53 protein-coding genes and 2 pseudogenes (1 of these 55 cut by a window edge) are annotated in these 55,762 nt (G+C 71.5%); 33 read left to right on the top strand and 22 right to left on the bottom strand.

Annotated elements, in window-relative coordinates; translation table 11 throughout:
* Window positions 1-824, bottom strand: the beginning of a protein-coding gene (locus tag IF17_RS0126985) for a (Fe-S)-binding protein (RefSeq protein ID WP_030571027.1). The gene continues 1,444 nt to the left of window position 1, outside the view; only the first 824 of its 2,268 coding nucleotides appear in the window; the start codon lies at window positions 822-824; the stop codon falls past the left edge of the window.
* A 95-nt stretch (window positions 825-919) separates the two neighbouring features.
* Window positions 920-1,663 carry a sugar transferase gene (locus tag IF17_RS0126980; RefSeq protein WP_078616051.1) on the bottom strand — a complete coding sequence of 248 codons (744 nt, stop codon included), beginning with the start codon at window positions 1,661-1,663 and terminating at the stop codon, window positions 920-922.
* 400 nt (window positions 1,664-2,063) lie between these two features.
* Between IF17_RS0126980 and dnaK the strand changes: the two genes are divergently transcribed.
* The 4 genes from dnaK (at window position 2,064) to IF17_RS0126960 (ending at window position 6,311) form a co-directional block, all read left to right on the top strand.
* Entirely contained in the window at window positions 2,064-3,917 is a 1,854-nt protein-coding gene (dnaK, locus tag IF17_RS0126975) for a molecular chaperone DnaK (RefSeq protein WP_030571022.1), read from the top strand.
* Complete coding sequence (gene grpE / locus IF17_RS0126970; protein ID WP_030571019.1) at window positions 3,914-4,564, top strand: nucleotide exchange factor GrpE; 651 nt, start codon at window positions 3,914-3,916, stop codon at window positions 4,562-4,564. Before dnaK ends, grpE begins: the two co-directional genes overlap by 4 nt.
* A 96-nt stretch (window positions 4,565-4,660) precedes the next feature.
* Window positions 4,661-5,854 (top strand): molecular chaperone DnaJ, encoded by a 1,194-nt coding sequence (gene dnaJ, locus IF17_RS0126965; RefSeq protein WP_030571017.1) that lies wholly within the window; start codon window positions 4,661-4,663, stop codon window positions 5,852-5,854.
* 1 nt (window position 5,855) lies between these two features.
* Window positions 5,856-6,311, top strand: a complete 456-nt coding sequence (locus tag IF17_RS0126960) for a heat shock protein transcriptional repressor HspR (protein WP_030571015.1) — start codon at window positions 5,856-5,858, stop codon at window positions 6,309-6,311.
* Window positions 6,312-6,434: 123 nt separating this feature from the next.
* Here the strand turns inward: IF17_RS0126960 and IF17_RS0126955 are convergent, their stop codons facing one another.
* The 3 genes from IF17_RS0126955 to IF17_RS0126945 all read right to left on the bottom strand — a co-directional run bounded on the left by IF17_RS0126955 (window position 6,435) and on the right by IF17_RS0126945 (window position 9,527).
* Entirely contained in the window at window positions 6,435-7,424 is a 990-nt protein-coding gene (locus IF17_RS0126955; RefSeq protein WP_051884130.1) for a helix-turn-helix transcriptional regulator, read from the bottom strand.
* A gap of 49 nt (window positions 7,425-7,473) precedes the next feature.
* On the bottom strand, window positions 7,474-8,502 hold the full coding sequence (locus tag IF17_RS0126950; protein ID WP_051884129.1) for a helix-turn-helix transcriptional regulator: 1,029 nt from the start codon (window positions 8,500-8,502) through the stop codon (window positions 7,474-7,476).
* A 179-nt stretch (window positions 8,503-8,681) separates the two neighbouring features.
* On the bottom strand, window positions 8,682-9,527 hold the full coding sequence (locus IF17_RS0126945; RefSeq protein WP_030571006.1) for a hypothetical protein: 846 nt from the start codon (window positions 9,525-9,527) through the stop codon (window positions 8,682-8,684).
* 148 nt (window positions 9,528-9,675) lie between these two features.
* Between IF17_RS0126945 and IF17_RS1000000139940 the strand changes: the two genes are divergently transcribed.
* Together IF17_RS1000000139940 and IF17_RS0126935 are read left to right on the top strand one after the other, a co-directional pair.
* Complete coding sequence (locus IF17_RS1000000139940; protein WP_237667110.1) at window positions 9,676-9,981, top strand: hypothetical protein; 306 nt, start codon at window positions 9,676-9,678, stop codon at window positions 9,979-9,981.
* On the top strand, window positions 9,978-10,298 hold the full coding sequence (locus IF17_RS0126935) for a Rieske (2Fe-2S) protein (RefSeq protein WP_015609572.1): 321 nt from the start codon (window positions 9,978-9,980) through the stop codon (window positions 10,296-10,298). The genes IF17_RS1000000139940 and IF17_RS0126935 overlap by 4 nt, the downstream gene beginning before the upstream one ends.
* A gap of 106 nt (window positions 10,299-10,404) precedes the next feature.
* Here the strand turns inward: IF17_RS0126935 and IF17_RS0126930 are convergent, their stop codons facing one another.
* Window positions 10,405-10,806: a pyridoxamine 5'-phosphate oxidase family protein gene (locus IF17_RS0126930; protein WP_030571000.1), complete on the bottom strand. Its 402-nt coding sequence runs from the start codon at window positions 10,804-10,806 to the stop codon at window positions 10,405-10,407.
* 176 nt (window positions 10,807-10,982) lie between these two features.
* Between IF17_RS0126930 and clpB the strand changes: the two genes are divergently transcribed.
* Both clpB and IF17_RS0126920 read left to right on the top strand, forming a co-directional pair.
* On the top strand, window positions 10,983-13,568 hold the full coding sequence (gene clpB, locus IF17_RS0126925; protein WP_030570996.1) for an ATP-dependent chaperone ClpB: 2,586 nt from the start codon (window positions 10,983-10,985) through the stop codon (window positions 13,566-13,568).
* Between the two features lie 159 nt (window positions 13,569-13,727).
* On the top strand, window positions 13,728-14,264 hold the full coding sequence (locus IF17_RS0126920; RefSeq protein WP_030570993.1) for a type III secretion system chaperone family protein: 537 nt from the start codon (window positions 13,728-13,730) through the stop codon (window positions 14,262-14,264).
* Between the two features lie 81 nt (window positions 14,265-14,345).
* Here IF17_RS0126920 and IF17_RS0126915 read toward each other — a convergent pair whose 3' ends face one another.
* On the bottom strand, window positions 14,346-15,512 hold the full coding sequence (locus IF17_RS0126915; RefSeq protein ID WP_032772659.1) for a pyridoxal phosphate-dependent aminotransferase: 1,167 nt from the start codon (window positions 15,510-15,512) through the stop codon (window positions 14,346-14,348).
* A 176-nt stretch (window positions 15,513-15,688) separates the two neighbouring features.
* Between IF17_RS0126915 and IF17_RS1000000138090 the strand changes: the two genes are divergently transcribed.
* The 17 genes from IF17_RS1000000138090 (at window position 15,689) to IF17_RS0126835 (ending at window position 33,374) form a co-directional block, all read left to right on the top strand.
* Entirely contained in the window at window positions 15,689-15,961 is a 273-nt protein-coding gene (locus IF17_RS1000000138090) for a hypothetical protein (RefSeq protein ID WP_078616050.1), read from the top strand.
* Window positions 15,962-16,285: 324 nt separating this feature from the next.
* Window positions 16,286-16,807, top strand: coding sequence for a DUF2617 family protein (locus IF17_RS0126910; protein ID WP_030570987.1), 522 nt, complete (start codon window positions 16,286-16,288; stop codon window positions 16,805-16,807).
* Between the two features lie 114 nt (window positions 16,808-16,921).
* Window positions 16,922-18,532, top strand: coding sequence for a polyamine aminopropyltransferase (locus IF17_RS0126905; RefSeq protein ID WP_030570984.1), 1,611 nt, complete (start codon window positions 16,922-16,924; stop codon window positions 18,530-18,532).
* A gap of 108 nt (window positions 18,533-18,640) precedes the next feature.
* Entirely contained in the window at window positions 18,641-19,585 is a 945-nt protein-coding gene (locus IF17_RS0126900) for an SRPBCC domain-containing protein (protein ID WP_030570982.1), read from the top strand.
* 58 nt (window positions 19,586-19,643) lie between these two features.
* A complete protein-coding gene (locus IF17_RS0126895; RefSeq protein WP_030570979.1) occupies window positions 19,644-20,456 on the top strand; it encodes an aldose epimerase family protein in 813 nt (270 codons plus the stop codon).
* 47 nt (window positions 20,457-20,503) lie between these two features.
* Window positions 20,504-21,043 (top strand): orotate phosphoribosyltransferase, encoded by a 540-nt coding sequence (gene pyrE, locus IF17_RS0126890; RefSeq protein ID WP_018514123.1) that lies wholly within the window; start codon window positions 20,504-20,506, stop codon window positions 21,041-21,043.
* Between the two features lie 173 nt (window positions 21,044-21,216).
* Entirely contained in the window at window positions 21,217-22,248 is a 1,032-nt protein-coding gene (gene fbaA / locus IF17_RS0126885; protein WP_018514124.1) for a class II fructose-bisphosphate aldolase, read from the top strand.
* A 113-nt stretch (window positions 22,249-22,361) separates the two neighbouring features.
* Window positions 22,362-23,534 carry an aminotransferase class I/II-fold pyridoxal phosphate-dependent enzyme gene (locus tag IF17_RS0126880; RefSeq protein WP_030570974.1) on the top strand — a complete coding sequence of 391 codons (1,173 nt, stop codon included), beginning with the start codon at window positions 22,362-22,364 and terminating at the stop codon, window positions 23,532-23,534.
* A 79-nt stretch (window positions 23,535-23,613) separates the two neighbouring features.
* Window positions 23,614-25,137, top strand: a complete 1,524-nt coding sequence (locus IF17_RS0126875) for an MFS transporter (RefSeq protein ID WP_030570971.1) — start codon at window positions 23,614-23,616, stop codon at window positions 25,135-25,137.
* 144 nt (window positions 25,138-25,281) lie between these two features.
* Window positions 25,282-25,695, top strand: a complete 414-nt coding sequence (locus IF17_RS0126870) for a DUF3151 domain-containing protein (RefSeq protein ID WP_018514127.1) — start codon at window positions 25,282-25,284, stop codon at window positions 25,693-25,695.
* A 129-nt stretch (window positions 25,696-25,824) separates the two neighbouring features.
* Window positions 25,825-26,673, top strand: a complete 849-nt coding sequence (locus tag IF17_RS0126865; protein WP_030570964.1) for a tryptophan 2,3-dioxygenase family protein — start codon at window positions 25,825-25,827, stop codon at window positions 26,671-26,673.
* Window positions 26,666-27,925 (top strand): kynureninase, encoded by a 1,260-nt coding sequence (kynU, locus tag IF17_RS0126860; RefSeq protein WP_030570961.1) that lies wholly within the window; start codon window positions 26,666-26,668, stop codon window positions 27,923-27,925. The genes IF17_RS0126865 and kynU overlap by 8 nt, the downstream gene beginning before the upstream one ends.
* Before the next feature lie 149 nt (window positions 27,926-28,074).
* A complete protein-coding gene (locus IF17_RS0126855) occupies window positions 28,075-28,959 on the top strand; it encodes an alpha/beta hydrolase family protein (RefSeq protein WP_030570958.1) in 885 nt (294 codons plus the stop codon).
* A gap of 143 nt (window positions 28,960-29,102) precedes the next feature.
* A complete protein-coding gene (locus IF17_RS0126850) occupies window positions 29,103-29,924 on the top strand; it encodes an NAD(P)H-binding protein (protein WP_030570955.1) in 822 nt (273 codons plus the stop codon).
* A 150-nt stretch (window positions 29,925-30,074) separates the two neighbouring features.
* Entirely contained in the window at window positions 30,075-31,439 is a 1,365-nt protein-coding gene (locus IF17_RS0126845; RefSeq protein ID WP_030570952.1) for a sensor histidine kinase, read from the top strand.
* Window positions 31,436-32,104 carry a response regulator gene (locus IF17_RS0126840; protein WP_030570949.1) on the top strand — a complete coding sequence of 223 codons (669 nt, stop codon included), beginning with the start codon at window positions 31,436-31,438 and terminating at the stop codon, window positions 32,102-32,104. Before IF17_RS0126845 ends, IF17_RS0126840 begins: the two co-directional genes overlap by 4 nt.
* Window positions 32,105-32,168: 64 nt before the next feature.
* Window positions 32,169-33,374, top strand: a complete 1,206-nt coding sequence (locus tag IF17_RS0126835; protein ID WP_030570946.1) for a cytochrome P450 — start codon at window positions 32,169-32,171, stop codon at window positions 33,372-33,374.
* Between the two features lie 15 nt (window positions 33,375-33,389).
* Here IF17_RS0126835 and IF17_RS0126830 read toward each other — a convergent pair whose 3' ends face one another.
* From IF17_RS0126830 to IF17_RS0126820, 3 genes are all read right to left on the bottom strand, one after another.
* Window positions 33,390-33,725 carry a hypothetical protein gene (locus tag IF17_RS0126830; protein WP_030570943.1) on the bottom strand — a complete coding sequence of 112 codons (336 nt, stop codon included), beginning with the start codon at window positions 33,723-33,725 and terminating at the stop codon, window positions 33,390-33,392.
* A 168-nt stretch (window positions 33,726-33,893) separates the two neighbouring features.
* The gene (locus IF17_RS0126825; RefSeq protein WP_030570940.1) at window positions 33,894-34,166 is read right to left on the bottom strand and encodes a DUF1876 domain-containing protein; all 273 of its coding nucleotides are present in this window, start codon (window positions 34,164-34,166) and stop codon (window positions 33,894-33,896) included.
* Between the two features lie 76 nt (window positions 34,167-34,242).
* Window positions 34,243-35,124, bottom strand: a complete 882-nt coding sequence (locus IF17_RS0126820) for a diacylglycerol kinase family protein (RefSeq protein ID WP_030570937.1) — start codon at window positions 35,122-35,124, stop codon at window positions 34,243-34,245.
* A gap of 186 nt (window positions 35,125-35,310) precedes the next feature.
* On the opposite strand from IF17_RS0126820, the gene IF17_RS0126815 reads away from it, so the two are divergent.
* Window positions 35,311-36,594 carry an adenylosuccinate synthase gene (locus IF17_RS0126815; RefSeq protein ID WP_026241849.1) on the top strand — a complete coding sequence of 428 codons (1,284 nt, stop codon included), beginning with the start codon at window positions 35,311-35,313 and terminating at the stop codon, window positions 36,592-36,594.
* A gap of 111 nt (window positions 36,595-36,705) precedes the next feature.
* On the opposite strand, the gene IF17_RS0126810 is transcribed toward IF17_RS0126815, so the two are convergent.
* From IF17_RS0126810 to IF17_RS0126795, 4 genes are all read right to left on the bottom strand, one after another.
* Window positions 36,706-38,235: a substrate-binding domain-containing protein gene (locus tag IF17_RS0126810; RefSeq protein WP_030570934.1), complete on the bottom strand. Its 1,530-nt coding sequence runs from the start codon at window positions 38,233-38,235 to the stop codon at window positions 36,706-36,708.
* 188 nt (window positions 38,236-38,423) lie between these two features.
* Window positions 38,424-39,593, bottom strand: coding sequence for an oxygenase MpaB family protein (locus IF17_RS0126805; protein WP_030570930.1), 1,170 nt, complete (start codon window positions 39,591-39,593; stop codon window positions 38,424-38,426).
* Window positions 39,594-39,642: 49 nt separating this feature from the next.
* Window positions 39,643-40,782, bottom strand: coding sequence for a polyprenyl synthetase family protein (locus IF17_RS0126800; protein WP_244890551.1), 1,140 nt, complete (start codon window positions 40,780-40,782; stop codon window positions 39,643-39,645).
* Window positions 40,751-41,086, bottom strand: a complete 336-nt coding sequence (locus IF17_RS0126795; protein WP_030570924.1) for a hypothetical protein — start codon at window positions 41,084-41,086, stop codon at window positions 40,751-40,753. Before IF17_RS0126795 ends, IF17_RS0126800 begins: the two co-directional genes overlap by 32 nt.
* Window positions 41,087-41,523: 437 nt before the next feature.
* Here IF17_RS0126795 and IF17_RS0126790 point away from each other — a divergent pair, with 437 nt between their 5' ends.
* On the top strand, window positions 41,524-42,408 hold the full coding sequence (locus tag IF17_RS0126790; RefSeq protein ID WP_030570921.1) for a glycoside hydrolase family 19 protein: 885 nt from the start codon (window positions 41,524-41,526) through the stop codon (window positions 42,406-42,408).
* Window positions 42,409-42,684: 276 nt separating this feature from the next.
* Here IF17_RS0126790 and dnaN read toward each other — a convergent pair whose 3' ends face one another.
* Window positions 42,685-43,806: a DNA polymerase III subunit beta gene (dnaN, locus tag IF17_RS0126785; RefSeq protein ID WP_030570918.1), complete on the bottom strand. Its 1,122-nt coding sequence runs from the start codon at window positions 43,804-43,806 to the stop codon at window positions 42,685-42,687.
* A gap of 368 nt (window positions 43,807-44,174) precedes the next feature.
* Here dnaN and IF17_RS0126780 point away from each other — a divergent pair, with 368 nt between their 5' ends.
* Complete coding sequence (locus IF17_RS0126780) at window positions 44,175-45,701, top strand: helix-turn-helix domain-containing protein (protein WP_030570915.1); 1,527 nt, start codon at window positions 44,175-44,177, stop codon at window positions 45,699-45,701.
* On the opposite strand, the gene IF17_RS0126775 is transcribed toward IF17_RS0126780, so the two are convergent.
* Window positions 45,691-47,685 (bottom strand): hypothetical protein, encoded by a 1,995-nt coding sequence (locus IF17_RS0126775; protein ID WP_030570912.1) that lies wholly within the window; start codon window positions 47,683-47,685, stop codon window positions 45,691-45,693. The genes IF17_RS0126780 and IF17_RS0126775 overlap by 11 nt on opposite strands.
* Before the next feature lie 238 nt (window positions 47,686-47,923).
* Between IF17_RS0126775 and IF17_RS0126770 the strand changes: the two genes are divergently transcribed.
* Window positions 47,924-48,466: a GNAT family N-acetyltransferase gene (locus IF17_RS0126770; protein WP_030570909.1), complete on the top strand. Its 543-nt coding sequence runs from the start codon at window positions 47,924-47,926 to the stop codon at window positions 48,464-48,466.
* A 237-nt stretch (window positions 48,467-48,703) separates the two neighbouring features.
* Window positions 48,704-49,378, top strand: a complete 675-nt coding sequence (locus tag IF17_RS0126765) for a hypothetical protein (protein WP_030570905.1) — start codon at window positions 48,704-48,706, stop codon at window positions 49,376-49,378.
* On the opposite strand, the gene IF17_RS0126760 is transcribed toward IF17_RS0126765, so the two are convergent.
* From IF17_RS0126760 to IF17_RS0126745, 4 genes are all read right to left on the bottom strand, one after another.
* Window positions 49,375-49,800 carry a thiol-disulfide oxidoreductase DCC family protein gene (locus tag IF17_RS0126760; RefSeq protein ID WP_030570902.1) on the bottom strand — a complete coding sequence of 142 codons (426 nt, stop codon included), beginning with the start codon at window positions 49,798-49,800 and terminating at the stop codon, window positions 49,375-49,377. The two genes, IF17_RS0126765 and IF17_RS0126760, sit on opposite strands and share 4 nt — an antisense overlap.
* 47 nt (window positions 49,801-49,847) lie before the next feature.
* Window positions 49,848-51,275, bottom strand: coding sequence for an FG-GAP-like repeat-containing protein (locus IF17_RS0126755; RefSeq protein ID WP_030570900.1), 1,428 nt, complete (start codon window positions 51,273-51,275; stop codon window positions 49,848-49,850).
* A gap of 78 nt (window positions 51,276-51,353) precedes the next feature.
* Window positions 51,354-51,590: a DUF397 domain-containing protein gene (locus IF17_RS0126750; RefSeq protein WP_030570896.1), complete on the bottom strand. Its 237-nt coding sequence runs from the start codon at window positions 51,588-51,590 to the stop codon at window positions 51,354-51,356.
* Entirely contained in the window at window positions 51,587-52,423 is an 837-nt protein-coding gene (locus IF17_RS0126745; protein WP_030570893.1) for a DUF5753 domain-containing protein, read from the bottom strand. Before IF17_RS0126745 ends, IF17_RS0126750 begins: the two co-directional genes overlap by 4 nt.
* A 157-nt stretch (window positions 52,424-52,580) precedes the next feature.
* Between IF17_RS0126745 and IF17_RS1000000139935 the strand changes: the two are divergent.
* Window positions 52,581-53,002 (top strand): annotated as a pseudogene (locus IF17_RS1000000139935) (hypothetical protein).
* On the opposite strand, the gene IF17_RS0126740 reads toward IF17_RS1000000139935, so the two are convergent.
* On the bottom strand, window positions 52,959-53,591 hold the full coding sequence (locus IF17_RS0126740; RefSeq protein WP_030570888.1) for a GNAT family N-acetyltransferase: 633 nt from the start codon (window positions 53,589-53,591) through the stop codon (window positions 52,959-52,961). The pseudogene IF17_RS1000000139935 and the gene IF17_RS0126740 overlap by 44 nt on opposite strands.
* Before the next feature lie 71 nt (window positions 53,592-53,662).
* Here IF17_RS0126740 and IF17_RS1000000139055 point away from each other — a divergent pair, with 71 nt between their 5' ends.
* Window positions 53,663-53,800, top strand: a complete 138-nt coding sequence (locus IF17_RS1000000139055; protein WP_157851175.1) for a hypothetical protein — start codon at window positions 53,663-53,665, stop codon at window positions 53,798-53,800.
* A 124-nt stretch (window positions 53,801-53,924) separates the two neighbouring features.
* Window positions 53,925-55,193, top strand: a complete 1,269-nt coding sequence (locus tag IF17_RS0126730; RefSeq protein WP_030570885.1) for an MFS transporter — start codon at window positions 53,925-53,927, stop codon at window positions 55,191-55,193.
* Here IF17_RS0126730 and IF17_RS0126725 read toward each other — a convergent pair.
* Window positions 55,175-55,762, bottom strand: a pseudogene (locus IF17_RS0126725) (serine/threonine protein kinase); the annotation flags it as partial. The gene IF17_RS0126730 and the pseudogene IF17_RS0126725 sit on opposite strands and share 19 nt — an antisense overlap.

Raw genomic sequence — 55,762 nt, 5'->3', positions numbered from 1 at the left:
TCCCAGTCGATCTCCTTGCCACCCGTCGTCATCGGCTGGAGCGCGCCGAGCGCGACATCGCCGTCGGCGTTCCGCTTGAACCAGATGTTCGGGAAGCCGAGGAAGCGGTGCCAGGCGACACCCATGTTGGTGTTGAGCGAGACCGTGATCATCCAGATCAGCGAGGTGCCGATCTTGATCATCGCGGTGAAGTAGATGAGCGTCTGGAGCGTGCTGATGCTCAGCCCCTTGAAGGCGAGCACCAGCGGGTACGACACGAAGTACGCGGCGCCGTAGCTGTCGACGTGGTGGATCGCGCCCTCAAGGCCGCGCAGCGTGAGGATCGCGAGGCCGATGATCAGGATGATGTACTCGACGAAGTACGCCTGCCAGGCCTTCGAGCCGGTGAAGCGCGACTTGCGGCCGGCCCGGGACGGCAGGTTCAGCAGCCGGATCACCATCAGCGCGACGATGCCGACGACCGTCATCAGGCCGATGAACTCGATGTACATCTCGAACGGCAGGAACGTGCCGATGACCGGCAGCACCCAGTCCGCCTGGAAGAGCTGCCCGTACGCCTGGAGCAGCGTCGGCGGCAGCGTCAAGAAGCCGATCGCGACGAACCAGTGCGCGAAGCCGACGATGCCCCACCGGTTCATCCGGGTGTGGCCGAGGAACTCCTTGACCAGCGTGATCGTGCGGGCCTTGGGGTCGTCGGTGCGGCTGCCTGCGGGTACCGGCTGTCCGAGACGGACGAAGCGGTAGATCTGCGCGACGGCTCGGGTGATGAGCGCAACGCCGACGACCGTCAGCACCAGCGACACGATGATCGCGGCGAGTTGCATTTCGGGGCTCCTCGGGCCTGCGAGAGCGGGATCCAGTTACGACTGCCCACTACTACTAAGCAGTAACTTAATTAGTCTGTGCTGACACTATCCACTTAGTCCACCCGGCTGTAGCCGGGCGGGCGGTGATCTGTGTCGCTCAGGTGTGCCTTGGTTGACCGTGCCTTTCCGAGCGCCGTCCGCAGGGGGGTGCGTACGGCTTCCGCCAGGATCGCCAGGTCGAGCACCACTCCATGGTGCTCTGCGTAGTGCTGGTCCAGCAGGGCGGGGTCGTCCCACGGCATGCCGGAGCGGGCGCGCACCTGGGCCAACCCGGTCAGCCCCGGCCGCAGCTCCTGCCGCCACTGCCGGGCCCCGGGCCACGCCGCGCGCGGGTCGCCCGGTGTCAGCGGGGTCGGTCCTACGAGGGAGAGCTCGCCCCGGACGACCTGGGGGAGCCGGGAGAGCAGGTCGAGCCGGAGCCGGCGGGTGCGCAGGGAGCGCAGCGTGAAGACCCGGCCGCCCAGGCCCGTACGGGGGCTGCGCTCCCATACGTTGCCGGGGCCCCGCCGGAGCGCGAGGGCCAGGGCCCCGAGGGTGATGGCCGGGGCGGCCGCGATCAGGAGGGCGGTGCCGAGGGTCAGGTCCAGCGCCCGTTCGGCCGAGGCGCGGGGGGCGAGGCGGGCCGCGAGGTGGCCGGCCCGGTCGGTGAGGCCGGCGAGGTGTGCGGCGGGGCGGGAGGGGAAGTTGCCCCGGGCGGTGCCGGTGGGGTGCGAGTGCTTCCGGGGGGCGGTGGGCTCGGTGACGTACGGGGGTGGGGGAGGGGGCGTGGATGGCGAGGGCGTCCGGGGTTCGGCCACGGCTTCGGGCCGGGGCTGCTGCCGTGCGTGCCGCCTTCGCTGTTCCTGCTGCCCCTGCTGCCCCTGCTGCCCCTGCTGCCTCTGCCGTTGCTTCTTCCTCTGGTTCTTCTGCCGCACGCGCCGCTGTCTCGCGTTCCGCATCGCGCCCGCCCGGGGTTCGGAGTCCGATGGAGTGCCTGGTGGTGTGCCTGTACCAGCCGATCGATGACGGTTGCGACCGTCTCGCGGCATTTTGTGACAGAACGATCCCACGGTGGGATGGTGGGTCGGGGCAACGGCGCGATGGTGACGTGTATCGGCACCTAAGTTGAGTCAGGTCGACTCAGGTCTGTTGACTCCAGGGTCGGTGTCGTGCATCCTTGAGTCAGATCCACTCAAGTAGTCAGTTGGAGGAATTGAAATGGCACGTGCGGTCGGCATCGACCTGGGCACGACTAACTCCGTCGTCAGCGTTCTCGAAGGCGGCGAGCCCACCGTCATCACCAACGCCGAAGGCGCCAGGACAACGCCGTCCGTCGTCGCCTTCGCCAAGAACGGCGAGGTGCTGGTCGGCGAGGTGGCCAAGCGTCAGGCGGTCACCAACGTCGACAGGACCATTCGCTCCGTCAAGCGCCACATGGGCACTGACTGGAAGATCGAGATCGACGGCAAGGGCTTCAACCCGCAGCAGATGAGCGCCTTCATCCTGCAGAAGCTGAAGCGCGACGCCGAGTCCTACCTGGGCGAGAAGGTGGCCGACGCGGTCATCACCGTCCCGGCGTACTTCAACGACTCCGAGCGTCAGGCGACCAAGGAGGCCGGTGAGATCGCGGGCCTCAACGTCCTGCGCATCGTCAACGAGCCGACCGCCGCCGCCCTGGCGTACGGCCTGGACAAGGACGACCAGACGATCCTCGTCTTCGACCTCGGTGGCGGCACCTTCGACGTGTCGCTCCTGGAGATCGGTGACGGCGTCGTCGAGGTGAAGGCCACCAACGGTGACAACCACCTCGGTGGTGACGACTGGGACCAGCGCGTCGTCGACTACCTGGTGAAGCAGTTCGCCAACGGGCACGGCGTGGACCTGTCCAAGGACAAGATGGCTCTCCAGCGTCTCCGCGAGGCCGCGGAGAAGGCGAAGATCGAGCTCTCGTCCTCGACCGAGACCACGATCAACCTGCCCTACATCACGGCGTCCGCCGAGGGCCCGCTGCACCTGGACGAGAAGCTCACGCGCTCGCAGTTCCAGCAGCTCACCTCGGACCTCCTGGACCGCTGCAAGACCCCGTTCCACAACGTCATCAAGGACGCGGGCATCCAGCTCTCCGAGATCGACCACGTCGTTCTCGTCGGTGGCTCCACCCGTATGCCGGCCGTCGCCGAGCTCGTCAAGGAGCTGACCGGTGGCCAGGACGCCAACAAGGGTGTGAACCCGGACGAGGTCGTCGCCATCGGCGCCTCGCTCCAGGCCGGTGTCCTCAAGGGCGAGGTCAAGGACGTCCTGCTCCTCGACGTCACCCCCCTGTCCCTCGGTATCGAGACCAAGGGAGGGATCATGACCAAGCTCATCGAGCGCAACACCACGATCCCGACCAAGCGTTCCGAGATCTTCACGACGGCCGAGGACAACCAGCCGTCCGTGCAGATCCAGGTCTACCAGGGCGAGCGCGAGATCGCGGCGTACAACAAGAAGCTCGGGATGTTCGAGCTGACCGGTCTGCCGCCGGCCCCGCGCGGTGTGCCGCAGATCGAGGTCGCCTTCGACATCGACGCCAACGGCATCATGCACGTCGCCGCCAAGGACCTCGGCACCGGCAAGGAGCAGAAGATGACCGTCACCGGCGGCTCCTCGCTGCCGAAGGACGAGGTCAACCGGATGCGCGAAGAGGCCGAGAAGTACGCGGAGGAGGACCACGCCCGCCGCGAGGCCGCCGAGTCGCGCAACCAGGGCGAGCAGCTCGTCTACCAGACGGAGAAGTTCCTCAAGGACAACGAGGACAAGGTCCCCGCGGACGTCAAGACGGAGGTGGAGACCGCTGTCGGCGAGCTGAAGGAGAAGCTCAAGGGCGAGGACACCGCCGAGATCCGTACGGCCACCGAGAAGGTCGCCGCCGTCTCCCAGAAGCTGGGCCAGGCGATGTACGCCAACGCCCAGGCCGAGGGTGCGACGCCGGGCGCCGAGGCTCCGGGCGACGCCCAGGGCAAGGCCGATGACGATGTCGTCGACGCCGAGATCGTGGACGACGAGAAGGACACCAAGGGCGGTGCGGCGTGACCGAGGAGACTCCGGGCTTCGACGAGAAGCCCGACGTCCCCTCCGGCGCCACCCCTGATGACGCCGAGCCGAAGGCTGCCGCACCCTCCGAGGAGGAGGCGGCGGCCCCGGCCGGGGACACCGACCCGACCGTCGGCCTGACCGCTCAGCTGGACCAGGTCCGTACGGCGCTCGCCGAGCGCACCGCGGACCTCCAGCGGCTCCAGGCCGAGTACCAGAACTACCGCCGCCGCGTGGAGCGGGACCGGGTCACGGTCAAGGAGATCGCCGTCGCGAACCTCCTGTCCGAGATCCTGCCCGTGCTCGACGACGTCGGCCGCGCCAGGGAGCACGGCGAGCTGGTGGGCGGCTTCAAGTCGGTCGCCGAATCGCTGGAGACGGTCGTCGCGAAGCTGGGCCTCCAGCAGTTCGGCAAGGAGGGCGAGCCCTTCGACCCGACGATCCACGAGGCCCTGATGCACAGCTACGCGCCGGACGTCACCGAGACGACCTGCGTGGCGATCCTCCAGCCGGGGTATCGCATCGGCGAGCGCACCATCCGCCCCGCGCGGGTGGCCGTCGCCGAGCCGCAGCCGGGCGCCACGCCCGCGGCGGCCAAGGAAGAGAAGACAGACGACGAGGAGAGCGGTGGCACCGAGGAGGTCTGACGACACCACGTCTGACCACCAGGGTGCACACCGACCGGTCCGGCGGCCGGCCCACGGGCCGGCCGCCGCGCCGATCGTCCGGAAGGAGGGACGTCGATGAGCACGAAGGACTTCGTCGAGAAGGACTACTACAAGGTCCTCGGCGTCCCCAAGGACGCCACCGACGCCGAGATCAAGAAGGCGTACCGCAAGCTCGCCCGCGAGTTCCACCCCGACGCCAACAAGGGTGATGCCAAGGCGGAGGAGCGGTTCAAGGAGATCTCCGAGGCGAACGACGTCCTCGGCGACACCAAGCGGCGCAAGGAGTACGACGAGGCGCGCGCCCTCTTCGGCAACGGTGGCTTCCGCGCCGGCCCCGGTGGTGCGGGCGGCAACTTCAACTTCGACCTGGGCGACCTCTTCGGCGGCGGCGCCCCGGGCGGCGGACAGGGCGGTGCGGGCGGCGGTTTCGGCGGCGGCGGGGGCGGTCTCGGCGACGTCTTCGGCGGGCTGTTCAACCGCGGCGGCACCGGCACCCGGGTCCAGCCGCGGCGCGGCCAGGACATCGAGTCCGAGGTGACGCTCAGCTTTACCGAGGCGGTCGACGGGGCCACGGTCCCGCTGCGGATGTCCAGCCAGGCGCCCTGCAAGGCGTGTTCCGGCACCGGCGACAAGAACGGCACCCCCAGGGTCTGCCCGACCTGCGTCGGCACCGGTCAGGTCTCGCGCGGCACGGGCGGCGGCTTCTCCCTCACCGACCCGTGCGTGGACTGCAAGGGCCGGGGCCTCATCGCCCAGGACCCCTGCGAGGTCTGCCACGGCAGCGGCCGGGCGAAGTCGGCCCGCACGATGCAGGTCAGGATCCCGGCGGGCGTCTCCGACGGCCAGCGGATCCGGCTGCGCGGCAAGGGCGGCCCGGGCGAGCGCGGCGGTCCGGCCGGCGATCTGTACGTCGTCGTCCACGTCGGCGCCCACCCGGTATTCGGCCGCAAGGGCGACAACCTCACGGTCACCGTGCCCGTCACCTTCCCGGAGGCGACGCTCGGCGGCGAGGTCAAGGTCCCCACCCTCGGCGGACCGCCGGTCACCCTGAAACTGCCCCCCGGCACCCCGAACGGGCGTACGATGCGCGCCCGGGGCAAGGGCGCGGTCCGCAAGGACGGCACTCGCGGCGACCTGCTGGTCACCGTGGAGGTGGCGGTTCCCACGGAGCTCGGCCAGGAGGCCAGGGACGCGCTGGAGGCCTACCGCAAGGCGACCGCGGACGAGGACCCGCGGGCAGAACTGTTCCAGGCCGCGAAGGGAGCTTGAGATGGACGGCCGTCGACGCAATCCGTACCAGCTGACCGATGAATCACCGGTGTACGTGATCTCGATCGCGGCCCAGCTCTCGGGCCTGCACCCGCAGACGCTGCGCCAGTACGACCGTCTCGGCCTGGTCTCCCCCGACCGTACGGCCGGCCGCGGCCGCCGTTACTCGGCCCGTGACATCGAGCTGCTGCGCACCGTGCAGCAGTTGTCGCAGGACGAGGGCATCAACCTGGCGGGCATCAAGCGCATCATCGAGCTGGAGAACCAGGTGGCCGCGCTCCAGCAGCGCGTCGCCGAACTCTCGGCGGCGGTGGACGGCGCGGCGGTCGCCATGCAGCAGCGCGAGGCCCAGGTGCACGCCTCGTACCGCCGCGACCTCGTGCCGTACCAGGACGTGCAGCAGACCAGCGCGCTGGTGGTCTGGCGGCCGAAGCCGAAGCGGCCGGGGCCGGAGTAGGGCACACGCCTGTGTGCGGCGGGGCCGGAGGAGCGGACGCTCTTCCGGCCCCGCTGTCGTGTACGGCGTACGGCCTCGCCTGGTGGCCGGTGGCCCTGCGCGGTCTGGTGCCCGTGTCCGTCCTCAGGTGCCGCCGCGGCCGGCTCCGGCGATCCCGGACCGTACGAGGAGGGCGCCGAGGTGGGTGCGGCTGGTGGCGCCGAGGGTCTGCATGAGTTTGGCGATGTGGGAGCGGCAGGTGCGGACGCTGATGCCCATCTTCCGGGCGACGACCTCGTCGACGTGGCCTTCGGTGAGGAGGCGGGCGATGCTCTGTTGGACGGCGGTGAGGGGGGTGTCGGGGAGCGCCGTCGGCAGGGGTTCGCCGAAGGGGGTGGCTTGGGCCCAGAGGACGTCGTAGACGTGGATGAGGTAGCGGACGAGGGCGGGGTGCGTGATGCGGAGGGCCACGTCGCGCTGGGATGTGGTGGGGATGTAGGCGACCCGGTCGAAGATGAAGAGCCGCTCCGGCGTCTGCTCCATGGTGCGGATCTGGAGTCCCTCGTACGGCAACCGGTCCACGTAGTGGTTGAGGGGCGGGCTGTAGCGGGCGGAGTGCTGGTAGATGTGGCGCACGGACACACCGCGCTGAAGGGGCGGCAGCGCGTTCTTCCGGGCGCGTTCGAGGAGTTCGGCGGGACGTTTGCTGCCCGGGTGCAGGGTCAGGATGTGTTCCCGGGTTCTCCGGCCGGCCTCTTCGAGGGATTCCTGGATCGCCGGTTTTCCGCTGACGACGGTGATTTCGGGGTGCGGCACGGGCACGTGACCGGCGATCGAGGCCAGCGGCAGGAGGGCGTCGACGAGCGCGGCCGTGGCGTCGAGGCGCTCGAAGACCTCCTGGGCGAGGGGCCTGAGCAGGCGCGTGAGCGCGGCCGACGCCGGTACGGGGCGTACCCACCGCTCGTCGTCCGGGTCCGGGCGGACCAGGCCCCGCTGGACGAGGCAGGGCGCTCCGGCGAGATCCGTCCGGGGCAGGCGGCCTTCGCGCAGAGCCGTCGCGTAGAGACGCAGGGCGGGCTCGCAGAGACCGTGGACGGATCCCCGTCCGTCCGTGTTCTCCGTCGTCGTGCACATGCCTAGGCCCCCCGCCGGTGTCCTTGTGCGCCTTGTCCCGCGAACGAGGCTAGTTGCTGCCGTCCGAACGTGCCGGAGCCGGCCGTAACGTCCTTTCGGCGCCCGTCGCTCCGACGATGCCCGACTCGACCAGGAGCGCTCCGAGGTGGGTGCGGCTGGTGGCGCCGAGGGTCTGCATGAGCTTGGCGATGTGGGAGCGGCAGGTGCGGACGCTGATGCCCATCTTCCGGGCCACCACGTCGTCCACATGGCCTTCGGCGAGGAGGCGGGCGATGCTGTGCTGGACGGCGGTGACCGGGGTGTTGGGCGCGGCCGCCTGGTGGTTCTCGGCCAGCGGGACGGCCTGGGCCCACAGCACCTCGTAGACCTGGATCAGGTAGGAGACCAGGGCGGGATGGCTGATCCGCAGGGCGGTGCTGCGGTCGGCGGAGGCGGGGATGTAGGCCACCTCCCGGTCGATGATGATCAGCCGTTCGACGGTCAGCTCGGTGGTGCGTACGTGCAGGTGCTGGGCCGGGACCTGGGAGAGGTAGTCCCTGACGGCGCTGCTGTAGCGGGCCGGGTGCTGGTAGATGTGCCGGATCCTGGCTCCCCGCCGGATGGCGGTGTGGGCGTTGGCCAAGGCCTTCTGGAGGGTGCCGGCCGGGCGGTCGCTGCCGGGCTGGGCCGTGAGGATCTCGTCCGTGGCGGTGGCGGTGGCCTCGTTGAGGGACGCCTGGATGGCCGGGACCCCCTCCAGCACGGTGATGGCGAGGTTGGGGTCGTCGTGGGCGACGGCGGTCAGGGGGAACAGGGACCGGCTCAGGGCGGTCGCGAGGCGCAGGCGTTCGTCGATCTCCCGGGAGACCGGTTGCAGCAGATGGGCCAGGGCGGCCGACGGCGGTACGGGCCGCATCCAGGTGTCGTCCCACGGGTCGGGATGCAGCAGCGCCAGTTCGGTCAGGCAGGGGACGTCGGCGATATCGGAACGGGGGATCCGTCCTGCGCGGAGCGCTTGCTCGTACAGGCGGAGCGCCGGCTCGCACAGCTCGGTCTGTGTGTGTGGATGATGTCCCGATCTGCCTTCATTGCTTCCCATTTGGGATCCCCCTGCTTTATGCAGTGCAACAAGTTGACGGTGGTGCCAGCGTAGTTCTGAGGGGAGTGTGGGGGTGTCGGGGGAGCCGGGAACTCCCTCGGCACAACCCGGGGGCCGGCTGTGCTCTCCCCCATTGCGCAGTCGCCCCGGGTGCCCTGACGGGGGGATCGATCGCGCGGTCAGGAGTCCGATTCCAGGATTCCTGACCGCGCGATCAGATAGCCGAGTTGGGCGCGGCTGTTGCTGCCGAGTGTCGCGTTCAGCTTGGCGATGTGCGCTCGGCAGGTCCGCACGTTCATGCCGAGTCGGCGCGCTATGGAGTCGTCCACGTGCCCCTCCACCAGGAGTTGGGCGATGGATCTCTGCACGCCGCTGATGCCCGCGGGTGTCGGGTCGTACTGAATCTCTTCGAGGAGAGGCGTTGCGCGTTGCCAGAGCTGCTCGAAGACCCTGGTGAGGTAGGAGATGAGCCCCGGGTGCCGTAGTTCCAGAGCCGCGGTCCGGTCGTCCTTCGCGGGTATGAAGGCGACGGTCTGGTCGAAGATGAGCATGCGCTCCACCAGTTCCTCAAGGGTGCGGATCTCGACGCCTTCGGCCAGCCGTTCGGCGTAGGCGAACGTTCCCTGGTGGTGGCGGACCGTGTGCTGGTAGAGCGTACGGATGCCGACGCCGCGGTCCACCACCGCCTTGCCCCGTTCGAGGCCTTTGCTGAGGATGTCCTCGCTCCGGCCGCCGCCGGGCTGCACGGTCAGCACTTCGGTACGGCACTCCGCGGTGGCGACGTCGATGGCCGCGTTGATGCGGGTGCTGCCTTCCAGCACGGTGATGGCGTGTGTCGTCGGCGGGTCCTGGGCGCTGATGTCCATGAAGGGCTCGAAGGAATCGACGAGTTCCACGGAATGCCGCCTGCGCGCCTGTATCTCCCGCTCGATGGGGTGGAGTCGCTGAGCGAGTGCGGCGGAGGGGGAGACCGGGCGCAGCCAGTTGGCGTCGTCCGGATCCGGGTGGAGCAGGGCGAAATCCATCAGGCAAGGGGCCGGTTCGGCATCCGCGCGGGGGATCCTCCCGGATCGCAGTGCGTTGGCATAGACACGCTGTCCTACATCGCACAGTTCGGTGATGGCGTGAGGATGTGCCTCTTTTGGCTTGCTTGTGGCCATATGTCCACCCCCCATGTTCCTGAACCTGCAGGAACATGATGCACCGAGCCGGTGGCGTTCGCGTATGCGGATGAGACATCGTCTTGGTGCGGGGGAGATGAATCCATCCAGTGAGGACGAAGCCGAAATGTATAAGCGAATGCTTCGCTCGGTGCTTGCCACGGTGTTCGTGGGGGCCCTGGCATTTGGGACCCTGGCGGCCCAGGGCGCCGAGGACATCACCTGGACCGCACCGAAGCCCGATTCCCGGTCGGCCGCATCGGTCACCCTGTCCGGTGATATCACCTGGGGTGTCACCTCTAGCCGCACGGTCGCATGACCACGCCGCCGGACGACCGCACCTTCCGGCGCGAGATGGCAACCGCCTATCGCTCAGGGTGGCATTTCATCGATCTGCTCACGGCACTCCCCCGCCGTGGCGACTCGTTGATGGTCACCCTGTTCGGAGAGCCGATCGTCGTCGTGATGGAAGAGGACGAGGACGTCCGCGCCTATCGCTGTCTCCGCCGCCCCCGTGGCGCGCCGCAGCCCGTCCGCTGCGCCGTCAGGTACGGGATGATCTTTGTGAACCTCGATCAGCGGGACCATGAGCTGATCGCGTCAGAACCCCTTTCCGCCACCCCCCGCAGTGCCTGAGCGATTCCCCCGTCGTCACCTGTCGCTCCAGGCGCTTCCCCCACACAGCGGCGCCACCGTGACCTGAACACGGTGGCGCCGTTGTGCTGTTCCGGTCCGGGGGGCCTCAGGCGTTTCCGAGCGCCCGGTCGACGGCGATCTCGATGACGATCCGCTCCGGGTTGACCCTCGGCGTGCGCTCGTAGCGCTCCGCGTAACGGCTCTCCGCGTCCGCGACGGCCTCCGGCTCGCTCCGGATGGTCGCGACGCCCTCCAGCGTCGCCCAGCGGGCCTTGTGCATCTGGCAGACGGCGACCCGTGCCCCCTCCGGGCCCGCGGCCAGGATGTTGGCGACCTTCCGGGTGCCCTTGCCGGTGATCACGCGTGCCACCCCGGCCTCCGGGTCGTACGTCACGCCCACGGGCACCACGTGCGGTGTGCCGTCGGGGCGGAGCGTCGTCAGGGTGCACACGTGGCGCTCGCGCCAGAACGCGAGGTAGCCGGGGGTGGGGTTCCGTACGTCTGCCATGGGTGAAGCGTAGGCGGGGGGGAGTGCCGGTGCGGTGGCGGGCGGACTCGGCGGCCCGTTCACTCGGAACGGAGGGCCGGCGTGCCGTAATCTTGCCTTGAGTGGAATAGACTCAACTTTGTGCACGTTGTTTCCGTCAAGGGACGAGTTCCAGCTGCGAGGAGGAGTAAGCACACGTGGACGCCGAGCTGACCAACAAGAGCCGGGACGCCATCAACGCGGCCACCGACAGGGCCGTGAAGGACGGGCACCCCGACCTCACCCCCGGGCACCTGCTGCTCGCGCTCCTGGCGGGTGAGGACAACGAGAACATCACCGACCTGCTGGCCGCCGTCGAGGCCGACCAGGCCGTGGTGCGCGCGCAGACCGAGAAGCTGCTCGGGGCCCTGCCCAGCGTCACCGGCTCCACCGTGGCCCCGCCGCAGCCCAACCGTGAGCTGCTGGCCGTCATCCAGGACGCGGCGCAGCGGGCGAAGGAACTGGGCGACGAATACCTCTCCACCGAGCACCTGCTCATCGGGATCGCCGCGAAGGGCGGGCGTGCCGGTGAGATCCTCGACGGGCAGGGTGCCAGTGCGAAGAAGCTGCTGGCCGCATTCGAGACGAGCAGGGGAGGGCGTCGCGTGACCACACCCGACCCGGAGGGCCAGTACAAGGCCCTGGAGAAGTTCGGCACCGACTTCACGGCCGCCGCGCGCGAGGGCAAGCTGGACCCGGTCATCGGCCGCGACCAGGAGATCCGCCGCGTCGTGCAGGTGCTGTCGCGCCGGACGAAGAACAACCCGGTGCTCATCGGTGAGCCCGGCGTCGGCAAGACCGCCGTCGTCGAGGGGCTCGCCCAGCGCATCGTCAAGGGCGACGTCCCCGAGAGCCTGAAGAACAAGCGGCTGGTCTCCCTGGACCTCGGCGCGATGGTCGCGGGCGCGAAGTACCGCGGCGAGTTCGAGGAGCGCCTGAAGACCGTCCTCTCCGAGATCAAGGAGAGCGACGGCCAGATCATCACCTTCATCGACGAGCTGCACACCGTCGTCGGCGCCGGCGCGGGCGGCGACTCCGCCATGGACGCGGGCAACATGCTCAAGCCGATGCTGGCCCGCGGCGAGCTGCGCATGGTCGGCGCGACCACGCTCGACGAGTACCGCGAGCGGATCGAGAAGGACCCCGCCCTGGAGCGCCGCTTCCAGCAGGTGCTGGTCGCCGAGCCGTCCGTCGAGGACACCATCGCCATCCTCCGCGGTCTCAAGGGCCGTTACGAGGCCCACCACAAGGTCCAGATCGCGGACTCGGCGCTCGTCGCCGCCGCCACGCTCTCCGACCGTTACATCACCTCCCGCTTCCTCCCCGACAAGGCCATCGACCTGGTCGACGAGGCCGCCTCCCGGCTCCGTATGGAGATCGACTCCTCGCCGCTGGAGATCGACGAACTCCAGCGCTCCGTCGACCGGTTGCGCATGGAGGAGCTGGCGCTGAAGAACGAGTCCGACGCCGCCTCCAAGCAGCGCCTGGAGAAGCTGCGCCGCGACCTCGCCGACAAGGAGGAGGAGCTGCGCGGCCTCAACGCCCGCTGGGAGAAGGAGAAGCAGGGCCTCAACCGGGTCGGTGAGCTGAAGGAACGGCTCGACGAGCTGCGCGGCCAGGCCGAACGAGCCCAGCGTGACGGCGACTTCGACGCTGCCTCCAAGCTGCTGTACGGGGAGATCCCGGGGCTGGAGCGGGAGTTGGAGGAGGCCGCCGAGGCCGAGCAGGAGGCCTCCAAGGACACCATGGTCAAGGAGGAGGTCGGCCCGGACGACATCGCGGACGTCGTCGGCGCCTGGACCGGCATCCCGGCGGGGCGGCTGCTGGAGGGCGAGACCCAGAAGCTGCTGCGGATGGAGAGCGAACTGGGCAAGCGGCTGATCGGGCAGAGCGAGGCCGTGCAGGCCGTCTCCGACGCCGTACGCCGTACGCGCGCCGGGATCGCCGACCCCGACCGGCCCACCGGGTCCTTCCTCTTCCTCGGCCCCACCGGCGTCGGCAAGACCGAGCTGGCCAAGGCGCTCGCGGACTTCCTCTTCGACGACGAGCGGGCCATGATCCGCATCGACATGAGCGAGTACGGCGAGAAGCACAGCGTCGCCCGCCTCGTCGGCGCCCCGCCCGGTTACGTCGGCTACGAGGAGGGCGGCCAGCTCACCGAGGCCGTCCGCCGCCGCCCGTACAGCGTCGTCCTCCTGGACGAGGTGGAGAAGGCCCACCCCGAGGTCTTCGACATCCTGCTCCAGGTCCTCGACGACGGCCGGCTCACCGACGGCCAGGGCCGCACGGTGGACTTCCGCAACACCATCCTCGTCCTCACCTCCAACCTCGGCAGCCAGTTCCTGATGGACCCCCTGGTCAAGCCCGAGGTCAAGAAGGAGCAGGTGCTGGAGGTGGTGCGGGCCTCCTTCAAGCCGGAGTTCATCAACCGGCTGGACGACCTGGTGGTCTTCTCGGCGCTCTCCGGCGACGAGCTGGCCCACATCGCCAAGCTCCAGGTCGACCGCCTCGCGGCCCGGCTGGCCGACCGGCGGCTCACCCTCGACGTCACCCCCGAGGCGCTGGCCTGGCTCGCCCAGGAGGGCAACGACCCGGCGTACGGGGCGCGCCCCCTGCGCCGCCTCATCCAGACGGCGATCGGCGACCGGCTCGCCAAGGAGATCCTCTCCGGCGAGATCCGGGACGGCGACACCGTACGGGTGGACCGGGCCGAGGACGGCCTGATCGTCGGCCCGGCCTCGTAACAGCCGGACACGGACCTTCACAGAGTGTGCGAACGGACCCGCACGGCCCCCCTCCGCCCCCGCCGCGTGTCAGCTTGTGGCGGATAGGGGCCGTGCGGGCTTGCCATGCCCCGCCCGCCATGGGAGAGGATGGCCGCAACCGCACGAAGGGAAATAACGGTGAGCATCGATCCGTCCTCGATTCCTAATTTCGGGGGCCAGCCCGAACCGCAGGCGGCAGGACCGGAGGGCCCCGTCGTCCCTGACCAGGACCTCGTCAAGCAGCTCCTCGACCAGATGGAGCTCAAGTACGTCGTCGACGACGAGGGTGACCTCGCCGCGCCGTGGGAAGAGTTCCGGACGTACTTCATGTTCCGGGGCGAGGACGAGCAGCAGGTCTTCTCGGTCCGCACGTTCTACGACCGCCCGCACGCGCTCGATCTGCGTCCGGTCCTCCTGGACGCCATCGACGACTGGAACCGCCGCACCCTGTGGCCCAAGGTCTACACCCACGCCCACGAGGGCGAGGAGGGCGAGGCGGGCTCCGTCCGGCTGATCGGTGAGGCGCAGATGCTCATCGGCACCGGCGTCAGCCTGGAGCACTTCGTCTCCTCGACGGTGAGCTGGGTGCGCGCCTCGATCGAGTTCGACAAGTGGCTCATCGAGCGCCTCGGCCTCACGCCGGCCGAGGAGAAGACGGACACCGAGGGCGCCTAGCCTCCTCCGGTCCACCCACGGCAGCGGCCCGGGCGGCGGTCACCATGACCGCCGCCCGGGCCGTCTCCGTACCGAAGGCGCCTACCCGAGCCGCCGCAGCCGCTCCACCGCCTCCTCCAGCACGTCCTCGCGCTTGCAGAACGTGAACCGGACCTGGCTGCGGCCCGCCTCCGGATCGTCGTAGAAGACCGAGACCGGGACGGCGGCCACCCCGCAGCGCTCCGGGAGCGCCCGGCAGAAGGCGTAGGCGTCCTCCTCGCCGAACGGGGAGATGTCGGTGGTGACGAAGTACGTCCCCTCCGGCTCGTAGACCCGGAAGCCCGCGCTCCGCAGCCCCTCCGCGAGCAGATCGCGCTTGCGGTGCATGGACGCGCGGAACTCCGTGAAGAACGTGTCGGGCAGCTGGAGCGCCTCCGCGATCGCGTACTGGAGCGGGCCCCCGCTCACGAACGTCAGGTACTGCTTCGCCGAGCGCACCGCCGTCACCAGGGGCGCGTCGCCCGTCACCCAGCCGATCTTCCAGCCGGTGTACGAGTACGTCTTGCCGGCCGACGAGATGGAGACCGTCCGCTCGCGCATCCCGGGCAGGGCGGCGATCGGGTGGTGGGAGCCCTCGAACACGAGGTGCTCGTACACCTCGTCGGTGACCACCAGCAGGTCGTGCTCGACCGCCAGGGCCGCGATACCGCTCAGCTCCTCGGGGGTGAGGACCGTGCCGGTCGGGTTGTGCGGCGAGTTGAGGAGCAGGAGGCGGGTGCGCGGGGTGATCTTGGCGCGCAGCTCGTCCAGGTCCGGGCGGAAGGTGGGGGCGCGCAGCGTGAGCGGGACGCGTACGCCGCCCGCCATGGCGATGCACGCGGCGTACGAGTCGTAGTACGGCTCGAACGCGATGACCTCGTCGCCCGGCTCCACCAGCGCCAGCAGCGAGGCGGCGATCGCCTCGGTGGCTCCGGCGGTCACCAGGACCTCGGTGTCGGGGGACCAGGTCAGGCCGTAGAACCGCTTCTGGTGGTCGGCCACGGCGGTACGCAGCTCCGGGATGCCGGGGCCCGGCGGGTACTGGTTGCCGTGCCCGGCGCGCAGCGCCCGGACCGCCGCCTCCCGGATCTCCTCGGGACCGTCGGTGTCGGGGAAGCCCTGGCCGAGGTTGATCGAGCCGGTCCGCGCGGCCAGCGCGGACATCTCGGCGAAGATCGTCGTGCCGAAGCCGGCGAGGCGGCGGTTGAGCAGCGGTCGTCCCTGTGTCATGGGCGCCATCCTGTGCCCAAGCTCTGGAGTTGCTCAAGTCTGCTTTGGCCCGCCCGCGCCGGGGGGATCCCCCTGTCACGAAGGAACAGAGAAGGAACAGAGGCAGACAGCAGACAAGGGAAACCGGGAAGCGACGGGGGAACCGCGCTTCGGGGGAGAGAAAGGCGGGTGAGGGCATGACTGCCTTCATAACGGTGCTGGTCGGTGTGGGGATTCTCTTCGTGCTGATGGTGGTGCTGGTGCGGGTGACCAGGGTCAAGAAGGGACCGTACGCGGCGCGTGCCCGGCGGAGGTCCGCCGGGGACGGTGCGGCGGCGGGCGGCGGTGGCTGGTGGGCAGGGGGCCACGGTGGCGGCGGGGGATCATCCTGCAGCTCCTCCTCCGGCCACTCGTGCGGCGGCGGATCGTCCTGCGGTGGTGGCGGGGGCGGCTGCGGCGGGGGCAGCTGAGCGGGGCCGGGAGGCCGTAACCGTCACCGACAGTGACTCAGGGCCGGGCGCCCGGAGGGGTGAACTCCCTTCGGGCGCCCTGTCGTTGAGCCACGCAGAGGGAAGTGGCTGAACAGTTGAACCGGGCTGCCCCCGGGGGAATGGAAACCACGTCAAGTTGGGTAAAAACGCTGCGAGTGCGGCGTACTTCGTGATTCCCTCGTTGAAGAGAATATTCAGCCCTCGGACCCCAGTTGGACCAGATCGGGCGCTCCCCTCCTCCCACGCGCATGCCCAGGGGGCGCCCGCTGTCCATGTGTCCATGTGTGTTTGCGGAGCCGACCCATGCTCACCACCCTCCAGACGGCCTATTCCGATACCCGCGCCGCCGACCTGGCCTGGACCCTGGGCCGGGAGCCGCTCCCCGCCCTCGCCGTCCTCGACCTCCAGCTCGGCGGTGCCGAACTCCAGTTGAGGCTCCTCGGCGCCTCCCACCAGGTCCTCCTCCAGGAGGACCGCGGGGTCTGCTCCGAGACCGTTGCCTGCATGCCGGGCAGCAGCACCCCTCTCCCGCTCGGTGTCGCCGAGCGGCTCGGCGACTGGGAGTACGAGTTCGCCGCCCGCGTCGAGACCCTGACGCAGGGCCAGTTCGCGGGGCGGGCGCAGGAGCTGCTCGCGCTCGTGAGCGACCACCCGCACGGCCTGGCGGGCACCTTCCCCGGCAGCCCGTACGCCTTCACGGCGATGCTCGCCCAGCGCATCGAGGGCCAGGTGCGGTGGCGCACCTGGCACGCGTACCCGCAGGAAGGGCAGTTGGTGGTCACCCGGACCCGGGTGGGGGTGCGCATCCCGGCGCCCGCGGTCTGATTCCCGCTTTCCGCGCGACAGGAGGTGCGGCCGAGGGGCGGGTGCCCCCGGCCGCTCCACTTGCACCCTTGTGGGTGACAAGCGGCGACCGGGCAGTGACGTAGCGTTCGCAGCATGATCGACCAGCAGGTGTCGCTGCGAGGGGGCGCGGCGCGGCTTCCCGTACGGCCGAGGACCGGCCGGTTCCTCGTGCTGGCCGCCGTCTTCGTCTGCGCGGCCTGCGGTCTCGTCTACGAGCTGGAACTGGTCGCGCTCGCCTCCTACTTGATCGGTGACTCGGTCACCCAGGCCTCCGTCGTGCTCTCCGTGATGGTCTTCGCGATGGGCATCGGCTCCCTCCTCGCGAAACGTTTACGCTGCCACGCCGCCGTCGGGTTCGGGCTGATCGAGGCGGCCCTCGCGCTGATCGGCGGCTCCTCGGCGCTCGTGCTGTACGCGTCGTTCGCCTGGCTCGGTGAGTCGCAGTACGCGCTGGTCGGGTTCTCGCTGGCGATCGGGGTGCTGATCGGGGCGGAGATCCCGCTGCTGATGACGCTGATCCAGCGCGTCGACCGGCAGGACGCGGGCGGGGCGGTGGCCGACCTCTTCGCCGCCGACTACGTGGGCGCGCTCGTCGGCGGGCTGGCCTTTCCCTTCCTGCTGCTGCCGATGCTGGGGCAGCTCACCGGAGCGCTCCTGACGGGCGCGGTCAACGCGGCGGCGGGCGGGGCGCTGGTCCTGTGGGTGTTCCGGCGCGACCTGACCCCCGGCTCCCGCCGGCTCCTCGTCGTGGTCAACGTCTCGGTGATCGCCGTCCTCGCGACCGCCACGGTCCTGGTCGACGACTTCGAGCAGGCGGCGCGGCGGGCGGTCTACGGGGACCAGGTGCGGGTCGCGGTGCAGACCGGGGTGCAGGAGGTCGTCCTGACCGGGACCGACCGTGACTCCCTCGGCCTCTACCTGGACGGCCGGCTCCGGGTCAGCGCCCGCGACGAGCACCGGTACCACGAGGCGCTGGTCCACCCGGCGATGGACGGGCCCCGAGCCCGCGTCCTCATCCTGGGCGGCGGCGACGGGCTCGCCGCCCGCGAGGTCCTCCGTTACGGGGACGTCCGCTCGGTCACCCTCGTCGAGATCGACCCCGCCGTCACCCGACTGGCCCGCACCGACCCCGCCCTCTCCGAGCTCAACGGCCACGCCTACCGCGACCCGCGCCTCACCGCCGTCGGCGCGGACGCCTTCACCTGGCTGCGGGCCGACCACCACCGCTACGACGTGGTCATCTCCGACCTGCCGGGCCCGGGGATCACGGCCAGTACGAAGCTGTACTCCGCCGAGTTCTACGGGCTGATCGCCGAGGCCCTGGCCCCCCGTGGCCGCCTCGTGGTGCACGCGGGCCCGCCGGAGGTCCGGCCCCGGACCTTCTGGACGGTGGAGGCCTCGGTACGGGCCGGAGGCCTCGCGACCCGCCCGTACCGCATCCCGGGCCGCCCCTCCGGCCACCCTTCCGGCTTCACCGCGAGCCCCGACCGTCTCGGCGCCGGGGGCCGGCCCCCGGAGGGCTGGGGCTTCGTCCTGGCGGCGGCCGGGCCGGTGGGGGAGCCGGGGCTGGGCGCCGGAGCGCCCGTACCGCGCTCGCTGGGGGAGGCGGAGCTACGGGAGGGGGCCCGGGCGGCCGACGGACTGCGGCTGCCGGGGCAGGTGCCGTCCACGCTGATCCACCCGCGCTACTGGGAGGAGACGTGAGAGGGGGTGTGAGGGGACGTGAGGGGGCCGTGAGGGTGGGGGCTCGCATGCCGGTCGGGCGGGTGGAAGCCCTGACGCGCGGGCCGGGGGCGATTAGGCTCGGTCGGTATGGAGCATCAGGTGTTCGTTCCGGTCCCGGTCCCGGCCCTGCGGCGCACGCTGGGCGACCCCGCCCGGGTCGCCCGCTGCGTCCCGGGGATCCAGCAGGACGCCGACGCGTCGGCCTCGCCGCTGGCGGGCCGGCTGAAGTTCCGGGCGGGCGGCCACACCATCACGTACCGGGGCGAGCTGAGGCTTTCCGGCCCTGGCTCGGAGGACGGCCGGTTCTCGGTGACCGGGGAGGGCGTGGAGGCCCGGGGGGCCGGTGCGGTGAAGCTGGCCCTGACCATCGGCCTCACGGAGACGGACGGCGGGACGACCCTCGCGTACAGCGGTACGGCGAGCGGCGACGGCCGGCTGGCCGAGCTGGAGGAGGGCGCCGCGCTCGCGGCGGCCCAGCGGCTCCTGGACCGCTTCACCCAGCAGCTGGTGACGGAGACGCTGGCCGCGCACGGGGAGACCGGTGCGGGGGGCGGCGGCTCGGACGAGGGCGGTGCGGAGGACGTGTCGGCCGAGGGGCTTGAGGGGGACGTCGAGGCGGCGGCGGGCGACGACGCTGCGGAGAGCGAACAGGCTTCCGCCGGTACGGAAGCCGGTGCTGGGGCTGGTGCCGGTACCGATGCAGACGCCGGTGCCGCCGATGAGCTCCTGGAACCCGCCGAGCCCGCCTCCGTATTCGACTCGCCCGTTCCCCCGCCCGCCCTCGACCCGGTCGCCGGAGTGGAGTTCACCGTCCCGGACGAGCCGCCCGCCGAGGCCGCGCACGCCCGCCGCACCATGATCGGCCGCAGTGCGGAGGAGGTCGACCACGCGCCCCCGCGCGGCCGGTACGCCCCCGTGCCCTCGCCGGACGCGGGCGGGGCGAGCACCACCCTGCGCTGGGTCGCCCCGGCCGCCGCCCTCGCGCTGGCCTCCGCCGTGGTGCTGAGCCGGGCGTTGCGGCGCCGTAGGTAGCGGCCGGATCCGGCCCGACCGGCAGGACACTCCCCCGGCCCGCCAGTAGGGTCGTCGGGTGAGCAGCAGCGAAGAGAGCACCCGTAGCGAAGAGAGCGTCAGGCTGAGTGCCGACGACGCCGAGTTGACCGTCGACCCCTTCCACGGCTGCCGGATCAGCAGCCTCCGGATCGGCTCCACCGAACTGCTGCGCCAGGGCGAGCGGTACGGCTGCTTCCCGATGGTGCCCTGGTGCGGCCGTACCGGGTACGGGCAGTTCCGCAACGGCGACGCCCTCCACCAACTGCCCCTGAACTCTCCGCCGCACGCCATCCACGGCACCGGCCGGGACACCGCCTGGCGGACCGCCCACGTGGACAAGGCGCAGGCGGCCTTCTACTACGACCTCGCCGAGCCCTGGCCGTACGAGGGCCGGGTGACCCAGACCTTCGAGCTGACCGAGGACACCCTGACGCTCGGCCTCGCCGTCGAGACGTACGGCACCTCCTTTCCTGCCCAGGCGGGCTGGCACCCCTGGTTCCACCGCAACCTCGGGGGCCGGGACGCCGAGCTCTCCTTCGACGCGGCCTGGCAGGAGGAGCGCGGCGAGGACCACCTGCCGACCGGCCGCCGCATCGACCCCGTACCGGGTCCGTGGGACGACTGCTTCGGGATGCCCGACGGCGTGGACGTGAAGCTCACCTGGCCGGAGCAGCTGGAGCTGACGGTCAAGAGCCGCAGCGAGTGGGTCGTGGTCTACGACGAGCAGGACGAGGCGGTCTGTGTGGAGCCGCAGTCCGGGCCGCCGAACGGGCTCAACACCGCGCCCCGGCTGGTCACCCCGATCGATCCGCTGGAGATCACGACGACCTGGAGCTGGACGCGGCTCTGAGGCGGGGCGTGCTCCGGGGGTTTCGGGCTGCGCTTACCCTCGTGTCCATGACTGACGTACGCGCTGACCTGCTCCAGCAGATCAAGGACAAGGCCGTGGTGCACGGCAAGGTGACCCTCTCCTCGGGTCTGGAAGCCGACTGGTACATCGACCTGCGCCGGATCACGCTGGACGGCAAGGCCGCGCCGCTGGTCGGCCAGGCCATGCTCGACGCCACCGCCGAGCTGGACTACGACTGTGTCGGCGGGCTGACGCTCGGCGCCGACCCGGTCGCCACCTCGATGCTGCACGCCTCCGCCGCGCGCGGGAAGAGCCTGGACGCGTTCGTCGTCCGCAAGGCACAGAAGGCGCACGGGATGCAGCGCCGGATCGAGGGCACCGACGTGAAGGGCCGCCGCTGCCTGGTCGTCGAGGACACCTCCACCACCGGCGGTTCGCCGCTGACCGCCGTCGAGGCCGTACGGGAGGCGGGCGGCGAGGTCGTCGCCGTCGCCGTGATCGTCGAGCGGGGTGCCGCTCCGGCCATCGCCGAGGCCGGTCTCCCGTACGTGCAGGTCTACTCGGTGGCCGACCTCGGTCTCGCCTGAGCATTCCCTGAGCACCACCTGAGCCATAGCGGACCCGGCGGACTGTTTCACGTGAAACCGGGTCCGCCGGGTGGAGCCGGATGGCGAGTCTGGGAAGATGGGGGCGACGATGACGTCGCCCCCAGGTCAGGGACTCATAGCCTGCACACCCGCACATCCCAAGGAGCGGTCAGATGCCCATCGCAACCCCCGAGGCTTACGCCGAGATGCTCGACCGGGCAAAGGCGGGCAAGTTCGCCTACCCGGCCATCAATGTCACCTCGACGCAGACCCTGCACGCGGCTCTGCGCGGCTTCGCGGAGGCCGAGAGCGACGGCATCGTCCAGATCTCCACGGGCGGTGCGGAGTTCCTGGGCGGCCAGTACAACAAGGACATGGTCACGGGCGCTGTCGCCCTGGCCGAGTTCGCGCACATCGTCGCCGCCAAGTACGACGTCACCGTCGCGCTGCACACGGACCACTGCCCCAAGGACAAGCTGGACGGTTACGTACGTCCGCTGCTCGCCGTCTCCGCCGAGCGCGTCGCCAAGGGTCTGAACCCGCTGTTCCAGTCCCACATGTGGGATGGCTCGGCCGAGACCCTCGCCGACAACCTGGCCATCGGCCAGGAGCTGCTGGCCCAGGCCGCCGCCGCCAAGATCATCCTTGAGGTCGAGATCACCCCGACCGGCGGTGAGGAGGACGGCGTCACGCACGAGATCAACGACGAGCTGTACACGACCGTCGACGACGCGCTGCGCACCGCCGAGGCGCTCGGCCTGGGTGAGAAGGGCCGCTACCTGCTGGCCGCCTCCTTCGGCAACGTCCACGGCGTCTACAAGCCGGGCAACGTCGTGCTCCGCCCGGAGCTGCTGAAGGACCTCCAGTCGGGCGTCTCCGAGAAGTACGGCAAGCCGGCCGGCAGCCAGCCGTTCGACTTCGTCTTCCACGGCGGCTCGGGCTCCACCGCCGAGGAGATCGCCACCGCGCTGGAGAACGGCGTCGTGAAGATGAACCTCGACACCGACACCCAGTACGCCTTCACCCGCCCGGTCGCGGACCACATGTTCCGCAACTACGACGGTGTCCTGAAGGTCGACGGCGAGGTCGGCAACAAGAAGACCTACGACCCCCGCACCTGGGGCAAGGCCGCCGAGGCGGGCATGGCCGTGCGCGTCACCGAGGCGTGCGCGAACCTGCGCTCCACGGGTACGAAGCTGAAGTAAGCAGTACACGAGTGCTGAAGTAAGCAGTACACGAGTACGGATGTACGGCCTCGGGCCCGGTCCTCCTTCAGGGGGCCGGGCCCGTCGCTGTGCCGAGAGAAGGAGGGCCCGCCGTGGCCGCGCTGTACGACTTCGACACCGCCATCGACCGCCGGGGCACCTGGTGCATCCAGTGGGACGGGGTCGCGGACCGGTTCGGGGTCGACGGGCTGCTCCCGTTCACCATCTCCGACATGGACTTCGCCACCGCCCCCGAGGTGCTCGCCGCGCTGCGGGCCCGGCTGGACCACGGCGTCTTCGGCTACACCACCTGGCAGCAGGACGACTTCCGCTCGGCCGTCGCGCACTGGTACGCCACCCGGTACGGCACCGAGATCGACACCGGACAGCTCGTGTACGGCCCGTCCGTGCTCAGCCAGCTCTCCCAGCTCCTCCAGATGTGGACGGCCGAGGGGGACGGGGTCGTCGTCCACACCCCCACGTACGACGGTTTCCGCAAGGCCATCACCGGGCTCGGGCGGGAGCTGCGCGGGGTGCCGGTGGGGGACGAGGAGGCGTTGGTACGGGAGCTGGCGCGGCCGGACGCGAAGGTGCTGGTGCTGTGCTCGCCGCACAACCCGACGGGCCGGGTGTGGACGGGCGCCGAGCTGACCCGGATGGCGGAGCTGGCGGAACGGTACGGGGTGGCGGTCGTCAGCGACGAGATCCATGCGGACTTCGTGCACGAGGGGGACGTCCATGTGCCGTGGACCCAGGTCGCCGGCGAGGGCCGTTGGGCGCTCATCTCGTCCGGGTCCAAGGCCTTCAACTTTCCGGCGCTGACCGGTTCGTACGGGCTGATCGGCGATCCGGCGGACCGGGCGGAGTTCCTGCGGCGGATGGAGACGGCGGAGGGGCTCGCCTCCCCGGCGGTGCTGTCGCTGACCGCGCACATCGCGGCGTACCGGGAGGGCGGGCCGTGGCTGGACGCGGTGCGGGCGTATGTGGCGGGGAACCTGGGTTACGTCGCGGAGCGGCTCGCCACCGGCCTCCCCGAGCTGGGGTGGGAGCCGCCGCAGGCCGGGTACCTGGCGTGGATCGACCTGCGGGCGGCGGGGGTGGACGACGCGGAGTTGCAGCGGGTGCTGGTGGAGCGGGAGCGGGTGGCGATCATGGGCGGCGCGGTCTACGGGGCGCCGGGGTTCGTGCGGCTGAACGTGGGGTGCCCTCGGGCGAAGGTGGAGCGGGGGGTGGAGGCGCTGATCCGGGCGGTGGGGGCGGCCAAATCCAGCCCCTCCGGCGTTTGAGGAGCGGGGGTACGGGGGCAGCGCCCCCGTGACGCGAGCGCGGAGTGCGCGGAGGGGCGCCACGGGGCAAGCTGGCCCCATGGCTGCTGCCTCCGCCCCCGGGGAGATCCGGGTCGCCTCCCCCGTCGGGCGCTGGGTCGTGCTGACCACCGTGCTCGGGTCCGGCATGGCGATGCTCGACTCCACCGTCATCAACGTCGCCCTGCCCCGCATCGGCGCGGACCTCGACACCGATCTGGCCGCGCTCCAGTGGACCGTCAACGCGTACATGCTCACGCTCGCCGGGCTGATCCTGCTCGGCGGGGCGCTCGGCGACCGGTACGGGCGGCGGCGGGTCTTCGTCGTGGGGATCGTGTGGTTCGCGCTGGCCTCGCTGCTCTGCGGGATCGCGCCGAACGCGGGCGTTCTCATCGCCGCGCGGGCTCTGCAAGGGGTGGGCGGCGCGCTGCTCACGCCGGGGTCCCTCGCGCTCATCCAGGCCAGCTTCCATCCCGACGACCGGGCGCGGGCCGTGGGGCTCTGGTCCGGGTTCGGCGGGGTCGGGGCGGCCGTGGGGCCGTTCGTGGGCGGGTGGCTCGTGGACGGGCCCGGCTGGCGGTGGGTGTTCCTGCTCAACCTGCCGCTCGCCGCGATCTGCGTGCCCGTCGCCCTCCGCCACGTACCGGAGTCGCGCGATCCGGCGGCGCACGGCCGGTTCGACGTGCTGGGGGCCGCGCTCGGGGCGTTCGCGCTGGCCGGGGTGACGTACGCGCTGATCGAGGCGCCGGAGCAGGGGGCCTCGCCGCTCGTGATCGGGGCGGCGCTCGGCGGGGTGCTGCTCGGGGTGGCGTTCGTGCTGGTGGAGCAGCGGCGGGCGGATCCGATGCTGCCGCCGTCGATCTTCCGCTCCCGGCTGTTCACCTCGGTCAACCTGGTGACGTTCTGCGTCTACGCGGCCCTCGGCGGCTTCTTCTTCCTCTCCGCGATCCAGCTCCAGGTGGTTGCCGGGTACTCGGCGCTGGGGGCCGGTACCGCGCTGCTGCCCACCACCGTCCTGATGCTGCTGTTCTCCGCCTGGTCGGGGGAGCTGGGGCGGCGGATCGGGCCGCGTATCCCGCTGACGGTGGGGCCGCTGCTGGCCGCCGCCGGGATGCTCCTGATGCTGCGGGTGGGGCCGGGCAGCGCGTCCTTCGGCGGGTACGTGAGTGAGGTGCTGCCCGCCGTCACGGTGCTGGGCGCCGGGCTCGTCGTGGTCGTGGCCCCGCTCACCGCGACGGTCCTGGCCGCCGTGGACACCGGGCGGGCCGGTCTGGCCAGCGGGATCAACAACGCGGCCGCCCGGGCCGCCGGCCTGATCGCGGTGGCCGCGCTGCCGCTGCTCGCCGGGATGGGCCCGGAGGCGTACCGGGACGCGGGCGAGTTCGCGGCGACCTTCCGGCGGGCGATGCCGATGTGCGCCGGGCTGCTGGTGCTGGGCGCGGTCATCGCCTGCTGGACCGTGCGCACCCCACCGGTCGCCGCCGCCGAGCGGAAACGGGCGGAGGAGCGGCCCGAGTGCACCGTGCACTGCGGGATCGTGGCCCCGCCGCTGGAGCCCGAGCGGGCGCGGGAGGCCAGGCGGTGAGCCCGCCTCCGCGCGGGGCGAGCGGTGAGCCCGCCCCCAGGTGTCCGGAGCGCGCGCCGTGAGCCGTCTTCCGGCCACCGGAACGGGCGCGGGAAGGCGGGCGGTGAGGTGTCACCCGCGTCCCGGTCCAGGCACACTTGATCCATGTCCATCCACGAGAACCTTCTCGGGGGCCCCGCCCCGACCCATCTGCCCGACGACCCCGAGCCGCGAGAGCTGCTCGCCGCCGGTACCCCGCCCGCCGAGGTCGCCGCGAAGTACCCCACCTCCTCGCTCGCCTGGGCGCAGCTCGCCGACGAGGCGTACGAGGGCGGCCGGGTCATCGAGTCGTACGCGTATGCCCGTACCGGCTACCACCGCGGCCTCGACTCCCTGCGCCGGGCCGGCTGGAAGGGCCACGGCCCCGTACCGTTCGAGCACGAGCCGAACCGCGGCTTCCTGCGCGCCCTGCACGCCCTGGCGCGGGCCGCCGGGGCCATCGGGGAGACCGAGGAGCACGAGCGCTGCTCGACCTTCCTGCGCGACTCCTCGCCGACCGCCGCCGACATCCTCAGCTGACCTTCTCGGCGCTCCCCGCCCAAGCGAGCCGGGCGGGGAGGCGCTTAGTATGCGAGCAGGGGACCGGAGCTCCATCACCTCACGGAAGGGGCGGACCGCTACCCGGAAGCTCGTGTCGAGGAGACAGCGATGTCGACGAATCACCCCGACCCCGAAGCCACCGGTGCGGACACCCCGCACCTCGACTTCGCGGGAACGACTCCGTACGAGGACTATGTCCAGGCGGATGTCCTGACCCACCTCCAGCACCTCCGCTCGGACGACCCCGGCGAGATGGTCTTCCTGGTCACCACCCAGGTCATGGAGCTGTGGTTCACGGTCATCGTCCATGAGTGGGAGACCGCCACCCGCGCCCTGCGCGAGGACCGCATACCGGTCGCCCGCGACGCCCTGAAGCGTTCGCTGCGCGAGCTGGAGGCGCTCAACGAGTCCTGGCGGCCGCTCGCGGGACTCACCCCCGCCCAGTTCAACTCCTACCGGGGCTCGCTCGGCGAGGGCTCCGGGTTCCAGTCCGCGATGTACCGGCGGATGGAGTTCCTGCTCGGCGACAAGTCCGCCTCCATGCTGGTGCCGCACCGGGGCGCGCCCCGGGTGTACGCCGAGCTGGAGAAGGCGCTCGGGGAGCCCAGCCTGTACGACGAGACGCTCGCCCTGCTGGCCCGCCGCGGGTACGCGATCCCCGAGGCCGTCACCACCCGCGACCTGACCCAGCGGTACGAGCCGTCGCCCGAGGTCGAGGCGGTGTGGGCGGAGATCTACTCCGCCGCCGACCAGAACGACGAGCTGGTCCGCCTCGGTGAGCTGCTCACGGATGTCGGCGAGCTCGTCTGGCGATGGCGCAACGACCATCTCGTCGCCACCCGCCGCGCGATGGGCTCCAAGACCGGTACCGGCGGTTCCGCCGGGGTGGCCTGGCTGGAGAAGCGCGCCACGAAGAACGTGTTCCCGGAGCTGTGGACGGCGCGCAGCCATGTCTGAGACCTCGCGTGACACCTTCCGTGACGCCTCGCCTGACGCCTCCCGTGAGACGTTCCGTGAGCGGGCGCTGAAGCTCGACGCCGCCGACCCGCTCGCCGCACAGCGCGAGCTCTTCGCCCTCGACGACGGCGTCTACCTCGACGGCAACTCGCTCGGCGCCCTGCCCCTCCACGTCCCCGCCCGGGTGCAGGACGTCCTCACCCGCCAGTGGGGCGAGCTGCGCATCCGGTCCTGGGGCGAGAGCGGCTGGTGGACCGCGCCCGAGCGGATCGGCGACCGGATCGCCCCGCTCGTCGGGGCCGCCGCCGGGCAGATCGTCGTCGGTGACTCGACCAGCGTGAACGTCTTCAAGGCCGTCGTCGCGGCCACCCGCCTCGCGTCGCTCGCGGGCGGGGGACGCGACGAGATCCTGGTTGACGCCACGACGTTTCCCACGGACGGGTACATCGCCGCCTCCGCCGCCCGGCTCACCGGCCACCGGATCGTGCCGGTCGACCCCGCCGACGTACCGTCCGCGCTCGGGGACCGTACGGCCGCCGTCCTCCTCAACCAGGTGGACTTCCGCACGGGGAGGCTGCACGACCTGCCCGGTCTGACCGCCGCCGTCCACGCGGCCGGCGCGATCGCCGTCTGGGACCTCTGCCACAGCGCGGGCGCCCTGCCGGTCGGTCTGGACGAGCACGGGGTGGACCTGGCGGTCGGCTGCACCTACAAGTACCTGAACGGCGGCCCCGGTTCGCCCGCGTACCTGTATGTCGCCGAGCGCCACCAGGCCGCCTTCGACTCCCCGCTGCCGGGGTGGAACTCGCACGCCGACCCGTTCGGCATGACCCCCGACTACGCCCCGGCGGACGGCTCCGTACGGGGCCGGGTCGGCACGCCCGACATCGTCTCCATGCTCACGCTGGAAGCGGCGCTGGACGTGTGGGACGGGGTCTCCGTGGACGCCGTCCGGGCCAAGTCGCTGGCGCTGACGGACTTCTTCCTGGAGTGCGTCGAGGCGTACGTACCGGAGGGCCGGGTCGTCTCCGTCACCCCGGTCGCGCACGCCGAACGCGGCAGCCAGGTCGCCCTGCGCTGCGCCGAGGCCGAGCCCGTGATGCGGCGGCTCATCGAACGGGGTGTGGTGGGCGACCTGCGGCGGCCCGATGTGCTGCGGTTCGGTTTCACTCCGCTGTACGTGGGGTTCGCCGACGCGGAACGGGCGGCGCGGGTCCTGGCCGAGGTGCTGGAGGAGACCCGGCAGGCCTGACGAGCCGTCAATGCGTGTGCGACCGGGCGGGGACGGTGCCGATCACTGGTACCGTCCCCGCAGGTCAACCCAGTTGGGCACCTGACGCAGGCACAGGGCACAGGCGCCTGGCACAGGCACAGGACACAGGCATAGGACGGTTGAGCAGCATGTCGGATTCTGCCGCGCGTGATCGGGACGACGCCGAGACCGAGTCGGCGCTCGCGCATCCGGTGGTCGCCCCCGACCGGACCGCCGCCTACGGCGACCACCCCGACCAGGTCATCGACTTCTACGCCCCGCGCGACGGCCGCACCGCCGCCCCCCTCGTCGTCCTGCTGCACGGGGGCGCCTGGCGGGCCCCCTACGACCGGGCGCACGTCTCCCCGCTCGCGGACTTCCTGGCCCGGCGGGGGTTCGCCGTGGCGAGCGTGGAGTACCGGCGCGGCGGTGAGGGGAGCGGCCAGGGGCAGGAGCCCGGCGCGGACCCTGTCGCCGGGCGCTGGCCGGAGACCTTCGACGACGTGGCCGCCGCCCTCGACGCCGTACCGGCCCTGGCCGCCCGGGAGCTGCCGGAGGCCGACGTCCGCCGGATCGTGGTCACCGGGCACTCCGCCGGCGGGCACCTCGCGCTCTGGGCGTCGGCGCGCCATGTGCTGCCCGAGGGGTCGCCGTGGCACCTGCCCGCCCCGCCGCCGCTGCGCGGGGTCGTCGCGCTGGCCCCGATCGCGGACTTCGCCACGGCGGTGGAGCTGGGGGTGTGCGGCGGTGCGGTCACCCAACTCCTGGGGGAGGAAGGGGAGTCGGCGGACCGTACGGCCCAGGCCGATCCCACCGCCCTGCTGCCCACCGGGATCGCCACCGCGATCGTGCACGGTGAGGAGGACATCGTCGTCCCGCTGGCCGTCTCGGAGGCGTACGTCGACGCGGCGGCGAAGTCCGGCGAGATGGTCGGGCTCACCCTGCTCGGCGATGTCGGGCACTTCCCGCTGATCGACCCGGCCGCCGACGCCTGCGCGATCGTGGCGGAGGAGATCACGCAGCTGGCGTGGTGAGGTCCCCCCGATACGTCGTTCCTCGCGGACAGAAGCTGACCGCAAGGGTCCCTAGGTTGGTTGTTGCCGGACCGAACGGCCGGACTGAACGGCCGGACCGAACGGCTGGACCGAACGGCCGGACCTGACGAAGGAGACCCGCAATGACGATCCTGGTGACCGGAGCCACGGGAACGGTCGGCCGTCGAGTGGTCGAGCAACTGCTGGAGCGCGGCGAGCCCGTCCGGGCCGTGACGCGCGACCCGGCGCGTGCGGAGTTCCCGGGGGGTGTCGACGTCGTCCGCGGTGACCTCGCCGACCCGGCGTCGCTGGAGAGCGCGCTGGAGGGCGTGACCGGGCTGCACCTGATCACCTTCGACGGCGGCCTCTTCGCCCCGCTGACGACCGGCGAGGAGATCATGGAGCGGGCCCGCGCGGCGGGGGTGCGCCGGGTGACCGTGCTCAACGGCGGCGGGGAAACCCCGATGGAGACCGCGGTACGGGGGAGCGGGCTGGCGTGGACGGTCGTCATGCCGGTCGAGTTCATGGCGAACGCCCTGGAGTGGGCGCCCGACATCAAGGCCGAGGGCGTCGTCCGCGAGCCCTTCGTCGGCCGGCTGAGCGCGATGGTCCACGAGTCCGATATCGGTTCGGTCGCGGCGACGGCGCTCACCGAGGACGGCCACGGCGGCCAGGTGTACCTGATCACCGGACCGCAGGCGCTGACCGTCGGCGACAAGGTGGCGGCCATCGCGGCGGCGCGGGGCCAGGAGATCGAGCTGGTGGAGCTCACCGAGGAGGAGGCGCTCACCGGCTGGCGGGCCAAGGGGATGCCTGAGGACGTCATCGCGTTCCTGATCGAGGTCTACCGGGACACCCCGCCGGAGGGGAAGACCGTGATCGACACCGTCGAGAAGGTCACCGGGCGGCCGGCGCGGACGTTCGCGCAGTGGGCCGGGGAGAACGCGGAATTCTTCCGTCCGTAGAGGGTCGGGGAGCGTGCCGGGGCGGTCTCGGGGCGGCGTCGGGGGGCGCCGCCCCGGGGCGTGAGTAGGGCGTGTAGTCCTTGAGAGGGATGCCCCGGAATCACCATCGATAGGGACGACCCGTACTCCGCGGCCGCCTACCGTGGAAACGTGACCGAGACCCAGACGAAGACCAGTAGCCCGGAGATCCGGGCCGCCGCCGGCGCGATGGACGGCCTGCGGGAAGACCTCATCCGCCCCGTGTTCGCCTACCGCCCGCTGCCGCCCCTCTCGCCCGAGGGGCGGTTCATACGCCGGCTGCCCGACGGGCTGAAGCGGGCCGTCGTCTGGACCCCGCACGCGCTGGTGCTGTTCGCCGCCTTCATCGTGATGATGGCCGGGTTCGCCGACTGGCACTTCCGCCTCTTCATGGGGCTGGTGCCCGCGATCGCCGTCGCGATGACCCTGGTCAGGCCGATCGCCGCGTTCTGGGCCTCCTGGATCGCCACCCTCTTCTGCGCGCTGCTGGGCAGCGACGGGCTGTGGGGGCCCAGCGCCTTCATGGCGCAGGCGGTGGTCATGGTGGTCGTGGCGGCCCGGACCCGGCCCCGTACGGCGCTCTGGATGTGGCTGCTGACGCTGCTGTTCGGGGTGGTGCTGGAGGGCGGTGACCCGTCCATCACCGCGCCCATGGCCGTCCTGACCGCCTTCGCCCTGCTCGTCGTCACCGTCTTCCAGGTCCGGCGCGCCGCCGAGCAGGAGGTCCGCGACGCCGAGCGCGAGATCACCGTGCAGCGCACCGTCACCGCGGTCGAGCGCGACCGGCGCACGCTGCTGGAGGAGCGCACCACCATCGCCCGCGAGCTGCACGACGTGGTCGCCCACCACATGTCGGTCGTCGCGATCCAGGCGGAGGCCGCCCCCTACCGGGTGGAGAACCCGCCGCCCGAGCTGGAGCAGGCCTTCGTCACCATCCGGGAGAACGCGGTGGCGGCCCTCACGGAGCTGCGCCGCGTCCTCGGGGTCGTCCGCGCCGAGGACTACGAGGCCCCGGACGCCCCGCAGCCCACGCTCGCCGTCCTCGACGGGCTCCTGGACAACGTCCGCGAGACGGGCCTGGAGACGGAGAAGGTGATCACGGGGGCCGTCCGCGAGCTGCCCCAGGGCGTCGAGCTGTCGGCGTACCGGATCATCCAGGAGGCCCTCAGCAACACCCTGCGGCACGCGCCGGGCGCCACCGCCCGGGTCGAGATCTCGTACGTGCTCGGCGGGATCGGGCTGCGGATCGTCAACGGGCCGCCCAGGGGTCTGGTCAAGCCGTCGCCGGGGGCCGGGCACGGGATCACCGGGATGCGGGAGCGGGTGGCGATGCTGAACGGCGCCATGACGGCCGCGGCGGCGGAGGACGGCGGGTACGAGGTCGCGGTGTTCCTGCCCGTGCCGCCGGCGGAGAGCGAGCCGGACGAGCGGGACGACCGGGGCGACCGGGGTGCCGTGGCGGAGACGCTCGTCATCGAACGGGACGGCGGCGCATGAGCGACACCGACATCCGGGTCCTGATCGTCGACGACCAGATGATGGTCCGCGAGGGCTTCTCCGTCCTGCTCAACGCGATGCCCGGGATCACCGTCGTGGGGGAGGCGGTGGACGGCCGGCAGGCCGTCGCCCAGGTCGCCGCCCTGCGCCCGGACGTGGTCCTGATGGACATCCGGATGCCCGAGATGAACGGCATCGAGGCGACCCGCGAGATCGTCGCGCAGGACGCGGACGCCAAGGTGCTGGTCCTGACGACGTTCGACCTGGACGAGTACGTGTACCAGGCGCTGCGGGCCGGAGCCTCGGGCTTCCTCCTGAAGGACGCCTCGGCCCGGCAGCTCGCGGACGGCGTACGGGTGGTGGCCTCGGGCGAGGCGCTGCTCGCGCCGACCGTCACCCGGCGGCTGATCACCGAGTTCTCCAAGCTCGCGGAGACCCCGCGGCCGCCCGCCCTCGCCCGGATCGGGGACCTCACGGAGCGGGAGACGGAGGTGCTCGTCCTGATCGCGCAGGGGCTCTCCAACGCGGAGATCGCCTCGCATCTGATCGTCGCGGAGTCCACGATCAAGACGCATGTGAGCCGGATCCTGGTGAAGCTGGGGCTGCGCGACCGGACGCAGGCGGCGGTGTTCGCGTACGAGGCACGGCTGGTCACGCCGGGGTAGAGGCCGGGGCAAGGGGCGGTGCGGGCCCCCTTGCGGTGATGGCGGGCGCGGGTAGCGTCGGGTCATGCATGTGTCCTTCGATCCCTGGTCGCCCGCCTTCGTCGCCGATCCCTACCCCGCTTACGCCGCCCTGCGGGCCGCCGGCCGGGTGCACTGGTTCGAGCCGACCGGGCAGTGGCTGATCCCGCACCACTCCGACGTATCGGCCCTGCTGCGCGACCGGCGCCTGGGCCGTACGTATCTGCACCGCTTCACCCACGAGGAGTTCGGCCGTACGCCGCCTCCCGCCGCGCACGAGCCGTTCACCACGCTCAACGGGCAGGGGCTGCTCGACCTGGAGGCCCCCGACCACCCCCGGATCCGGCGGCTCGTCTCCAAGGCGTTCACCCCGCGTACGGTCGAGAACCTCGCCCCGACCGTACGGCGGCTGGCGGCCGGGCTGGTCGACGCGTTCGTGGCCAAGGGCGGCGGGGACCTGCTGGCGGAGGTCGCCGAACCGCTGCCGGTCGCCGTGATCGCGGAGATGCTGGGCGTGCCGGAGGAGGACCGGGGGCCGCTGCGGCCCTGGTCGGCGGCGATCTGCGGGATGTACGAGCTGAACCCGTCCGAGGAGACGGCGAAGGCGGCGGTCCGGGCGTCGGAGGAGTTCTCCGCGTATCTGCGCGGGCTGATCGCCGAGCGGCGCACGGCCCCCGGCGACGACCTGATCTCGGCGCTCATCGCCGCCCACGACGACGGGGAGCGGCTGACCGAGCAGGAGATGGTCTCCACGTGTGTGCTGCTGCTGAACGCGGGCCACGAGGCGACGGTGAACACCACGGTCAACGGGTGGCGGACCCTCTTCCACCACCCGGAGCAGCTGGCCGCCCTCCGGGCCGCCCCGGCCTCGCTGCCGACGGCCGTGGAGGAACTCCTGCGCTACGACACCCCGTTGCAGCTCTTCGAGCGGTGGGTGCTGGACGACATCGAGGTCGACGGGCAGGTGATCGGGCGCGGGGCGGAGGTGGCGCTGCTGTTCGGCTCGGCCAACCGGGACCCGGAGCGGTTCGCGGAGCCGGAGAGGCTGGATCTGAGCCGGGTGGACAACCCGCACGTCTCGTTCGGTGCGGGCATCCACTACTGCCTGGGCGCGCCGCTCGCCCGGATCGAACTGGAGGCGTCCTTCGGGGAGTTGCTGCGGAAGGCGCCCGCCATGCGGATGGTGGCGAAGCCGGAGTGGCAGCCGGGGTATGTGATCCGGGGGCTGAAGGAGCTGGTGGTGGAGGTGTAGGCGGCGCCTGCGCGGTCAGCAGGGGGAGCCGCAGTCCTGGAGTGCCTGGGGGGCGGCCAGGACGTCGAAGGCGTACCCGAAGGCGGCGATGCCCGCGAGGGCCGCGAGGAGCCCGAGCGCTGGGCGCCACCGGCCCCGGACGACGGCGAGGACGGCCAGGGCGGTGGCGGCTCCGCCGAGGGCCAGGACGGGGAGGCCGAGCCAGAGGACGGTGGGGTTGGTCTCGCCCTCGAAGGCGCCGAAGAGGCCCTTCCTGCCGTACGGGAGCCAGATCGCGATGCCCGCGAGGGCGCCGAGGAGGGCGGCCGCGCAGCCGATGGTGCCGGTGACGGCGTCTTGTCGGGTCTCCATGTGCGGGGAGACGCGGTGGGGTGCGGGCGCGGTTCCTCGAGCCCCGGGGGCGCTGCCCCCGAACCCCCGCTCCTCAAACGCCGGAGGGGCTGGAAGGGACACCCGGAGGGGCTGGAAAGGGCACCCGGAGGGGCTGGAAAGGGCACCCGGAAGGGCTGAGTGGTGGTCCTACCTCAGTGGGTACGACGAGCGGCCCGAGGCCTCGTCGATCTCGTCGTGGGCCTTGGTCAGGAGCTTCATCGCCAGTTCGTTCAGGGCCCTGGCCCCCGCGATCTCCTCGCCGACCCGCTGCTGGTCCTCGTCCGAGGGGTGGCGGCTGGCGTAGCCGTGGGCACGTACCTCGGTTCCGTCGGAGAGGCGGACGAGGGCCGCCGCGCGGGTGCGGTGGGAGTCCTCCTCGAATTCGAGGTCGATGTGCCAGCCGACAGCGACTCGGGGCATGGCGGTGCTGGTCATGGCGGTCACCTCCGCGGCCGATTCCCGGACATCTCCGCGTACGTATCCCGTACGTACCCCTCTAGCGTCCTCCTGTCGCCCCGTCCGCGCTCGCCGGGAGCGGCAGCATCAGCCCCCAGGCGCCCGCCCGCACGGTCCAGGTCCGGGTGCGGACCGGGCCGCCGGTCTGTATGTCGGCCCGGTAGCGGAAGTCCGAGCCCGAGACGGTGACGGCCTTGGCCTCCACCGTGACGTCCTCGCCGTCCGTGGTGCTGACCACCACGTCGGCCATGCCCCCGTCGCCCTGGGAGAGCACCGAGACGCCCCGCACGGGCGCGTCCAGGTCGCTCAGCAGCACCCCGTCCGCCTCGACCCGCAGCCGGTACGTCCCCGGGGGCGCGGTGGCGGCGCCCGGGGGCGCCGGGCGGACCAGGGACGTCATCAGGGAGCGGCAGGTGTCCCAGACGGCCGTGACGCCCGTGTGCGGGGCCCCCGCACCGGACGCCGGCGTGGGGGCGGGGATGCACAGCCGGCCGAGCACCACACCGTCGCTGTCGTCCACCAGCAGGTCCAGCCGCCGCACCGCCCCGTCCAGCGCCGTCCGCGCGGCCGCCACCGCGCCCCGGGGCACGCCGAGCGCATGGGCCACCTCCAGGGCGTGCGCGGCCCCCACGGGGATCAGGGAGAGGACGCCCCCGGCGAGCTCCCGCTCCCGGTGGAGCTGGGCCACGGCACGCAGCAGCGCGCGGTCGTCGCCGACCACCACCGGGCGGCGCGAACCCCGCCGGGACAGGGCCCGGGCGAACTCCTCCGGGGTGTCCGGAAGGCAGATCTTGGCGTGCGAGCCGGCGCTCAGCACGTCCTTCGCGATACGGACGGACTCGCCGTCGGTCCGGCGGGCGACCGGGTCGATGACCACCAGAAGCTGGTCGCCGCCGTCGCCGGGGGGCTCTGCAGCCGACACCTCGGTCCTTCCTCGGGTAGCATCTTGGTGCAAGAGCCCCTTGCGCTATTGCGCCAGGGGCTTCGTCTATTCCGGGGCACCCGGTTCGACGGCTCAGGCTTTGCCGTACATCGTCGTGCGGCAGGTACGACCTTTACGTACGCCCCCTGACCTTGGACATGCCCCGCCCGGAAGGGGTGTACGCCTGTGCCCGCACTTGTGCTGCTCGGTGCTCAGTGGGGTGACGAGGGCAAGGGGAAGGCCACCGATCTCCTCGGTGGATCCGTGGACTATGTCGTGCGATACCAAGGCGGGAACAACGCCGGTCACACGGTCGTCGTAGGCGACCAGAAGTACGCACTGCATCTCCTCCCCTCCGGAATCCTGTCGCCGGGCTGTACCCCGGTCATCGGGAACGGTGTCGTGGTCGACCCGGCGGTCCTGCTCTCCGAGCTGAGCGGTCTGAACGAGCGAGGCGTCGACACGTCCAAGCTTCTGATCAGCGGCAACGCTCATTTGATCACTCCGTACAACGTCACGCTCGACAAGGTGACCGAGCGCTTCCTCGGGAAGCGCAAGATCGGCACGACGGGCCGGGGCATCGGCCCGACGTACGCCGACAAGATCAACCGGGTGGGGATCCGCGTCCAGGACCTCTACGACGAGTCGATCCTGGAGCAGAAGGTGGAGGCGGCCCTGGAGCAGAAGAACCAGCTCCTGGCCAAGGTCTTCAACCGCCGGGCCATCGAGGCCGGCAAGGTCGTCGAGGACATGCTCCAGTACGCGGAGCAGATCAAGCCGTTCGTCGCCGACACGACCCTGATCCTGAACGATGCCATCGACGAGGGCAAGGTCGTGCTCTTCGAGGGCGGCCAGGGCACGCTGCTCGACGTCGACCACGGCACGTATCCCTTCGTCACCTCGTCGAACCCGACGGCGGGCGGCGCCTGCACCGGTGCCGGTGTCGGCCCGACGAAGATCAGCCGCGTCATCGGGATCCTCAAGGCCTATACGACGCGTGTCGGCGCCGGTCCGTTCCCGACGGAGCTGCACGACGAGGACGGCGAGGCGCTGCGGCGCATCGGCGGCGAGCGCGGTGTCACCACCGGCCGTGACCGCCGCTGCGGCTGGTTCGACGCCCCGATCGCGCGGTATGCGACCCGGGTCAACGGCCTGACCGACTTCTTCCTCACCAAGCTCGACGTCCTCACCGGCTGGGAGCAGATCCCGGTCTGCGTGGCGTACGAGATCGACGGCAAGCGCGTCGAGGAACTCCCGTACAACCAGACCGACTTCCACCACGCGAAGCCGATCTACGAGAACCTGCCGGGCTGGTCCGAGGACATCACCAAGGCCCAGACCTTCGACGATCTGCCGAAGAACGCGAAGGCGTACGTGAAGGCGCTGGAGGAGATGTCGGGCGCCCCGATCTCCGCGATCGGCGTCGGCCCCGGCCGGACCGAGACGATCCAGATCAACTCGTTCCTGTAGGCACCACGGCAGTACGGCACCACGGCAGTACGGAAGCAAGGCACCACGGCAGTACGCGCAGGGCCCCGGATCCTCAGCGGTCCGGGGCCCTGGTGCGTAGGCGACCGCTCCTCAGTCCTCGCCGCAGATCCGCAGCCCCTTCGGCGTCGCGCACGGCAGGTGGCCGTGGATGTGGATCACGTCCTGGCCGCGTCCCCGGCTCAGATAGCCGAGGAAGCTGGAGGCCAGGGAGTCGGCGGGCGGGCGGCCGAAGGTGTAGGCGTACTCGATCTCCCGGTACGGGTAGGGGCTGGTGCCGATCGTGTCGACGGACGGGTGGGCGCCGTCGATCGCGATGCGGTGGAGGCCGCGCGGCTCGCTGCCGGAGCGCAGTTCGCTGTAGCCGAGCGCGCCGTCCAGCCGGGCGACGGTGGCCAGGACCTGGTCGGTGCCGTCGAGTTCGCAGCGGGTCACCGGGGCTCGCGGGTCGTCCTTGGTGGCGCAGTCGCGGGAGGACTGGGCGGGTTCGTTACGGTCCAGGACCCGGCGCTGGAACACCTCCCGCGTACCGGAGTTGGCGTCCCGGCTGACGAGCAGGATCTCCAGGTCCGGGCCGCCGAGCTCCCGCCAGTTGCGGATCTCGCCCGCGTAGACGCGGCGGATGTCGGCGAGGGCGAGGTCACGTACCGGCACCCGGTCGTTCACGACCAGCGAGAACAGCGACACGGCGACACGGGTCTCGCGCAGCTCCGGGTGGCCGGGCGGTTTCGGGCCGTCCGAGAGGGCCACCAGCCCCGGTGAGCCGGAGCCCGACGACCGCGCGCCCTCGTCCGCGAGCTCGCGGATGCCGGAGTTGCTGCCGTGCGGGTCCACCTCGATCCGGGAGCCCTCGCACTCCTTCATGTACGTCGCGGCCAGCTCCCGTACGACGGGGGCGAAGGCGGTCGATCCCGTCACCCGGAGCTCGCCCCGGGCGCAGTCGAGCGGGGGCGGGGTGTCGTCCCGGACCAGGATGATCGCGGCGAGCGCCATGACGCAGACGGTCAGCGTCACGGTGATGAGCCGGGCGGCCCGGCCGAACAGCGGCGGTTTGTCGTCGGGGCGGGCGGCGCGGTTGACGGTCACCTCACCGTCCCGGATGCCCCCGGTGATCCGGATCGGGCTGCCGACGTCGGCGCCGGTCAGCAGCACCAGCAGCTTGAAGTGCTCGCCCCGGTTCAGCGGGACGCGGGGGAGCCGGATCAGCGATCCGCTGTGCCGCATCCCGGCGGCCGGGGTGAAGTGCTCCATGAGGTGGGCGGCGCCGGGGGGCTGGGTGACCGCTATGCCGCGTACCGTACGTCCGGTGAACTCGGCGGTCAGGCCGTGCAGTTCGCGCCCGGTGTAGTCGCTGTCGACGATGGACTGCGAGCCGTCGTTCTCGATGCGCAGCAGGACGAGCGTGGCGTCCGACATGTCGGGGGTCTCGCTGAAGAGCCCGAGGCGTACGTTGGCCCGGCCCTGGCTCACGTCGCTGCCGATGGGTGTGTCCATCTGGACGCGGTAGCCGATGCGTTTACGGCGGGGCACCCGGCGCTCGTACCAGAGCACCCCGATCGAGGCGAGGACGCCCAGCACGGCGGTGAGGACCGCCACGACGTTCTCGGCGCTGAACCACTCCACGGCTGCTCCCCCCGGTCCCCCGTGCTCGCGCGTCCGGGACCCGTTCCCCCGTGCCCCGGCCCCCGTGCCCGCGCGTCGGTGCGAGTCACCGTAGGCGGGCGGGGAGGGGATCGGGAGGGGCGGGAGGAGAGCGACGGCTGTTGTTCTCCCTTTGTTCAGGCGGTAGTTGAGCTTCCTGCCGGGGTCCCCTACCTGGGTCCCGGCACCGTCGCCGCCGGGGGGCTCCAGCGGCCGGTTCGGGCGGGCCCGGACGGGACGCCGTACTCCTTCTTGAGGTGCTCGGGGATCGCGTAGTGCATGACGCGCCCCCGGGTCAGGGAGGACAGCTCCAGCACGGTGGTGAGGTGGCCGATCCGGTCCAGGGCCCAGGCGCCCAGCGGGGAGCGGTCCTCGATGGTCTCCAGGACGCCGAGCAGGTGCGGGACGGCCTTGGCGACGGTGTCCCAGGGGGTACGGGGCACCTCCAGCCAGTCCGCGCAGGTGTCGCCCACGAGGTGGCGGATGAGGGCCGAGACGATCGGGTCGAAGAAGGTGCCGGGGACGACCTCCTCGTACAGGTCGATGAGCTGCCGGGTCAGCAGCGCGCCCTCGGGGGACGGGCCCATGTGCCGGATCATGTAGAGATCGAGGAACTCCCGTGCCTCCGCAAGGGACTTGGGTACGGCGTCCTGGTCGACTCCCAGCATCGCGCCGACCACCCGCCAGGCGTAGTAGTAGGCGTCCGCGCCCTCCTCGGACATGTGGACGCCGAGCCGGTGCAGGCTGTCCAGGACCAGCATCGAGAAGAACATCTGCCCGCCGATCATGTCCTCCTGGCAGATCGGCACCCCCGCGCCCTCCGTGTCCCAGGCGCCCTCGCGCCGCAGGTGGTGGCGGATCGAGGCGTGCAGGAGCCGGACCTTCTGCGCCGCCGGGATGAAGCGGCTGCCGGCCTCGAAGGCGTCCGGCTGCATCAGGTACACGGTGAACTGGCCGGTCTCCGCCATCCGCTTGGACGGGTAGCTCAGCCCGTGCGTCGCCGAGAGCAGCTTCGCCACGTGCGGGACGACGTAACAGGCGGGCATGGAGGCGAAGGAGAGGGCGGTGGAGATGTGCACGTTGTTGTCGATGAAGAACAGCCGGGCCTTCTCCATCTCGCCCCAGTCCACCCAGGACGGGGGCGCGGCGGTGGCGTTCAGGTACTCCCGGGCCACGTCCGGCAGACCGTCGGGGAGCGGGGCCCCGGCGGTGGAGACGTACCGCATGAGGGTGTTGAAGGTGCCGACCTCGCCGCGTTCGAAGAGGGTGGCGACCGTGGCGTCGGCGAGTTCGTCGCCGCTGTGGCGGAGGGCGTTCAGCGATGCCTGGGTGTAGGTCATGGCGGGGCACAGCCTTTCTGGTGGGTTCGCGTCGGGGAGGCGTCGGCGGTCAGGAACGGCGGACGGCCGCCGAGTGCGCCAGCCTGTTGAGGGCGGCGGCGGCGGGGCCGGGCAGGTCCAGCTCGTCGAGGGCGTGCAGGGCTTCCTCGACCCGGGCGGTGATCATGGCCTCGATACGGTCGGGGGCCTTCAGGCGGCGCATCACGTCGCGTACGGCGTCGGCGTCGGCGTCGGCGTCGGCGGTGCCGGTGCCTGTGCCGGTGTCGGCGGTGTCGGTTCCGGTGTCCTTGTCGGTCCCCGCCCCGGCCGCGAGCAGGGTGCGCAGGCGTTCCCGGTCCTCCTCCCCGGCCAGCCGCCAGGCCTCCGCGAGGAGGGCGGTCGGCCGGTGGCCGCGTACGTCGTCGGAGCCGTCCTTCCCGGTGAGCGCGGGGTCCCCGAACAGGCCCAGGAGGTCGTCCCGCAGCTGGAACGCCTCGCCCAGCGGCAGCCCGTACGCGGAGCAGCCCGCGCGCAGCCGTTCACCGGCCCCGCCCAGCAGTGCCCCGATCAACAGGGGCTGCTCCACGGTGTACTTGGCGGTCTTGTAGCGGACGACCTTGAGGGAGATCGTCGTGTCGGGGGCGGCGGACCCGGTGTGCAGGATCTCCAGGCACTCGCCCGCGATCAGCTCCCGTGCCAGTGCCGCCCAGAGCGGGCGGGCCCGGCCGAGATAGGCGGCGGGCAGGCCGCTGGTGACGAAGAGCTGACCGGCCATGGACATCAGCAGGTCCCCGGCGAGCATGGCCAAGGACCTTGCCGCCGAGGCGGGTTGTGGATGGTCCCGCACCGCCTCGCGCAGGGCCAGGTGTGCGGTGGGCCGGCCGTGCCGCAGCGGGCTGTCGTCGATCAGGTCGTCGTGGACGACGGCCGCCGCGTGCACCAGCTCCATCGAGGCCGCCGCCCGCACCAGGGCGTCGCTGTCGGGCTGCCCGGCTGCCCGCCAGCCCCAGTAGCAGAAGGCCGCCCGGAGCCGCTTGCCGTCCGCCACGGCCGTCTCCACCGCGTCCGCCACCGGGCCCAGGGAGCTGTCGATCGCGGTGAGTTGACCGGCCTCTTCGGCGGCGAAGCGGTGGAGCACCTGGTCCACCCGGGCTTTGAAGGCGCCCGGCTCCCACCCCTCAGGCACGGTCACCGTCACGGCCACGGCCACCGTCACGGCCGCCCTCACCGTCTCCGCCGTCGGCGCGCTGGGCGATCACGTGGCGGGCGAGCACCTCCAGGTGGGCCGGGGGCGCGGTCGCGTACCGGTCGAGTGCGAGGCGGCCGCGTGCGATCAGGTCCTGCTCGGCCCCGGCCGCCAGCTCGGCCGTGTCGGACCGCAGCAGCAGCCCGCGTACGGAGGTGAAGGCCGCGCCCACCGTGGTCACGGCCAGGTCCGCGAGGCCCGCCGCCAGCAGCACCGCCTGCTCGCCCGGTCCGCCGACACCCTCACGTGTGTCCGTGGTTCGTTCCATGCCATCCCCCAGCCGCAGTGTGTCCGGAGCCGCAGGGGCCCGGGCGGCGCCGCGTCCGTCCGCGCCGCGCCATCGAGTCTTGCCGGGGGCGGGTGGCCGAGGGCGGCTGAACTCACCAACGAGTGATCGGCGGCTTTCAAACCCGCCGCCCTCCGGCGAGGTGCGCGTCCCGCATGCTGGACACGCCCCAATCTTTTACCTTCCGCCTCCCTCCTGTTCACGGCTTGATCCGGATCGACTCCTTCCGGAATCAGGCCAGTTGAGGGGGGTAATGGCATCGTTCTCACGGGCGGCGGCGGGACGGTGCGGGGCGGGCGGGCATATTCACGGAACCTGGTCTAGACCTTGACAGGTCCAGACCATCGTCGCTTGAGTATCGGCACCCCCACGGCGGCGCACGGCCGGACGTCGCGCCGCGTCTAAAGGAGTGTGTCCACGTGATCAGACGTGTCCTCAGCCTGCTGGTCGCGCTCGCCGCGGTCGTCGCGGCGCTCGTCGTCCTCCCCGCGGCCACCGCCCAGGCCGCCACCTGCGTCACCGCCTGGAACTCCTCGTCCGTCTACACGGGCGGCCAGACCGCCTCGTACAACGGCCGCAACTACACCGCCAAGTGGTGGACCCAGAACGAGCGGCCGGGCTCCTCCGACGTCTGGGCCGACAACGGCGCCTGCGGCACGGGCGGGGGCGGCGAGCAGCCGGGCACCGGCTTCGTCGTCAGCGAGGCCCAGTTCAACCAGATGTTCCCGAACCGGAACTCCTTCTACACCTACAGCGGCCTCACCGCCGCCCTCAGCTCCTACCCGGCCTTCGCCAACACCGGCAGCACCGAGGTGAAGAAGCGCGAGGCCGCGGCCTTCCTCGCCAACGTCAGCCACGAGACCGGCGGGCTGGTGTACATCAAGGAAGTCAACGAGGCCAACTACCCGCACTACTGCGACACCAGCCAGTCCTACGGCTGCCCCGCGGGCCAGGCCGCGTACTACGGCCGCGGCCCCATCCAGCTGAGCTGGAACTTCAACTACAAGGCCGCCGGTGACGCCCTCGGCATCAACCTGCTGGCCAACCCCTACCTGGTGGAGCAGAACGCCTCCGTGGCCTGGAAGACCGGCCTCTGGTACTGGAACACCCAGAACGGCCCCGGCACCATGACGCCGCACAACGCCATCGTCAACAACCGCGGGTTCGGCGAGACCATCCGCTCCATCAACGGTTCGATCGAGTGCAACGGCGGCAACCCGGCGCAGGTCCAGAGCCGGATCAACAAGTTCACGCAGTTCACCCAGATCCTCGGCACCACCACCGGCTCGAACCTGAGCTGCTGATCCCCGCCCGCTGATTTCCACCCGCTGATCCCTCGCGTGTGAACCATCCCGTACGGGGGGTGCGTCCCGGCCGCTGCCGGAACCGCACCCCCCGTTCCGGCGTTCCGGGGCCGTGGTGGACGAGGGCGGGGTCCGGCCGCAGGGCTAGGGCGTGTCCGGCGCACGCGATCGGCCGACGAGCGGGCCGGACTCCGCACGGGGAGGTCCGGCCCGCTCACGCCGGCGTGCGGGAGGTCCTCCCCGGCTCACTCGGTGTACGTGGAAGTCCGCCCCGCCTCACAGCAGCGGCGGCTTCACCGACATCAGCAGGTGCCGGTGCGCGTCCGACCCCGCCTCGCCCGTGACCATCGCCCGCTGCCCCGCTCCCATCATCAGCAGCCGCAGCGACGGCTCATCGAACGAGGCCAGGGCGTCCGCCAGATACCCCGGGTTGAACGCCACGGTGATCTCCCGGGCGCCCTCCAGCGTCGCGGGCAGCCGCTGGGACGCCACGTCGTCCTCGTAACCGGCCTGGAGGTGTACGGAGTTGTCGGCGGCGGAGAACGCCATCTGCACCGGGCTGTCCCCGTCGGCGACCACCGAGACCCGCTTGACGGCCTCCACCAGCCGCGCCCGGCCCACCACCGCGACAGCGGGGTTCTCCATGGCGAACAGCTTGTCGTGGCGCGGGAGCCGCCCGTCCAGGAGCCGCACGGTGGTCCGCATCCCCGCGTGCTCGAACCCCGCCGATCCGGCGTCCAGCGCCACACTCACCAACCCGGACCGGCCCAGCGACCGCGCGATCTCGGTCAACCGCCGTGCGGAGACCAGCACATCGGCGCTCTCGCCGCCTGCCACAGCCGCCTTCCACGGCAGCGTCCGCACGGCGAACCGGTACCGGTCGGTCGCCGCGAGCGTCATCGTCCCGGCCTCCGCGTCGAGCCCCAGCCGGATCCCGGTGAGCGCGGGCAGGGTGTCGTCCCGCCCCGCCGCCACCGCCACATCGGCGACGGCCGCCGCGAACTCCGCCGCCTCCACCGCACCCCGCACCTGCGGGAGCGACGGCAGCGCCGGGTAGTCGTCCAACGGCAGCACGGACAGGCCGAAGCGGGCGCCGTCCCCCGACACCGTGAACCGCGAGCCCTCCACCGCGCACTCCACCGGCCCGTCCGGCAGCACCTTGCAGATGTCGAGCAGGCGCCGCCCCATGACGAGCACCTTCCCCGGGCGCAGCACCTCGGCGGCCTCCACGTCGATGCGCGCGGACGCCTCGTAGTCGAGCCCGCTCACGCGCAGCCGCCCGCCCTCGGTGTCCAGCAGGAGCCCGCCCAGTACGGGAACGGGGGAGCGGACCGGCAGGACGCGGGCGGCCCAGGACACGGCTTCGGCCAGGGCACTGCGCTCGATGCGGAACTCCACGGTGGGGCCTCTTCTCACAGGTCGTCGGAGACCGACGACGTTAGAGGCCACCACTGACAACCGGCTGGTGCAGGAGCGTTCCGGCACCGGCGACAGCGACCACCCCCGTGAGCCGCTGCCACCCGTACCCGGAACACCACGTTCGGACCATAGACCGGTGGGTAGGGACACGGGGAGGTTCAATGCGCCCAGTGGGACGCCGACGGGGGTAACACTCCGCACAGTGATGCGCAGCGGTGCGCAGCGGTGCGCAGTGATGCGCAGTGGTGCCCAGGGGTGTACGGGGACGTACGGGGACGTACGGGGATGCACAGTGGTGATCGGGGGATCATGTGCGAGCACGACAGCGCGACGACGACCTGCTGAGGATGCAGCGGCTGGCCCGCAACGGCGGAACGGCCGGCCTGCTGCGCTGGCTGGCGGGGCGCGCCGACGGCTGGGCCGGAATCGCCCGCTCCGACGGGACCCTGCTGAGCGCGTCCGGGGCGGCCCCGAGCGGCCCCCTGACCGCACCGGCCGACGTCCCCGACGTGCCCCGGCTGATCGCCGAGGGCGTACGGGCGCTGACCGAGCGCGGGGCCCTGGCGTACTCCCACGACACCGGCGCGCACACCGTCCTCCTCTTCCCGCTGCCCGGCCCGCACGACCCGCACGCCGAGGACCGGGGCGCCGCCCCCCTCCTCGCCGTCGTCACGCCCCGGCCCGTGGCCGCCGGGCTCGCCACCCTGCTGGCCGACGTGCTGATGCCGCTCTCCCTGTGCCGGGAGGCCGAGGCGGTCGAGCGCAAGCGGCGCCGGGTGGACCTCGCCGAGTCGCGCGGCCGGGAGGCGGTGCTGCACCTGCTGATGACGGGCCAGCTCTCCATCGCCCAGCAGGTGGCCGGTGCGCTGCGCCCCCGCCTCCCCGACCCCGTACGGGTCTGTGTCGTGGAGTGCCCCGGGGACAGCCGGGACGAGGTGGCCCGGGTCTGCGCCGAGGCGGACGGCGGGCGGTCCTGGATCGTGCGGTGTCCGGTCTACGCCCGCCACCTCATCCTCGTGAGCCCGGACGGCGGGACCGCCACCGACGAGGCCGTGGCCGCCCTGGTGGACCGCTGCGTGGTGGGTGTCAGCGAACGGGTGCCGCTGGCCGACACCGCCACCGGCTACCGCCAGGCCTTCCATGCCCTGGCCGTCGCCCGCGAAGTGCCGGGCCGTCACGTCCGGTTCGGCGCCGCCCCGGAACCGGCGCTCGTCGTCGGCACCGCCGGGCGGCGGTGGGCCGAGGCCCTGCTGACCCCGCTCCTGACGTACGTCCCGCGCCGGGCCCAGGACCCCGGGAGCCAGGAGCTCGCGGCGACCGCCGCGTCCTGGCTGGCCTTCTCGTCGCACGCGACCGACCACCTCAAGGTTCACCGCAACACCCTGGCCGCCCGCCTCAGGCTCATCGGCGAGCTGCTCGGCCTCGACCTCCTCCGGCTGGCCGACCAGGCGGCGCTCGACCTGGCCCTGCGTATCCGCGCCACCCCGGCCCCGGTCTGCACCCCGGACCCGGGCCCCGCGAACGATCACACCAGCGGACAGCGCGACGGCGGGGCGGCGCCCGGACACGCGAACGGGGCGGCGCACGGCCTCGATGAGGTCCTGCGCCGCCCCGCCGTCCAGGAGTGGGCGCTCCGCCAACTGGCCCCGGTGGCCGGGGCGGCCGAGGAGACCCTGCGCACCTGGCTGCGGTGCGAGGGCCGCCTCGGCCCGACAGCGGCCGAGCTGGGCATCTCCGTCCCCGGCGCCCGTAAGCGCCTCACCCGGTTGGAGACCGTGCTCCAGCGCTCGCTGCTGCGCCCGCCGAGCGCCCGCTACGACCTGTGGCTGGCGCTACGGGCCCGCGAATCAGCGGCGGAGGAGGCTACTTCGTGAAGATGAAGTACTTCCACGCCGAGTGCGTCGTGGAGTTGACGCTGTCACCGGAGGAACCGTTGACGTACGAGGTGCGCACGCGCATCTTGTAGCCGGTCTCGTGCGGCCCCTCCAGCGTCACGATCGACTTGCCGCTGGAGCCGAGCGCGAAGTACTGCTGACCCGCGTCGTACCAGGTGCCCTGGTAGTTCAGCTGAAGGGTCAGCAGGTGCTTGCGGCCCTTGTGGTAGGTCATGTTCGTGGTGAAGTCGGGGTTCTTCTTCTTGCTGTAGTACGCGTAGGAGGTCTTCCCGATCTTCGCCGTCTTGTACTGCTTGGACAGCTTCAGCGAGGCGTTGACCTTGGCGTACGCGGTCGACTTCACGGTCTTCGGCGCGTACCGGGCGTCACCCGCGAACACGGCGGTGACCGTCGTGTCGCGCTTCATGTTGACGGTGACGGACAGGTTGCCCTTGGAGTTGACCTTCGCCTTCTTGACCAGCTTCTTCGGCTTGTCGGCGCCGAAGGGGTCGGCCCACAGCTCGACGACGCGGTTCTTGTGCGTCTTGCCGAGGGTCGCGGTGAAGGAGACGTTCTTGTTGTACGCGTAGAGCGCCTTGTTGCGGTTCAGCTTCAGCGAGACCGCGGCACGCGACACGGTGACGGAAGCGGACGCGGACGCGGCGGTGTGCTTGGCGGAGCCCGCGTAGGTGGCCTTGTAGGTCACCTTGCCACCGGCGGGCGGGGCGTCCTTGAAGGTGAACGCGCCCTTGGCGTCCGTCTTCACGGTGCCGAGCGACTTGCCCTTGGGGGACTCGACGTCCGTACGGGTCACGGTGACCGGCGTGCCGGCCGGGAGCGCCACGGAGGCCTTGATGGAGCCCTTGACGGTGAGCGCCTTGGCGCGCGTCGCCTTCGCGGGGGCGCTGATGCTCAGGGTGGCGACGGACCGCGTCGGGTCGGTGAGGACCCGGAAGGACCGAATCCCCTCGCTGTTGACCGAGACGGCGAACAGCCGGCTGCCGTCGGGCGCCCAGGCCAGACCCGCCGACTCCAGGAGGTCCGACCCGCTGTGCGTACCGGTGTTGGGGAAGTCGTACGTCCGCACCGGGACGGTCTTGGACGCGCCCTTCGGGTAGATGTAGATGTCCGGGTCGTACGAACCCTCGATCCCGGCCGCCACCGTCCCGTTGGGGGCGATGTCCACGGCGTTGGGGTAGTGCTTCGAGGTGTAGCCCTGCTCCGCCCGCAGGTCGGACGTCCGGTACACCTGGTGGAAGTACGGCGCACCACTGGCGACGACGAGCTGGGTCCCGTCCGGGCTCACCGCGATGTCGCTCACGTTGCTCGCGTCCGACCGAAGCTTGGCGGTCCGCTCGGCGGTGCCCGACGCCACGTCGTAGACCGCCAGCTCGGCCGGGCTCGAACTCTCCTCCGCCGCGGCCAGCTTGTCCGGCGCACCGGGCGAGGAGGCGAGGACCGGCGCGGAGTACCACGTACGGTCCGGCTCCTGGTCCAGCGTGACGACCGGCTCCTCGCCGGACAGGTCCAGCGAACCGATGTTGCCCTCGGTCGCCGCCCCGTAGCCGAACCAGAGCTTCCCGCCCGCCAGGGCCGGGTGGGTCGGCCGGGTGCCCAGGCCGATGTCGTAGCGCGCGGACTCGGTCAGGGTGGCGGTGTCGATGGCCACGATGTGGTCGGAGGCCGCCACCCCCGCGTACAGCGTGCCGGAGTCGGCCGACAGCTCCAGGCCGGTCACGCCGGGCAGTTCGCCCAGGACGCGGACGACCTTGCCGGAGTAGTCCGTGGCGAGGATCTGGCCGGACTGAGGGTCGCTGATGAACACCCGCTGGTGCACACCGTCGGCGACGATGTCGCCGAGCGAGGTTGCGGGAAGGATTCTGCTGCTGTCGGCGGCGGCAGTGCCCGCCGTACCGCCGACGAGCACCACGGAACTGAAGAGGACCGCGAACGCCGTCGCGGTCGAAATTCTGCGCGTGCGCACAGTTACTGATACCCCCACGGTATGAAAGGGGCCGCGCGTCACCCGAGATGAGAGAGAAGAGCTGGGGCGCGGCCAGGATCGCAGAATAAGGCACGTCGCTGACAACGCAGCACACTTTTCGCGCCCCCTGCTGCCCCACGCGCACGCGAGCGCGGGGACGTGCCCGGGGAGGAGGCCGGGAGGTGGACGGGGCCTTAACCGATTGCCGCCGCCGAACCCCGTCGGATAGGAAGCTCGCATGCTCACAGGCGGAAGGATCGGGCTCCGGGCCCGGCACGAGGACGACATACCGGTCCTGATGACCGAGCTCTACAACGACGTGGTCTACGCCGCCCGGGCCTCGGGTGTGCCCTGGCGGCCGCTGTCACCGGACGCCAAGGACTCGCCGCTGTCGGTGGACGCCGAGGAGAAGGAGGACCGTATCTCCTTCTCGGTGGTGGAGCTGGAGGGCTCCACGGTCATCGGTATCGCGGCGCTGTGGGGCATCGACACCCACAACCGGTCGGCCCACATCGGCCTCGGGCTGGTGCCCGCCGCCCGGGGCAAGGGGTACGGAACGGACGTCGTCGCGACCCTGTGCCACTACGCGTTCGCCGTGCGCAGCCTGCACCGGCTCCAGATCGAGACGCTCGCGGACAACACGGCGATGCAGCGCTCCGCCGAACGCAACGGCTTCGTCCGTGAGGGGGTCCTGCGCTCCTCGGCCTGGGTGCTGGGCGAGTTCATGGACGAGGTGCTGCTCGGCCTCCTCGTCGAGGACTGGAAGCAGGGCCCCTCCTAGGAGCTGTCCGGCCGATCATGCGGGAGGGGCGCCGCATGACTCGGTTTCGGGCACGAGGACGTCACGGCCGGAGCACGATCCGGAGCAGCTGCGCGGACTCCGCGCCTGACGATTCCCGAAGTCGCTGCCAGTCGCTTCGATTTGGACCAAGGTGGTACCTGGGTGCCGGAGTCCAGGGGACGTGGGGAAGACATGGGTGTAGGCGGGCGAGCGGCCGGGCCGGCGAATTTCGCCGGAATGACGGAGAGCGTTCTGGAGGCGATGGGGCTCGGGGGTGCCCAGATCGAGGCCGCCGATCTGCAAGGTCTGGAGGCGGCGCTCGACCGCGTCAATGACGCGATCCAGCATGTCGATCAGTTACCCCGAATCAGCTTGAAGGCGTGGGTCGTCGCCGCTGACGAGGGCGTCAGCCTGCTGCCGGTCCTGCTGCAGCGGAAGAGGCTCATCGTTGACCGGCTCAATGAACTGCGCAGCGAGCAGAAGATCTCGGGCCTGCGCGAGCTCATCGACCGGCTGCCGCAGGGCGAGGATCGACAGGCGCTCATCGACCAGTTGGACGATCTGGAGCGGCAGTCCGTCGAGTCCGAGGCTGCGATGCGGGCCGTGGCCTCGGAGGAGAGCACACTCCAGTTCCAGCGTGAGCGCGATGTGGCGCTGCTGAAGATCCAGTTATCGGAACGCCGGTGGTCCTACCGCTCGAAGATGCTCGCCCGTGATGCGATCGCGCCGATGGTCGGCGCGTTCCTTCTCGTCGGGCTGGCCGTCACGTTGGTGGTGGCGATGTTCCTGGGCACGACCGTCTCCGAGCTGATCAGCAACAGCTTTCTGATCGTCCTGGGCTACTTCTTCGGCCAGACGACGGAGCGCCGGGGCCAGCCGGAGAGCCCGGGCGGGCAGGGCGACAGGATCTAGAGGGCCTTCGAGGGCTTCGCGCCCGGCCGTCGGTTCGCCGGCAGCGCGCAGGCCGGTGAGCCGCCCGGCAGGCGGGTGCGGTTGGCGGCAATGAGCCGGTAGGCCCCGTGGGCGATCCACCGCACCGGCGGCAGGGTGAGCAGGCCGCCCAGCCACGCCCAGCCGCCGCCCGCGCTCAGCAGGAGCTTGGCGACGGCCTGCGCGCCGCCGTACACCGTGCCGAGCGGCGAGACCCACAGCACCTCGTGCTCGGCCCGCTCCTGGGCGATGCCGAGCGCGTCCAGGTCGGCGAACTGCCACGGGGTGACGGTGCAGCGCGGCCGCACCCACCGGTTCAGGACGTTCACCGAGGTCGTGCAGAAGGCGCAGTCGCCGTCGTAGACGAGAACGGGTACGGGTACGGGTACAGGGTGCGTGGGCATGAGTCCATCCTGCATCCCGCAGCGCGCCGGATGCAGGACGGCTCACCTCACGACTGGAAGTTGCCGCCCAGCAGCAGCCCGCTGTCCCTCGGCAGCCCCAGCCCGCCGGGCCCGAAGGACACCGACGAGGCGTAGACGGGCTTGGACGCACCGCCCGGCAGCACCCACACCCCGCCCTGGCCGTTCTCCCAGGCGGCCCCCACCACCAGCTCCGGCCGCCCGTCCCGGTTCAGGTCCCCGGCGCTCACCGTCGCGCCGAACGCGTCCTCCGCCTCGACCGCGCCCGGCACCCCCGCCGTGTCCTGCGAGAAGGTGTACGAGCCCGCCCCCAGCTGCCCGGCCGCGCGCCCCGGAACCACCACCACGGTCCCCGCACGCGCCTTCGTCCCGATGGCCTCGCCCGGCGCGCCGACGATGATCTCGGCCTTCCCGTCCCGGTCCAGGTCCGCGACCGCCACGGAGGCACCGAAGTCGTCGTGCCGCTCACCGGAGCCCGGCACGCCCGCCGTGTCCTGGTGGACGGTCATCGGCGCCTTGTCGTACGCCACCCCGTTCGCCGACCCGAACCAGACGTGCACGGCCCCGCCGAGATGGCCGTAACGCCCCTCGGCGGTCAGTTCGTCCGGATCGCCGACGACCACGTCCCCGTAACCGTCGCCGTTCACGTCCCCGACGGCTGAGGTGAGCCCGTCCCCGCCGGTCATCCGGCGGTCCGACGGGCTGACCTCCACCAGGGAGTTCACGTACACAAGGCCACCGCTCCCCCCGCCCGCGCGCCCGGTGACGAGGACCCGGTCGGCCGCCTTGTCCCCGTTCAGATCCCCGTACGAGGCGGAGCGCATCCAGCCCGTCTCGTCGTGCAGGTACGACGACTTCGGCTTCCCGGCCCGCGTGAAGGGCCCGGTCAGCCGGGTGGTGTTGTTGTTGTTCACGACGAGGATCTGAGCCCCGTCCGGCCCCGACCAGGCAGCGACGTCCCGCCCCGCGTTGCCGTTCTTCTCGACCAGGGTCGGCAGCGCGGCCCCGGAGACGAGACCGTTCTTGCTGCCCCACAGGACCACCGCAGAACCGGCCGCCTGCGTGGTCCCCACGCTCTCGTACGGGATACCGACGACCACGTCCGCGTACCCGTCCTTGTCCAGGTCCGCGATGGCGCTGGACGCCCCGAAGCGGTCGTTGGCCTCGGCCGCCCCCGGCACCCCCGGCGAGTCCTGGGTGATCACGGCCCGCTTGGCAGCGGAGACCCCCTTGGCCGACCCGTAGAGCACGACGAGGGCCCCGGCCGCCCACCGCCCCTTGACGGAGGCCCCGGGCGCGGGCAGGACGACGTCCCGGTACCCGTCCCCGTTGATGTCCTGCGGCACCGGAACCGGCGCGGCGACCGCCGTCCCGTCGGCCAGCGTGCTCGCGGCGACGGTCATGGCCGCGAGCGCGGCGAGCGTGGCCGTACGCGTACGGGTACGTCTGTTCATCATGTGGTGCCCCCCACCCCTGAGTTGAACGTTCTGGTGGGGGTATTCAGTCATGCCCGGTCACGGGACCGCCGAGCGGGGTCAGTCCGCCCAGGTGACGAAGGCGGACCAGGCGTCGGGGGCGACGGCGAAGGCGGGCCCGTCGGTGACCTTGGAGTCACGGATGTGGACGGCGTGAGGGCAGGCGGCGACCTCGACGCACTCGCCGCCGCTGCCGCTGCTGTAGGAGGACGTACGCCAGTCGAAGGCGACCTCGATGCAGTCGCCGCCGCTGGAGCTGCTGTAGCTCGACTTGAACCATCGAAGCGTGCTGCTCATTCCTTCACTCCTGCCAACCGCATGATGAGGTCCAGCGATTCACGAGGACCCAGGGCCTGTGACCGGATCTTCGCATAGCGCTGGGCGTAGGTGCTCACCTTTGCCGGGTCGCTGATGAGCAGGCTCTCGTCCTGCGGCTCCAGATAGACGAGATGTTCATGCTCCGGAGTCTCCAGCAGGCTCATCGAGCCACGATCACCCGCGTACTCCCCATACTTCCCGGCATCCATGGGCAGCACCAGCAGCGTGACATGGCGCCGCCGCGCACACTCCACGAGATGAAGCAGCTGCTCCCGCATGATCTCCTCGCTGCCGATGAAGCGGCGCAGAACGGACTCGTCGATGATGATCTCGATCATCGGCAGCGGGTCGCGGTCGAAGAGGGCCTTGCGCGCCATCCGCAGTTGGACCAGCTCCTCCACCCGCTCGTCGGAGAGCGGCGGATATCCGCCACCGATGAGCGCCCGCGCGTACGCCTCCGTCTGGAAGAGCCCGTGGATGACGTTCGCGGCGAACAACTGGAGGCTGATCGCGGCCTGCTCCAACAGTGCGTAGTCCTTGAACTGCTCGGGCAGCCGTTCCATCCGCATGTACAGCCGCGCCGTCTCGAAGACATCGCTGCCCTCGCTCAGCACCCGCTTCAGCGCCACCAGCATCGCGTCACTGGCGGGCTGCGCGCACGTCTCCATGGCGCTGACCGCAGCGGCCGAGTAGCCGAGCTCGTCCCCCAGTCGGTCCTGCGACCAGTCCCGCTGTACACGCAGCATGCGCGTCACTTTGGCCACCAGCTTCGCCGCCGGACTGGCCGTCTCCTTGTTCTCCGCACTTGCCATGAGGTGATCTCTTTTCGACTCAACCGAACTCAACCGGTCACTACGCGACGTGGCTGAAATCAGCTGCCCAACAGCGAAGTTCGTGCAGGTCAACGGGTGTGCGACGCCCCTCGCCAGTCGTAGAGAACGCTAGGTGATCGGGGTCACAATCGCCCCTGTGAATGCACTGAATGGTGAACGCAATATCGGGTGGGTCCCGGACTCGGGATTCCAACTCCGCAAGGCGGGCGTGCAATTCGACGCGGTCCGCGTGGACGGCGAGACAGGGCGGCGGCTGGCCGACCTCATGGAGGAGTTGGTCGGCGGTGAACCGGGCCCGGTGGTGACCGAGGCGAACGGTCGGCGCGGGGTCTACTTCCTCGTACCGCGGGCTCGACGGTGCACCGCTGCTGGCCGCGCGAGGTCACGATCCTGAACTCGACGAGGCACCGGGTGAGTTACGTACCGGTCCCGGCGCTGGGGGGCGGGACGTGGCCGCTGTCGTGGCGGTACCCGCCGACGGGGCCGACGCGGTTCGTCCACACGCTGATCCTGATCAACGCGGCGGAGTCGCTGCTGTACTACGGCCGAGATAGGTGACGGGCCCCGGATCCGGGACGGCGATCTCGTGGAAGCCGACGCGGTCGTAGAAGGCGCGTGCGGGGGTGTTGCTGGTGAGCATGGAGAGGTGGACCGCCGGAACGCCCCGGGCGTGGAGCGCGTCGAGGAAGGTCTCCATGAGCCGGCGCCCGTACCCGTACCGCTGGTGACTGGGCAGCAGGTCGATGTGGAGGTGGGCCGGATAGGCGTCCAGCTCCGGCAGCACCATGCGCTCCGGGTCGTGCATGAGGCCGGTCATCATCTCGGCGGGGGTTGACGGGGAGTGCGGCTGTACGGGGGCGGGGTAGCGGTCCACCAGGCCCGGGAGCCACTCGGCGCGGTAGCGGGCGACGAAGGACGCGGTGTCCGCCGTACCGAGGATGTAGCCGACGGCCCGTCCGCCGTCCTCCACGACGAAGGCGAGGTCGGGTTCGAGGACGACGTAGGGCGCGGCGAAGATGTTCGGCAGGAGGTCGGGGTCCTCGTAGAGGTGGCGGGAGTCGCCGCCTTCGTGCCCGGTGCGTACGCAGATGTCGAAGAGGGCGTCGCGGTCCTCGGGGAGGTACGGGCGGAGGATGGCGTGGGTCATGGCGCCGATCCTTGGGGTTGCGGGAGCGCTCCCGCAACTGGGTTTCGGGCAGGGGTGGTTGGGGGTGACCGATGCGCCTCGACCTGGCCTTCGACGTCCCGGTCACCGGCGACTCCCTCGCGGGCACCTCCCGGGCCGGGCGGCTCCCGGCCTCCCGGGTCAGCGGTCTGCGGCGTACGGACCGGGCGGAGTCCTGGGGAGAGCGGTAACCGCCTGGTCGCAGCCCGGACGCAGGAGGCGAAAGGCCCTGTGGCGGCGGTGCGCGCGACCGTACGCTTCAGGCGCACATCCGTTTCCCCCGTCCCCCAGCTGGATAGCAGAGGCGCCGCTCTCATGAAGGACCTGCCGGTCATGGACGCACCCACCCGACGCTGGCGCGCCGCGCTCTTCCTCTTCATGTTCGCCGCCGGGGTGAGCCTGGCCTCCTGGGTCGCCAGGACCCCCGCCGTACGGGACGCGCTGGACGCCTCCACGGGTGCCATGGGGCTGGTGCTGTTCGGTCTCTCGGTCGGCTCGATGGGGGGTGTGCTCATCTCCGGCGGGCTCGTGCGCAAGTACGGCGGCCGGCCGGTGATCGCGGTCGGGGCGGGGCTGTTCGTCGCCGGGCTGCTGGTGATCGCCGGGGGCACGGCCCTGGAGGTGTCCGGCGGGGTCTTCGCCGGACTGGCCCTGTTCGGGGCCGGGATGGGGCTCGCGGAGGTGGCGTTCAACATCGAGGGCGCCGCGGTGGAGCGGGCCGCGGGGCGCCCGGTCCTGCCGGTGCTGCACGGCTGCTTCAGCCTCGGTACGGTCTTCGGCGCGCTGCTGGGGATGGGGCTGACGGCGGTGGCGTTCCCGGTCGGCTGGCACCTCACGGCGATCGCCGTCGCCGCCGCGGTGGCCGGGCTGTGGACCGTACGCGCCATCCCCTCGGGGACCGGGCGCGAGGAGACGGGGGCCGGTGACGGGGAGCGGACCGGGGGCCTGCGCGCGCAGTTGGCTGTGTGGAGCGACCGGCGGCTGGTGCTGATCGGGCTGATCGTGCTGGCCATGGCGTTCGCGGAGGGCTCCGCCAACGACTGGCTGCCGCTGCTGATGGTGGACGGTCACGGGACGAGTGCGACGGCGGGTTCGCTGACGTTCATGCTGTTCGCCGTCGCGATGACGACGGGCCGGTTCGCGGGCGGGCCCCTGCTGGTGCGGTTCGGCCCGGCGGCCGTGGTCCGGGCGAGCGCGGTCGTGGCGACGGTGGGGGTGGCGCTGGTGATCTTCTCGTCCAGCGCGCTGCTGGCCGGTGCGGCGGTCGTGCTGTGGGGCCTCGGCGCCTCGCTGGGCTTCCCGGTCGCGATCTCGGCGGCGGGGGAGGGCGAGAAGGAGGCCGCGGCCCGGGTCGGGGCCGTCGCGACGGCGGGCTATGTGGCGTTCCTGGTCGGGCCGCCCGCGCTGGGGTTCCTGGCCGACCATGTGGGCCTGCGGCTGGCGATGATCGTGGTGTTGGTGCTGCTGGCGGCGGCGGCGCTGGTCGCGGGGGCGTTGCGGCCGGCGGGAGGAGCGGTGCGGCGTACGGACGCGGCGTCCTCTTCTTCCGCGGAGGAGTCGTCCGCTCAGTCCGACCTGGTGTAGATCAGGCTCTCGCCGGACGCGGTCGTCGTCCGGCGCAGGGTGCCGTCCGGCAGGAGGGTCAGCTCGGTGGCCTTCCCGGGCGAGCAGGAGGCGGCCGGGCGGCCCACGGAGACGGTGGAGGGGCCGATGCGGACCGGTTCACCGTCGGCCGGACGGGCGGCCAGGGGAGCGGTGAACTCGCAGTGGTACGTGGCGCCCAGCGCCAGGGGGCCTTCGGCGGTGAGGGAGAGGACATGGTCGCCGACGTCGCCCTGGCGGATGGTCAGCTTCCGGGTGGACGCGCCCCGGTCGCCGGGGAGGGAGGCGGACCAGGTGCCGAGGTAGTCCTCCGGGACGCCGCCGTCGTCGGTGCCCGCCGTGTGGCCGGAGGCGGAGGAGGACGGGCCGGGGGTGGGCGTGTCGCCGCCCTTGCTGTTCATGAACGCGTACACGGAACCGCCCGCGCCTGTCGCCACGACGATCGCGACGGCGATGAGAGCGGCCGTCGCTCCGGTGGAACGGCGCGCGGGGGTGGGAGCGGGGGCCGGGGCGGGCGTGAAGTAGGCCTGGGGGAGGGGGGTGTTGTACGC

The organism is Streptomyces cyaneofuscatus (genome assembly GCF_000718135.1).
In the GTDB taxonomy this organism is placed as follows: domain Bacteria; phylum Actinomycetota; class Actinomycetes; order Streptomycetales; family Streptomycetaceae; genus Streptomyces; species Streptomyces cyaneofuscatus.
Note: the sequence above shows the minus strand (reverse complement) of the source record. Positions and strands in the feature narration are given on the sequence as shown.

Excerpts from the sequence above, each read along its gene's own strand:
- IF17_RS0126935 (WP_015609572.1), top strand. The coding sequence starts at position 9,978 with ATGACCACGCCGCCGGACGACCGCACCTTCCGGCGCGAGATGGCAACC.
- IF17_RS0126750 (WP_030570896.1), bottom strand. The coding sequence starts at position 51,590 with ATGAGCAGCACGCTTCGATGGTTCAAGTCGAGCTACAGCAGCTCCAGC.
- IF17_RS0126795 (WP_030570924.1), bottom strand. The coding sequence starts at position 41,086 with ATGGAACGAACCACGGACACACGTGAGGGTGTCGGCGGACCGGGCGAG.
- IF17_RS0126805 (WP_030570930.1), bottom strand. The coding sequence starts at position 39,593 with ATGACCTACACCCAGGCATCGCTGAACGCCCTCCGCCACAGCGGCGAC.
- IF17_RS0126770 (WP_030570909.1), top strand. The coding sequence starts at position 47,924 with ATGCTCACAGGCGGAAGGATCGGGCTCCGGGCCCGGCACGAGGACGAC.
- dnaK (WP_030571022.1), top strand. The coding sequence starts at position 2,064 with ATGGCACGTGCGGTCGGCATCGACCTGGGCACGACTAACTCCGTCGTC.
- IF17_RS0126915 (WP_032772659.1), bottom strand. The coding sequence starts at position 15,512 with ATGACACAGGGACGACCGCTGCTCAACCGCCGCCTCGCCGGCTTCGGC.
- IF17_RS1000000139940 (WP_237667110.1), top strand. The coding sequence starts at position 9,676 with ATGTTCCTGAACCTGCAGGAACATGATGCACCGAGCCGGTGGCGTTCG.
- IF17_RS0126960 (WP_030571015.1), top strand. The coding sequence starts at position 5,856 with ATGGACGGCCGTCGACGCAATCCGTACCAGCTGACCGATGAATCACCG.
- IF17_RS0126830 (WP_030570943.1), bottom strand. The coding sequence starts at position 33,725 with ATGGAGACCCGACAAGACGCCGTCACCGGCACCATCGGCTGCGCGGCC.
- IF17_RS0126945 (WP_030571006.1), bottom strand. The coding sequence starts at position 9,527 with ATGGATTTCGCCCTGCTCCACCCGGATCCGGACGACGCCAACTGGCTG.
- IF17_RS0126910 (WP_030570987.1), top strand. The coding sequence starts at position 16,286 with ATGCTCACCACCCTCCAGACGGCCTATTCCGATACCCGCGCCGCCGAC.
- IF17_RS0126745 (WP_030570893.1), bottom strand. The coding sequence starts at position 52,423 with ATGGCAAGTGCGGAGAACAAGGAGACGGCCAGTCCGGCGGCGAAGCTG.
- pyrE (WP_018514123.1), top strand. The coding sequence starts at position 20,504 with ATGACTGACGTACGCGCTGACCTGCTCCAGCAGATCAAGGACAAGGCC.
- IF17_RS0126835 (WP_030570946.1), top strand. The coding sequence starts at position 32,169 with ATGCATGTGTCCTTCGATCCCTGGTCGCCCGCCTTCGTCGCCGATCCC.
- IF17_RS0126840 (WP_030570949.1), top strand. The coding sequence starts at position 31,436 with ATGAGCGACACCGACATCCGGGTCCTGATCGTCGACGACCAGATGATG.
- IF17_RS0126900 (WP_030570982.1), top strand. The coding sequence starts at position 18,641 with ATGGAGCATCAGGTGTTCGTTCCGGTCCCGGTCCCGGCCCTGCGGCGC.
- IF17_RS0126730 (WP_030570885.1), top strand. The coding sequence starts at position 53,925 with ATGAAGGACCTGCCGGTCATGGACGCACCCACCCGACGCTGGCGCGCC.
- IF17_RS0126950 (WP_051884129.1), bottom strand. The coding sequence starts at position 8,502 with ATGGGAAGCAATGAAGGCAGATCGGGACATCATCCACACACACAGACC.
- fbaA (WP_018514124.1), top strand. The coding sequence starts at position 21,217 with ATGCCCATCGCAACCCCCGAGGCTTACGCCGAGATGCTCGACCGGGCA.
- IF17_RS0126870 (WP_018514127.1), top strand. The coding sequence starts at position 25,282 with ATGTCCATCCACGAGAACCTTCTCGGGGGCCCCGCCCCGACCCATCTG.
- IF17_RS0126755 (WP_030570900.1), bottom strand. The coding sequence starts at position 51,275 with ATGATGAACAGACGTACCCGTACGCGTACGGCCACGCTCGCCGCGCTC.
- IF17_RS0126905 (WP_030570984.1), top strand. The coding sequence starts at position 16,922 with ATGATCGACCAGCAGGTGTCGCTGCGAGGGGGCGCGGCGCGGCTTCCC.
- IF17_RS0126930 (WP_030571000.1), bottom strand. The coding sequence starts at position 10,806 with ATGGCAGACGTACGGAACCCCACCCCCGGCTACCTCGCGTTCTGGCGC.
- IF17_RS0126865 (WP_030570964.1), top strand. The coding sequence starts at position 25,825 with ATGTCGACGAATCACCCCGACCCCGAAGCCACCGGTGCGGACACCCCG.
- IF17_RS0126875 (WP_030570971.1), top strand. The coding sequence starts at position 23,614 with ATGGCTGCTGCCTCCGCCCCCGGGGAGATCCGGGTCGCCTCCCCCGTC.
- IF17_RS1000000139055 (WP_157851175.1), top strand. The coding sequence starts at position 53,663 with ATGCGCCTCGACCTGGCCTTCGACGTCCCGGTCACCGGCGACTCCCTC.
- IF17_RS0126825 (WP_030570940.1), bottom strand. The coding sequence starts at position 34,166 with ATGCCCCGAGTCGCTGTCGGCTGGCACATCGACCTCGAATTCGAGGAG.
- dnaJ (WP_030571017.1), top strand. The coding sequence starts at position 4,661 with ATGAGCACGAAGGACTTCGTCGAGAAGGACTACTACAAGGTCCTCGGC.
- IF17_RS0126780 (WP_030570915.1), top strand. The coding sequence starts at position 44,175 with ATGCAGCGGCTGGCCCGCAACGGCGGAACGGCCGGCCTGCTGCGCTGG.
- IF17_RS0126955 (WP_051884130.1), bottom strand. The coding sequence starts at position 7,424 with ATGTGCACGACGACGGAGAACACGGACGGACGGGGATCCGTCCACGGT.
- kynU (WP_030570961.1), top strand. The coding sequence starts at position 26,666 with ATGTCTGAGACCTCGCGTGACACCTTCCGTGACGCCTCGCCTGACGCC.
- IF17_RS0126740 (WP_030570888.1), bottom strand. The coding sequence starts at position 53,591 with ATGACCCACGCCATCCTCCGCCCGTACCTCCCCGAGGACCGCGACGCC.
- IF17_RS0126850 (WP_030570955.1), top strand. The coding sequence starts at position 29,103 with ATGACGATCCTGGTGACCGGAGCCACGGGAACGGTCGGCCGTCGAGTG.
- IF17_RS0126855 (WP_030570958.1), top strand. The coding sequence starts at position 28,075 with ATGTCGGATTCTGCCGCGCGTGATCGGGACGACGCCGAGACCGAGTCG.
- IF17_RS0126765 (WP_030570905.1), top strand. The coding sequence starts at position 48,704 with ATGACGGAGAGCGTTCTGGAGGCGATGGGGCTCGGGGGTGCCCAGATC.
- IF17_RS1000000138090 (WP_078616050.1), top strand. The coding sequence starts at position 15,689 with ATGACTGCCTTCATAACGGTGCTGGTCGGTGTGGGGATTCTCTTCGTG.
- IF17_RS0126760 (WP_030570902.1), bottom strand. The coding sequence starts at position 49,800 with ATGCCCACGCACCCTGTACCCGTACCCGTACCCGTTCTCGTCTACGAC.